This is a genomic window from Parabacteroides sp. KHUB-02, assembly GCF_056640955.1.
This window is the reverse complement of record NZ_JBWQEV010000001.1, coordinates 3805811-3863481: the sequence shown is the minus strand read 5'-3', so window position 1 is coordinate 3863481 and position 57671 is coordinate 3805811. Positions and strand designations below refer to the sequence as shown.

53 protein-coding genes and 1 pseudogene (2 of these 54 running past the window's edge) are annotated in these 57671 nt (G+C 44.3%); 40 read left to right on the top strand and 14 right to left on the bottom strand.

Translation table 11 applies throughout. The features are described 5' to 3' along the window. From ACYIA1_RS16635 to ACYIA1_RS16480, 32 genes and pseudogenes are all read left to right on the top strand, one after another. Nucleotides 1-51, top strand: the final stretch of a protein-coding gene (locus ACYIA1_RS16635) for a tyrosine-type recombinase/integrase (RefSeq protein WP_480336324.1). The gene continues 1164 nt to the left of window position 1, outside the view; only the last 51 of its 1215 coding nucleotides appear in the window; its start codon lies off the left edge, out of view; it ends in the stop codon at nucleotides 49-51. 759 nt (nucleotides 52-810) lie between these two features. Next, nucleotides 811-1365: a UpxY family transcription antiterminator gene (locus ACYIA1_RS16630; RefSeq protein ID WP_480335975.1), complete on the top strand. Its 555-nt coding sequence runs from the start codon at nucleotides 811-813 to the stop codon at nucleotides 1363-1365. Nucleotides 1366-1380: 15 nt separating this feature from the next. Further along, nucleotides 1381-2178 (top strand): polysaccharide biosynthesis/export family protein, encoded by a 798-nt coding sequence (locus tag ACYIA1_RS16625; RefSeq protein WP_480335974.1) that lies wholly within the window; start codon nucleotides 1381-1383, stop codon nucleotides 2176-2178. A 12-nt stretch (nucleotides 2179-2190) separates the two neighbouring features. Next, the gene (locus ACYIA1_RS16620) at nucleotides 2191-4581 is read left to right on the top strand and encodes a GumC family protein (protein WP_480335972.1); all 2391 of its coding nucleotides are present in this window, start codon (nucleotides 2191-2193) and stop codon (nucleotides 4579-4581) included. A gap of 12 nt (nucleotides 4582-4593) precedes the next feature. Beyond that, nucleotides 4594-5307, top strand: a complete 714-nt coding sequence (locus ACYIA1_RS16615; RefSeq protein WP_480335970.1) for a tyrosine-protein phosphatase — start codon at nucleotides 4594-4596, stop codon at nucleotides 5305-5307. Next, on the top strand, nucleotides 5304-6617 hold the full coding sequence (locus tag ACYIA1_RS16610) for a nucleotide sugar dehydrogenase (protein WP_480335968.1): 1314 nt from the start codon (nucleotides 5304-5306) through the stop codon (nucleotides 6615-6617). The genes ACYIA1_RS16615 and ACYIA1_RS16610 overlap by 4 nt, the downstream gene beginning before the upstream one ends. 4 nt (nucleotides 6618-6621) lie before the next feature. Further along, complete coding sequence (locus tag ACYIA1_RS16605) at nucleotides 6622-7191, top strand: acyltransferase (protein ID WP_480335966.1); 570 nt, start codon at nucleotides 6622-6624, stop codon at nucleotides 7189-7191. A gap of 6 nt (nucleotides 7192-7197) precedes the next feature. Beyond that, nucleotides 7198-8322: a DegT/DnrJ/EryC1/StrS family aminotransferase gene (locus tag ACYIA1_RS16600; RefSeq protein ID WP_480335964.1), complete on the top strand. Its 1125-nt coding sequence runs from the start codon at nucleotides 7198-7200 to the stop codon at nucleotides 8320-8322. A gap of 1 nt (nucleotide 8323) precedes the next feature. Next, nucleotides 8324-9505 (top strand): sugar transferase, encoded by a 1182-nt coding sequence (locus tag ACYIA1_RS16595; protein ID WP_480335962.1) that lies wholly within the window; start codon nucleotides 8324-8326, stop codon nucleotides 9503-9505. 40 nt (nucleotides 9506-9545) lie between these two features. After that, a complete protein-coding gene (locus tag ACYIA1_RS16590; protein WP_480335960.1) occupies nucleotides 9546-10961 on the top strand; it encodes a lipopolysaccharide biosynthesis protein in 1416 nt (471 codons plus the stop codon). 7 nt (nucleotides 10962-10968) lie between these two features. After that, nucleotides 10969-11886: a glycosyltransferase family 2 protein gene (locus tag ACYIA1_RS16585; protein ID WP_480335958.1), complete on the top strand. Its 918-nt coding sequence runs from the start codon at nucleotides 10969-10971 to the stop codon at nucleotides 11884-11886. A 1-nt stretch (nucleotide 11887) separates the two neighbouring features. Next, nucleotides 11888-12844, top strand: coding sequence for a glycosyltransferase family 2 protein (locus ACYIA1_RS16580; protein ID WP_480335956.1), 957 nt, complete (start codon nucleotides 11888-11890; stop codon nucleotides 12842-12844). Between the two features lie 5 nt (nucleotides 12845-12849). Continuing rightward, nucleotides 12850-14172, top strand: coding sequence for a hypothetical protein (locus ACYIA1_RS16575; protein WP_480335954.1), 1323 nt, complete (start codon nucleotides 12850-12852; stop codon nucleotides 14170-14172). Nucleotides 14173-14213: 41 nt separating this feature from the next. Continuing rightward, nucleotides 14214-14654, top strand: a complete 441-nt coding sequence (locus ACYIA1_RS16570) for a hypothetical protein (protein WP_480335952.1) — start codon at nucleotides 14214-14216, stop codon at nucleotides 14652-14654. A 294-nt stretch (nucleotides 14655-14948) separates the two neighbouring features. Next, nucleotides 14949-15947: a glycosyltransferase family 4 protein gene (locus ACYIA1_RS16565; protein WP_480335950.1), complete on the top strand. Its 999-nt coding sequence runs from the start codon at nucleotides 14949-14951 to the stop codon at nucleotides 15945-15947. A 5-nt stretch (nucleotides 15948-15952) separates the two neighbouring features. Then, nucleotides 15953-17305, top strand: a complete 1353-nt coding sequence (locus tag ACYIA1_RS16560; protein WP_480335948.1) for a phenylacetate--CoA ligase family protein — start codon at nucleotides 15953-15955, stop codon at nucleotides 17303-17305. 70 nt (nucleotides 17306-17375) lie between these two features. Then, nucleotides 17376-18308, top strand: a complete 933-nt coding sequence (locus ACYIA1_RS16555; protein ID WP_480335946.1) for a glycosyltransferase — start codon at nucleotides 17376-17378, stop codon at nucleotides 18306-18308. 2 nt (nucleotides 18309-18310) lie between these two features. Beyond that, a complete protein-coding gene (locus ACYIA1_RS16550; RefSeq protein ID WP_480335944.1) occupies nucleotides 18311-19066 on the top strand; it encodes a hypothetical protein in 756 nt (251 codons plus the stop codon). Between the two features lie 193 nt (nucleotides 19067-19259). Then, nucleotides 19260-20036 (top strand): hypothetical protein, encoded by a 777-nt coding sequence (locus ACYIA1_RS16545; RefSeq protein WP_480335942.1) that lies wholly within the window; start codon nucleotides 19260-19262, stop codon nucleotides 20034-20036. Then, on the top strand, nucleotides 20003-20314 hold the full coding sequence (locus ACYIA1_RS16540; protein ID WP_480335940.1) for a hypothetical protein: 312 nt from the start codon (nucleotides 20003-20005) through the stop codon (nucleotides 20312-20314). Before ACYIA1_RS16545 ends, ACYIA1_RS16540 begins: the two co-directional genes overlap by 34 nt. Before the next feature lie 39 nt (nucleotides 20315-20353). Beyond that, complete coding sequence (locus ACYIA1_RS16535) at nucleotides 20354-20647, top strand: hypothetical protein (protein WP_480335938.1); 294 nt, start codon at nucleotides 20354-20356, stop codon at nucleotides 20645-20647. An 11-nt stretch (nucleotides 20648-20658) separates the two neighbouring features. Continuing rightward, nucleotides 20659-20901 (top strand): hypothetical protein, encoded by a 243-nt coding sequence (locus ACYIA1_RS16530; RefSeq protein WP_480335936.1) that lies wholly within the window; start codon nucleotides 20659-20661, stop codon nucleotides 20899-20901. Nucleotides 20902-20972: 71 nt separating this feature from the next. Next, a complete protein-coding gene (locus tag ACYIA1_RS16525) occupies nucleotides 20973-21974 on the top strand; it encodes a lipid II:glycine glycyltransferase FemX (protein WP_480335934.1) in 1002 nt (333 codons plus the stop codon). Continuing rightward, nucleotides 21971-23062 carry a DUF354 domain-containing protein gene (locus tag ACYIA1_RS16520; protein ID WP_480335932.1) on the top strand — a complete coding sequence of 364 codons (1092 nt, stop codon included), beginning with the start codon at nucleotides 21971-21973 and terminating at the stop codon, nucleotides 23060-23062. Before ACYIA1_RS16525 ends, ACYIA1_RS16520 begins: the two co-directional genes overlap by 4 nt. After that, nucleotides 23059-23847: a hypothetical protein gene (locus ACYIA1_RS16515; RefSeq protein ID WP_480335930.1), complete on the top strand. Its 789-nt coding sequence runs from the start codon at nucleotides 23059-23061 to the stop codon at nucleotides 23845-23847. Before ACYIA1_RS16520 ends, ACYIA1_RS16515 begins: the two co-directional genes overlap by 4 nt. 174 nt (nucleotides 23848-24021) lie before the next feature. Then, nucleotides 24022-27078, top strand: coding sequence for an FAD-binding and (Fe-S)-binding domain-containing protein (locus ACYIA1_RS16510; RefSeq protein ID WP_480335928.1), 3057 nt, complete (start codon nucleotides 24022-24024; stop codon nucleotides 27076-27078). Then, entirely contained in the window at nucleotides 27078-28055 is a 978-nt protein-coding gene (locus ACYIA1_RS16505) for a Gfo/Idh/MocA family protein (RefSeq protein WP_480335926.1), read from the top strand. The genes ACYIA1_RS16510 and ACYIA1_RS16505 overlap by 1 nt, the downstream gene beginning before the upstream one ends. After that, nucleotides 28042-28965, top strand: a complete 924-nt coding sequence (locus tag ACYIA1_RS16500; RefSeq protein ID WP_480335924.1) for a hypothetical protein — start codon at nucleotides 28042-28044, stop codon at nucleotides 28963-28965. The genes ACYIA1_RS16505 and ACYIA1_RS16500 overlap by 14 nt, the downstream gene beginning before the upstream one ends. Continuing rightward, complete coding sequence (locus ACYIA1_RS16495) at nucleotides 28962-29717, top strand: YjbH domain-containing protein (RefSeq protein ID WP_480335922.1); 756 nt, start codon at nucleotides 28962-28964, stop codon at nucleotides 29715-29717. The genes ACYIA1_RS16500 and ACYIA1_RS16495 overlap by 4 nt, the downstream gene beginning before the upstream one ends. A 38-nt stretch (nucleotides 29718-29755) precedes the next feature. Beyond that, nucleotides 29756-30949 (top strand): carboxypeptidase-like regulatory domain-containing protein, encoded by a 1194-nt coding sequence (locus ACYIA1_RS16490; protein WP_480335920.1) that lies wholly within the window; start codon nucleotides 29756-29758, stop codon nucleotides 30947-30949. A gap of 274 nt (nucleotides 30950-31223) precedes the next feature. Further along, a pseudogene (locus tag ACYIA1_RS16485) lies at nucleotides 31224-31584 on the top strand (SIS domain-containing protein); the annotation flags it as partial. A gap of 229 nt (nucleotides 31585-31813) precedes the next feature. Beyond that, a complete protein-coding gene (locus ACYIA1_RS16480) occupies nucleotides 31814-32086 on the top strand; it encodes an HU family DNA-binding protein (protein ID WP_480335918.1) in 273 nt (90 codons plus the stop codon). A gap of 549 nt (nucleotides 32087-32635) precedes the next feature. Here ACYIA1_RS16480 and ACYIA1_RS16475 read toward each other — a convergent pair. From ACYIA1_RS16475 to ACYIA1_RS16455, 5 genes are all read right to left on the bottom strand, one after another. Then, nucleotides 32636-33862 carry a site-specific integrase gene (locus tag ACYIA1_RS16475; protein ID WP_480336323.1) on the bottom strand — a complete coding sequence of 409 codons (1227 nt, stop codon included), beginning with the start codon at nucleotides 33860-33862 and terminating at the stop codon, nucleotides 32636-32638. Nucleotides 33863-34215: 353 nt separating this feature from the next. Next, complete coding sequence (locus tag ACYIA1_RS16470) at nucleotides 34216-35211, bottom strand: hypothetical protein (protein ID WP_005863599.1); 996 nt, start codon at nucleotides 35209-35211, stop codon at nucleotides 34216-34218. Continuing rightward, nucleotides 35208-36344, bottom strand: coding sequence for a 6-bladed beta-propeller (locus ACYIA1_RS16465; RefSeq protein WP_480335915.1), 1137 nt, complete (start codon nucleotides 36342-36344; stop codon nucleotides 35208-35210). The genes ACYIA1_RS16470 and ACYIA1_RS16465 overlap by 4 nt, the downstream gene beginning before the upstream one ends. Before the next feature lie 469 nt (nucleotides 36345-36813). Next, entirely contained in the window at nucleotides 36814-38022 is a 1209-nt protein-coding gene (locus tag ACYIA1_RS16460; protein ID WP_005863604.1) for a C45 family peptidase, read from the bottom strand. Nucleotides 38023-38035: 13 nt separating this feature from the next. Beyond that, the gene (locus ACYIA1_RS16455) at nucleotides 38036-38515 is read right to left on the bottom strand and encodes a pyridoxamine 5'-phosphate oxidase family protein (RefSeq protein WP_005860241.1); all 480 of its coding nucleotides are present in this window, start codon (nucleotides 38513-38515) and stop codon (nucleotides 38036-38038) included. A 105-nt stretch (nucleotides 38516-38620) separates the two neighbouring features. Here ACYIA1_RS16455 and ACYIA1_RS16450 point away from each other — a divergent pair, with 105 nt between their 5' ends. The 5 genes from ACYIA1_RS16450 (at nucleotide 38621) to ACYIA1_RS16430 (ending at nucleotide 44303) form a co-directional block, all read left to right on the top strand. Beyond that, entirely contained in the window at nucleotides 38621-40825 is a 2205-nt protein-coding gene (locus tag ACYIA1_RS16450; RefSeq protein WP_005863606.1) for an alpha/beta hydrolase family protein, read from the top strand. A gap of 87 nt (nucleotides 40826-40912) precedes the next feature. Beyond that, on the top strand, nucleotides 40913-41722 hold the full coding sequence (locus tag ACYIA1_RS16445) for a head GIN domain-containing protein (protein ID WP_005863609.1): 810 nt from the start codon (nucleotides 40913-40915) through the stop codon (nucleotides 41720-41722). A 20-nt stretch (nucleotides 41723-41742) separates the two neighbouring features. Continuing rightward, nucleotides 41743-42567, top strand: coding sequence for a head GIN domain-containing protein (locus ACYIA1_RS16440; RefSeq protein ID WP_005863610.1), 825 nt, complete (start codon nucleotides 41743-41745; stop codon nucleotides 42565-42567). Nucleotides 42568-42717: 150 nt separating this feature from the next. Then, nucleotides 42718-43506 (top strand): head GIN domain-containing protein, encoded by a 789-nt coding sequence (locus ACYIA1_RS16435; RefSeq protein ID WP_005863612.1) that lies wholly within the window; start codon nucleotides 42718-42720, stop codon nucleotides 43504-43506. Further along, nucleotides 43503-44303, top strand: a complete 801-nt coding sequence (locus ACYIA1_RS16430) for a head GIN domain-containing protein (protein WP_005863614.1) — start codon at nucleotides 43503-43505, stop codon at nucleotides 44301-44303. Before ACYIA1_RS16435 ends, ACYIA1_RS16430 begins: the two co-directional genes overlap by 4 nt. A gap of 3 nt (nucleotides 44304-44306) precedes the next feature. On the opposite strand, the gene ACYIA1_RS16425 is transcribed toward ACYIA1_RS16430, so the two are convergent. From ACYIA1_RS16425 to ACYIA1_RS16385, 9 genes are all read right to left on the bottom strand, one after another. Continuing rightward, on the bottom strand, nucleotides 44307-45323 hold the full coding sequence (locus tag ACYIA1_RS16425) for an NAD-dependent epimerase/dehydratase family protein (RefSeq protein WP_005863616.1): 1017 nt from the start codon (nucleotides 45321-45323) through the stop codon (nucleotides 44307-44309). After that, nucleotides 45320-45526, bottom strand: coding sequence for a hypothetical protein (locus ACYIA1_RS16420; RefSeq protein ID WP_005860253.1), 207 nt, complete (start codon nucleotides 45524-45526; stop codon nucleotides 45320-45322). Before ACYIA1_RS16420 ends, ACYIA1_RS16425 begins: the two co-directional genes overlap by 4 nt. Nucleotides 45527-45553: 27 nt before the next feature. Next, nucleotides 45554-46315, bottom strand: a complete 762-nt coding sequence (locus tag ACYIA1_RS16415; RefSeq protein WP_008773137.1) for a metal ABC transporter ATP-binding protein — start codon at nucleotides 46313-46315, stop codon at nucleotides 45554-45556. After that, nucleotides 46299-47183 carry a metal ABC transporter solute-binding protein, Zn/Mn family gene (locus ACYIA1_RS16410; RefSeq protein WP_005863620.1) on the bottom strand — a complete coding sequence of 295 codons (885 nt, stop codon included), beginning with the start codon at nucleotides 47181-47183 and terminating at the stop codon, nucleotides 46299-46301. Before ACYIA1_RS16410 ends, ACYIA1_RS16415 begins: the two co-directional genes overlap by 17 nt. Nucleotides 47184-47253: 70 nt before the next feature. Continuing rightward, nucleotides 47254-48072: an FkbM family methyltransferase gene (locus tag ACYIA1_RS16405; protein ID WP_227793785.1), complete on the bottom strand. Its 819-nt coding sequence runs from the start codon at nucleotides 48070-48072 to the stop codon at nucleotides 47254-47256. Nucleotides 48073-48211: 139 nt separating this feature from the next. Beyond that, complete coding sequence (locus ACYIA1_RS16400) at nucleotides 48212-49501, bottom strand: S28 family serine protease (protein ID WP_480335910.1); 1290 nt, start codon at nucleotides 49499-49501, stop codon at nucleotides 48212-48214. Between the two features lie 6 nt (nucleotides 49502-49507). Beyond that, nucleotides 49508-50425, bottom strand: a complete 918-nt coding sequence (gene queG / locus ACYIA1_RS16395; RefSeq protein WP_005863626.1) for a tRNA epoxyqueuosine(34) reductase QueG — start codon at nucleotides 50423-50425, stop codon at nucleotides 49508-49510. Next, nucleotides 50425-51036 (bottom strand): polysaccharide deacetylase family protein, encoded by a 612-nt coding sequence (locus ACYIA1_RS16390; protein WP_005860262.1) that lies wholly within the window; start codon nucleotides 51034-51036, stop codon nucleotides 50425-50427. The genes queG and ACYIA1_RS16390 overlap by 1 nt, the downstream gene beginning before the upstream one ends. A 6-nt stretch (nucleotides 51037-51042) precedes the next feature. Next, nucleotides 51043-54300: a DUF2723 domain-containing protein gene (locus ACYIA1_RS16385; RefSeq protein WP_270645889.1), complete on the bottom strand. Its 3258-nt coding sequence runs from the start codon at nucleotides 54298-54300 to the stop codon at nucleotides 51043-51045. A 195-nt stretch (nucleotides 54301-54495) separates the two neighbouring features. Between ACYIA1_RS16385 and ACYIA1_RS16380 the strand changes: the two genes are divergently transcribed. From ACYIA1_RS16380 to ACYIA1_RS16370, 3 genes are all read left to right on the top strand, one after another. Continuing rightward, nucleotides 54496-54795 (top strand): GNAT family N-acetyltransferase, encoded by a 300-nt coding sequence (locus ACYIA1_RS16380; protein ID WP_005860267.1) that lies wholly within the window; start codon nucleotides 54496-54498, stop codon nucleotides 54793-54795. A gap of 18 nt (nucleotides 54796-54813) precedes the next feature. Next, nucleotides 54814-55038: a (4Fe-4S)-binding protein gene (locus ACYIA1_RS16375; protein WP_008773142.1), complete on the top strand. Its 225-nt coding sequence runs from the start codon at nucleotides 54814-54816 to the stop codon at nucleotides 55036-55038. Nucleotides 55039-55169: 131 nt separating this feature from the next. Continuing rightward, nucleotides 55170-57671 carry the 5' portion of a M16 family metallopeptidase gene (locus ACYIA1_RS16370; RefSeq protein ID WP_195320053.1) on the top strand. It continues 321 nt past the right edge of the window, so the window shows 2502 of its 2823 coding nt (coding positions 1-2502); it begins with the start codon at nucleotides 55170-55172; its stop codon lies off the right edge, out of view.

Genomic DNA, 57671 nt, shown 5'->3' with positions numbered 1-57671 from the left:
ACTATTGATAAGGCGAACAGGTTGATCCTGAAATCCTTGCAGGAAGGATAGGATACCAGGCAGAAAGGTATTCTCTTCCCAAGAGATGAACAACCGGATGCAAAATTACTAAAAATCCGGAGATAGCCTTTTATGAACGGCAAAAAAGATGCTCCTTTTCCGAAAAATGCCCGGCAGAGGAGAGTCTTTTGTTGAGCAAGAAAGGCTTTCCATCAGATATCACACGATGTAAATGGTTGATAGCCAGCATATATGAATCAGACACCTTTAAATATTCATCTCTTGGGAAGAGAGTATCGGAAAACGAGCCTCCTTTTGGTGAGGATTTGTCGGAAAAAATCCGGAGATATGTGTAGGAGTGTCACGAGGATGTAGCAGTGTTGAGTAAAAATCATCGTCTCTCCGTAAGAGATGAATAATCGGGTGCAAAGTTATGCAAAATATTGAGAATGACCACAAAAATGAGTAAAAAATGACAATAAGACACGGGCCGATTCTTGAAATCGCCAAACAGATTGTTGAGCGAACAGTTTTTTGGAAAAAGGCAAAGTGTTTATTATCAGATTGTTTTATTCATATATGTCGCATTATTCATCTCTTACGGAGAGAAGTGCATGAAGACAGGCACGAAAGCGCCTTGAAAAACCGTCCGACAGAAGGGCGGGCAGACGCTGGTTGACTATGAGAACCGGGCAAGGAAACGAAAACGGGGAGAAATCCCCAACTTTTATGAGGAACGTCGATAACTGCTTGATTGGTAGAGAGATTTACGATCGTGCAGGATTGATAAATATGTCCTGAAGCGAAAAGATGGCCTCCCAAGGGAATGATGAAAAGAAACAGTGGTACGTGATGCGCGACCTGAAAAGGACTAACGCCAGACGGCCCGCCTACCAGCTGCTAAAGGAAAAGAAGATGGAGGTCTTCGTCCCGATGAAGTGGCATCTGGTGACACGGGGGGGCGTGCGTGTCCGTGAGGAAGTGCCGTTCATACAGGACCTGCTCTTCGTTCATGAAGCACAGGCAAACCTTGATGCCGTCGTGGGAAAGACACCAACCCTCCAGTACCGTTGGCTGCGCAATACCTGGCGAGAGCCGATGACCGTGGCCGATGCGGAGATGGAGCGTTTCATCCATGCCGTCAACATTTCTGAGTCCCCCAAGTATTACCTACCGGAAGAAATAACCCCTGCCATGTATGGACGCAAGATCCGTATCATGGGTGGACCTCTCAACGGATATGAGGGCGGTCTGATAACCGTCCGTGGTTCCAAGGTAAAGCGTCTGTTGGTCGAACTGAAAGGGTTTCTTGCCGTGGGCGTGGAAGTCGAACCTGAGTACATACAATTTGTAGAGAAACTATAGTTTTTACCCGATACAATGAAATTTTGTAATATTATCATCGTGGCGGCATCTGTCTTGGCCTTAGCCTCATGCTCCACACCCAAACAGATTTCCTATTTCCAGGACATGCGTCCCGGGGAGAGCGAGCTGGCACTTGCCGTCCCGACGGAAATCAAAATCCAACCCAAAGACAAGTTATCAATACTGATTAACAGTCAGGATTTAAGACTGACAAATTTGTTCAATCTTCCGATTGTCAGTCAACAAGTGGGACAAGAAAATGCAACGAGCCAGAACAGGGGACTTTCCGGCTACACGGTCAATTCCAAGGGCGACATCGATTTCCCCGTATTGGGTGCGCTCCACGTGCAGGGCATGACTCGTGAGGAGATGGCCGCCTATATAAAAAAGGAGTTGCAGTCGCACGACCTCATCAAAGATCCGGTGGTGACAGTGGAGTTCATGAACCTGAGCGTTGATGTCATGGGTGAGGTGAACCGCCCCGGGCGTTACAACATTGACAAGGATCACCTCACCATCCTTGATGCATTGAGCCAGGCCGGAGATCTGACCATCCACGGCAAGCGCGAGAAAGTATTGGTGTTGCGCACGGAAGAGGGAAAACAGCGTGTTTACGGCATCAACCTCTGTTCCGCAGATCACCTATATTCATCGCCGGTCTATTACCTGCAGCAAAACGACGTGGTGTATGTAGAGCCGAACGACACCAAGGCACGGCAGTCCACGGTGAACGGTAACAACATCCGCAGCACCTCGTTCTGGATTTCCTTGGCCTCGTTGTTGACATCCATTGGCATATTGATATTTAATTAAAACGCATCAATTATGGCTGTTATACAGAAAAAGAAACCCATACAAAATCAGCAAGAGTCAATCAGTTTACAGGATTTGTTTTACCTCTGCCTCGGCAAATGGCACTGGTTCATAATATCATTGGCGGTGTGCCTTGGCACCGCCGTCTGGTACCTGCTCACCACACCTCCCGTGTACACCCGCTCCGCGTCCATCCTCATCAAGGACGATTCCAAAGGGAAGTCCGCATCCGGTGACATGGAAACGTTCGCCGACTTCGGGCTGTTCACCTCCAATACCAACGTGAACAACGAGATGGGCACCTTGCAGTCACCCGACCTGATGCGCGAGGTGGTGTCCCGTCTGCATCTGGACATGGATTACAAAGTACCCGGACATTTCCACCGCCAGACAGTCTATGGACGGCAGCTTCCCGTCAACGTCAGCATCAGCGACCTGCCCGAGAACGAATCCGCCACGTTCACCTTACAACTGTCGGAAGGTGGCAAGGTCACTTTATCCAACATTGAGCGGAACGGTGAGAGCATCGGCGAAACGGACTTGAGAGGAAATTTGAACGATACCCTCCCAAGCGACATCGGGAAGATTGTCATCACCCCGACCTCCTACTACACGGATGGCACGGATATCCAATTGTATGTGTCACGCCTGCCCTTTGGTAGTGCCACTTCCGCTTACAGTGCCGACCTGGTCGTGTCGCAGACCGACGAGAAATCCAACATCATCAGCCTCTCGTTCAAGGATGTTTCCACCCAACGGGCGGAAGATGTGCTGAACACCCTGATAGCAGTCTATAACGAGAACTGGGTGCGGGATAAGAACCAGATAGCCATCAGCACGTCGAAGTTCATCGACGGACGGTTGGGGGTCATCGAGGGCGAATTGGGCAATGTGGACGATGACATCTCCTCCTACAAGAGCGAGCACTTGCTGCCCGATGTACAGGCCGCCGCCGGCATGTACATGGCGGCGGCGAGTGAGGCCAATGCCGCCATCAAGGAACTGGACAACCAGGTCTACATGGCACGTTATATACGCAACTACCTGACAAACAAGAGTAACGACTCCCAGTTGCTACCCGCCAATTCCGGCATAGACAATCCGGGCATCGCCACGCAGATCAGCGAGTACAACAGCAAACTGCTGGAGCGCAACAGCCTCGTGTCGCACAGCAGCGAGAAGAACCCGTTGGTGGTGGAGATGGACGCTTCCCTCTCCGCCATGCGGAGCGCGTTGCTCACCTCCATCGACAACCAGTTGGTTACCCTGAACGCCCAGATAAGGAGCCAGCGGAGTTACAGCGGACAGGCCACCTCGCAGATTGCCTCCAACCCGCAGCAGGCCAAGTACCTGCTCTCGGTAGAACGACAGCAGAAGGTGAAGGAGTCGCTTTACCTTTACCTTCTGCAGAAACGTGAGGAGAACGAACTGTCGCAGGCGTTCACCGCTTATAACACCCGTATCATCACCATGCCGGGCGGAAGCATGATACCCACCGCACCGGTAAAGAAAAATATCCTTTTGGTGGCTTTCGCCTTGGGACTGCTCATTCCCGTGGCCATCATCTTCATCCGTGAGAACATGAACACCGTTGTCCGTGGTCGTAAGGATCTGGAGAATATGACCATTCCCTTCGTGGGCGAGATACCGCTTGCCTTCCGCAAGAAGGGCAGATGGTATGATCGTAAAACAAAGACAAAAGAGAATAAGTGTGCAATCGTGGTCAAGGAGAAGAGTCGCAATGTCATCAACGAGGCATTCCGTGTGGTGCGCACTAATCTGGAGTTTGTCGTGGGGAAGGAACGGGAGTCGAATGTCATCATGCTTACCTCGGCCAATCCGGGCAGTGGCAAGACATTCATCACGTTCAACCTCGCCACCAGCCTCGCCATCAAGGGAAAGAAGGTAATTACCATTGACCTCGACCTACGAAAAGGCTCGCTCAGCGAATATGTGGGCAGCCCCAAAGAAGGCGTCTCCAATTACCTTATCGGAGAGATGAGGACCTGGAAAGAAATCGTCCGCAAGCCGGAGAACGGCCAATTGGACATCATTCCCGTAGGCATGATACCACCCAACCCCACCGAACTGCTGTTCGCAGAACGGTTGGAGCAACTGGTAAACGACCTGCGCAAGGAGTATGACTATATCTTCATCGACTGCCCGCCGGTGGAAATCGTGGCCGATGCCGCCATCATCAACATGCTGGCGGATATCACCCTCTTCATCGTCCGTGCCGGTCTGCTCGACCGGGGCATGTTGCCGGAGATTGAGAAGTTCTACACCGACAAGAAATACAGGAACATGTCTATCGTTCTGAACGGTACGGATGGTGGTAGCGGACGCTACGGCTACAAGTACGGATATCACTACGGGTATGCCGGCTATACCAAAGAAGAATAACAAAATATAAGGATGTGGCTTTTCAGAAAACGTATCAGCCTTGCCGACAGCGGAATCTTCCGGGGATTTACCGACTGGCATTGCCATCTGCTCCCCGGAGTGGATGACGGCGTGCAGACAATGGAAGAGAGCCTGCAAATCCTATCCCTTTATGAACAGTTGGGTGTAAAAGAGGTCTGGCTGACTCCGCATATCATGGAGGATATGCCAAATACGACATCCGCTCTGAAAGCCCGTTTCGAGGAATTGAAAACCGCTTATCAAGGAAACATCGCACTGCATCTCGCTTCCGAGAATATGCTCGACAATCTTTTTGAGGAACGATTAAATAAGAACGATCTCTTGCCGTTGGGCAAGAACGGGAAACACCTATTGGTGGAAACATCCTACTTCACCCCCCCGATGGGACTGAGCAACATCCTGCTCCGCATCAAGTCGAAAGGATATACACCCGTCTTGGCGCATCCGGAACGGTACAGCTACATGGACGAAAGCAACTACCGGCAACTGAAAGAGATGAACGTGGAGTTCCAACTCAACTTGCCTTCGCTTATTGGGGGTTACGGGAAAAGTGTCCGAAAGAAATCCCATACGCTATTAGGACAAGGTTGGTATGACATCGGAGGTATGGATATTCATTCAAAGACCAATTTGGATACCTTCTTGAATGGCAGGTTGACACATGAAGAAACAAGCGTAATAAAAAATATTTTAATCAGAAAATGAAAGAAGAACTTTTGAAAAAAATTGCGGACAAGGAAATTGTCGCGGGAGTTGTCGGACTCGGTTATGTAGGTCTGCCGTTGGCCGTAGAGAAAGCGAAAGCAGGATTCAGAACCATCGGCTTTGACGTACAAGAAGAGAAAGTAAACCTTGTGAACCAAGGGCATAATTACATCGGGGATATCGTTGATTCAGACCTCGCACAACTTGTAAAGACCGGTAAACTTTCTGCCACGACAGATTTCAGCATTATAAGAAACGTGGATTTCGTCGCCATCTGTGTGCCGACCCCACTTGACGCCCACCAACAGCCGGACATCAGCTACGTGGAGTCATCCGCCAAGTCCATTGCCAAGTATCTGCACAAGGGCATGATGGTGGTATTGGAATCCACCACCTATCCCGGAACAACGGAAGAGCTGATTAAGCCCATCCTCGAATCGTCCGGCTTGAAATGCGGAGAGGACTTCTATCTCGGCTTTTCGCCGGAACGTGTCGATCCGGGCAATGCCATCTACAAGACAAAGAACACTCCGAAAGTGGTTGGAGGATTGGGCAAAGATGCCAGCGAGGTGATTTCAGCCATGTACGAGGCCGTGCTGCAGAACAAGGTTTTCCGCGCCTCCTCTCCTGCCGTGGCGGAAATGACAAAAATCCTTGAGAACACCTACCGCAATATCAACATAGGTCTGATAAATGAGCTTGCCATCCTTTGCAACCGCATGAACATCAACCTGTGGGAAGTCATCGAAGCCGCCAAGACTAAGCCGTTCGGCTTCACAGCGTTCTATCCCGGTCCCGGCCTCGGTGGTCATTGCATCCCGCTCGACCCCTATTACCTCAGTTGGAAAGCACGCGAATACGGATTCCATACTTCCATGATCGAAGCCTCGATGATGGTCAACGACCGTATGCCGGAATACTGCGTGTCCCGTGCAGGGGATATGCTGAACCGCCGTTTCAAAAAGTCGCTCAACGGCTCCAAGATATTGGTACTCGGTGTCGCCTACAAACAGGACATCGACGATTACCGCGAGTCGCCCGCCATCCGTGTCATCGAGAATCTGCAAAAAGAGGGTGCCGATACGGTATTCTACGACCCGTACATACCCAAATTCCGCGAACACGGAAAAGTCTATGAGGGAGAGAAAGAACTGACCACAGAATTGGTTGAGAGCACGGATCTTGTGATTATCACCGCCTCCCACTCCAATGTGGATTACGAGTTCGTGCAACGCCACGCAAAGGCCATCTTCGACACCAAGAACGTGACAAAGAACCTTCAAGACAAGAGCAACATCGAAGTTTTATAGGAAGATGACCGACAAGGACTATTTCGTACACCCCTCCAGCTATGTGGATGAGGGCGTGACCATCGGAGCCGGCACCAAGATCTGGCATTTTTGCCACATCCAAAGCGGTGCTTCCTTGGGTGGCAAATGTTCGTTGGGGCAGAATGTCAACATCGGAAACAATGTGAAAATAGGCAACGGTGTCCGCATCCAGAACAACGTATCCGTTTATGAGGGCGTGGAGATCGAGGACAACGTATTCTGCGGCCCTTCGTGCGTGTTTACCAATGTCACCACGCCCCGCGCTCATTTCCCCGTCCATGGAGTCTATGCCAAGACCCTAATCAAGGAGGGGGCTTCCTTAGGTGCCAACTGTACGGTGGTGTGCGGGCATACCGTAGGCCGCAACGCATTGATTGCCGCCGGTGCCGTGGTCACCAAAGATGTGAAAGACTATGCGCTGATGGCAGGTGTTCCTGCCCGACAAATCGGCTGGGTATGTGAATGCGGAAAACGACTGGAAGAAAAAACGCTTTCCTGCGGATGTGGCCGCCGCTACCGGATGACGGAAGAAAATGAACTTGAACAAATTTGACTCATCATGCAATTCAGAGATTTAAAGCAACAATACCAAGTCTTGAAAAAAGACATAGACCGGGCACTTCTTGACGTGGCAGCATCGAGTGCCTATATCATGGGGCCGCAAGTGAAGGAACTGGAACGGCAACTGGCCGCATACGTGGGAGTGAAGCACTGCATCACCTGCGCCAACGGCACGGATGCCCTTACGCTTGCCTTGAAAGTATGGGGAATCGGACCGGGCGATGCCGTATTCGTTCCCGATTTCACCTTCTTCTCGTCGGCAGAGGTCGTCTCGTTCGAGGGTGCCACACCGGTATTCGTGGATGTGGACAAGGACACTTTCAATATAGATGTCTTCGATTTGGAAAAGAACATCCGGCAGGTACTGGCTGACGGGAAACTGACTCCCAAGATCATCATTGCCGTGGATCTGTTCGGCCTGCCCGCAAACTATCCAGAAATACGCCGAATGGCGGAACAATATGGACTGCTGGTATTGGAGGATGGCGCACAAGGCTTCGGTGGTGCCATCAACGGGAAACGCAATTGCAGTTTCGGTGACATCAGCACCACCAGTTTCTTCCCGGCCAAGCCGCTCGGATGCTATGGGGATGGCGGAGCCGTATTTACTGATAACGATGAATGGGCTGCGCTCGCCGATTCGCTGCGTGTCCACGGCAAAGGCTCTTTCAAGTACGACAACGTGCGCATTGGCATGAACTCACGCCTCGATACGATGCAGGCCGCTATCCTGCAAGTCAAGCTGAAAACGTTTGCCGATTACGAGCTTGATGCCGTGAACGAGGCGGCAAGGAAATATGACGAACGGCTCGCCGGAAAGGTAAAGACACCGGTCGTTCCTGATGGCTTCCTTTCCAGTTGGGCACAATATACCATCCAGTTGGGTAGTCGGGAAGAAAGGGACAGGATGCAGGCCGCATTGAAAGGAGCAGGAATCCCTTCGATGGTCTATTATCCGACTCCTATGCATAGCCAAACGGCTTATCGCGAATTGGGCTATCCTGAAAACAGTTGCCCTGTTGCACGTCAACTGTGCGACACGGTATTGTCACTTCCCATGCATCCCTATTTGAACACGGAGGATATTGACACGGTTTGCAACGCCATCCAATCCAACCTGTGACATGACAGCAATAAGCCCCCACCGTCGTTCACGCATCCCATTTTATTATGAGCCGGAGATTCCCACCGACTATACGGAGCGCGGAGTTGAGAAAGGCGCGAAGATTGAGGATGCGGAAGTGGAGAACAAGGACATCCTCCGCATCTTCACGGCCACCAAGCGGATGGATCTGGACGAATCGCTTGCGTGGATAGACGCTCATAAATCTGAGTTTGCCCAAAGTACGGTTATCATAGACACCGATGATGGCAATTCCCTGTCGCAATACAGAGAACGCCATCCACAGGTGTTCATTTCCAAACGGCATCTGAACCGTATACGCCATCTGAACACCCTGCTCAACCGGGCCAATGAGGAACTGGCACAAGGAGGCTACTTGTGGTGCCACTGCCGCACGGCGGTTCTGAAAAAGGAACTCATATTGAAAACCTACCCTGCCGGTTTGAACTGGGCGATATACCTTCTTCACTACCTGTGGCACCGTTTCTGTGCGAAGATGCCGGGGCTGAAAAAAATCTATTTCGCCGTGACCAAAGGGAAGAACCGCACGTACAACCGGGTGGAAATCCTCGGACGGATGTATCGCGCAGGCTTCGAGGTGATAGATGAAGAGTTTCGCCACGGCGAGTTCTTCGTCCTTGCCCGTAAAATCAAGACACCTATTTGGAACGACCAGCCGACAGGCGCACCGCTCATCAAGTTGAGACGTGTGGGAAAAGACGGCAAGCTGATTGGGGTTTACAAGTTCCGCACCATGTATTCCTATTCCGAATATCTCCAGCCTTACATATACGAGCATAACGCCTTGCAGGAAGGAGGAAAATTTGCTGATGACTATCGAGTGAACATCTGGGGCAAGCTGTTCCGCAAGATGTGGCTTGACGAACTGCCGATGATTTTCAACGTGCTGAAGGGCGATATGAAGCTGGTTGGGGTACGACCGTTGTCGCAACACTATTTCTCGCTCTACACCCCGGAGATGCAGGCACTGCGCACAAAGGCAAAGCCCGGTCTGTTGCCACCGTTCTACTATGACAAGCAGACTCCCCGCACCATCGAAGAGGTGCAGGAGTCGGAACGCCGCTACACGGAAGCCTACTTGAAGCATCCATTCCGCACGGATTGGCGGTACTTTTGGGGGGCAGTCGCCAACATACTGTTCCGGGGGAAAAGGAGCCATTAATCTTATGTGCAGATTTTTTATAGTTCTATATTGAAATATCGTGAACCAATTTTTCAAGAACATATCCATATACGGTATTCTGCCGTTAATCGGCAAATTTATAGGATTTTTCCTTGTACCGATATATGCCAGAGTGTTCCAATCTTCCGAATTCGGACAGATAGAATTAGTAACTACTTTGGTTAATTTCATCGTCTATCTTATTAATTTGGAGTTCCATACATCCATAGGAAGATACTTCTATGAGAAAGAAAATTTGTACCAACAAAAAGCACTTATTTCTACAGGATTATGGATGACCGCCATTTCTACTATAATCGTTATTTCATTATGTTTAGTTTCCCAAGATTATATTCTTAGATTCTATCTCAATGATATGAATCTACGGAAAGTTCTACGTGTTGGTATTTTATGGCTTTCACTTGATGGCATCGCTTCTTACTTGAACGTCATTCCGCGTTATATAAAAAAAGCAAAAGCATACGTAGTGATTAATGCCATTGCAATATTACTCAGGGTAATATCGACAATCATTTATATTTTAGTGTGCAAAACGGGAATTGTGGGAATATTATATGGACATATAACAGGAACAGTTGTTGGAATGTGTCTGAATGCACATCTGTCAAAACAATTCTTATCGCTCTCATTTGATAGACATGACGCAAAAAAGATATTTAATTATGCCATACCGCTAATTCCTGGAATGATTATAACGGCAATATGGTTACCGACACTTAGAAAAGTTACCGAGATACTATTTACCGTTTCTGTTGTAGGTCTATATTCTTTTGCCACTCGAATAACTTCGCTAACAACAATGTTTAAGAGCGCATTAATGAATGCGTGGCGTCCTTTAATGTACGAGAACATACATAAACCTTCATTCTTTATTGAAATAAGGAAGAACAGCAGTACAATTTCTTTTGTGATTCTTAGCGTAGGATGTTTTGTATCATTATTCTCGTATGAAATATGCCTCGTATTGGGCACAGAAGCATATCTTCAAAGTTTTTACCTTATACCTTTCTTATGTTTTTCAGGCTATTTACAATCAGCTACCCAACTTCGTGGATTTTGGCCATTGATAAACAATAAGACCTATCTACATTCCTTGATAATGATTCTTTCTTTTTTTGTAGCAATCGGGTGGCTGTTTACTGTTCAAAACCATTTAGGACTGCTTGGATTAGGTTGTGCTATCGTATTGTATGATATGTTCCAGTATCTAATCCTTTATAACTATACAAAAAGGCACATACATACTTTTTGTACGTCACTCGTTGTCAACGCAGAATATATCATTATCATCTTATTTATATTAATGACAACGGCCTCATTTCTTATGCTTAGCTTAAAAGTCCGATTATTCATTGGCTTAATGGCTTTTGTTATTATTACATACATCGATTCAAAGCATTATCATTTGCAGTTTTTTAGAAAACGTAAAATATAGAAACAACATGGATTCCAACAATAAGCTCTATGTAGTCATTGTTACATATAACGGAGAAAAATGGATTAGACATTGTTTGCAAAGCGTATTTGCATCTTCAATACTCCCCTATGTAATCATTGTGGACAATCATTCTTCGGATAATACACAACAAATTGTAAAGCAAGAGTTTCCGCAAGTAGAATTAATCTGTTCCAATGAAAATATAGGCTTTGGGAAAGCGAATAATATAGGCATACGGAAAGCCTTGGGAATGAAAGACGCAAGACATATATACCTTCTTAATCAAGACGCTTGGGTATATCCCAATACATTTGAAATCCTCATTGAAATCATGAATAGAAATCTTCAATTTGGTATATGTTCTCCCATACAATTAAATGGTAAGGGAAATGCTCTTGATAAGAATTTCTTGTTAAATTCCTCTTCTCCTAAATTCAGTCCGAAATTTCTGAATGATTTAGCCATGAAATCATCTCTTGATGAAATATACGAGACCTCCTTTGTAATGGCAGCCCATTGGCTTATACGATGTTCGGCATTATTGGACGTTGGCTTATTTTCTCCCGCATTCCCCCATTATGGTGAAGATACCAATCTGATACAGAGATTTTTATATCACGGATACAAAATAGGAATATGTCCTACTTGCTATGCTTGTCATGATCGTGAAGACCGTATTCTCACACCTAATGGAAAGATATACAAACTATATATCAATCATTTGGTATTTTATCACAACGTATTAAGATTAGAACAAATGCGGGCTTATTACACGTTCAAATTTATGTTTCAGATCTGTACATATCGCAATGTTAGCATATTTCAACGTTTTAAGACTATCAAGCGTATGTTTAAAGATATAGCAGAAAGTCACTCTTTCAGAAAAATATATATGCAGAAAGGCTGCTTTATTGAAAAATAGAATGGTATCATTTATAGTAATTGGGAAAAACGAAGGATGGCGACTGGACAAATGCCTTTCTGCCATTCATTATTTTGCGAGACAAGAGGAATTGGCAAACTATGAAATAATATATGTTGATAGCAAGTCAACAGATGATAGTTTGTCAATAGCAAAAAAGAATGCCGCCAACAGGATACTTTTAATCACGGGTGAATGTAATGCAGCCATTGGACGTAATGTCGGTGCAAAAGAGGCTAAAGGTGACATATTGTTTTTTTTGGATGGGGATATGGAACTTTTCCCAGGATTTTACAAAGACATTGTGGATAAAGACGAGAAACTTATCTATCCCTTTGTTTCCGGTATAGAGATTGATATATTGCACGACAAGTCATGGAATTATGTCGAATCCAAAGTCCGTAGGAAATTCAAAGAAGGAATAGACCAATTCGAGCAGACCACAGGTGGCTTGTTCGTTATCAGTAAGGAACTTTGGGAAAAAACAGGAGGAATGGATAATTGCCAAAAGAAAAGCCAAGATCTTGATTTGGGACTCAGACTGACTTCATTGGGGGTTCCTCTTTGCAGAAAAGGGAAAATATGGGTTAACCATTATACACAGTATTATGCAATTCGTACGACAAGTCTGAAAACTGTACGATATTCCGCACGTCTTGCAAGAAAACATTTCTTCAATATCAAAGCTCAAATGTTATTGTTATCTTCTAATTATTCCTATTGGATATTGCATCTCTGTTTGATAAATTCCGTTGTATATCTGTCATTGATCCCAATGCTCATTTATTTGCCGGTTCCCATCTACAGAACATATAAAATAATTCACAGAACCCAAAGTGCATTAAATATTCCTGATGAATTCATCAAAAGGATAAAAAAAGATTTTTTATTTCTATATTATTTCTTTTGCTTTTGGCCTTGCCCTACAAAAGAGGAATATGTTGAAGTTGAAATATAACTCTAATGGGACAGATTTTCTATACGAACGTTGCTTCATGGCAATACTATGCTTATAATGGGTTATGCCTTGTTGCTTTGGTTGGGTTATTGTGGAAGTATCGCGGAAACATGATACCGATGTTAATTATCATGTTGTTTTTGGGTGGAGTCATAGATGATCTCATGGGAGCAACAGGACGTAATGCTTATCGGATTGGATTGTTGGGTGTTTGCGTATGGCAGTCAGCCAAAGGAGCTTTAAATCATTTCTTCCAAGTGTTCCCTAAAGTTTTCTGTTTCATTTGTCTATATATATTTTATTATGTAATAACTTCCATCTTTATTAATCATGACAACTTCCTGCTGGTTTTCTCGCTGTTATCCAAGCTATTAATACCTTTTCTTATTCTCATGCTGATGCTCAAGGCAAATTCGGAGGATGAACAAAACGCAAATGCTTGGTTTTGGCTTTTTGAAGATTTGATACTTATACAGATTGTTTTATCAATAGCCAAAATGGTAATTCTTGGAGGCTTCTTAGAAGGATGGGTAGGTTCAATGAGCGGTATTCGAGGTGGAGGTTCTGGCACATCGTTTCCTCTATTGGGATTGATGTGGCTTGCATTGAAGACAGACATGGATTTTTCACGAAAGGACTGGCTATTAGCTTTCGGATTACTCATATTGGGATTTGCGGCAGGCAAAAGAGCAGTTTGGATTATGTTTCCAGTATTGTTCTGTGTCCTGTCCATGTACGTCTATCGTAAAAGCCTTGTAAAAAAAATAATCGTAGTGCTTGCAGCCGCTCCCCTATTGTTTTATTTGGCAGTCCGAATCTCTCCCACTTTCAATCCGGACAATAAAGTTTGGGGTACATTTGATCCTGAATATGCAATCAATTATGGCTTAAAATATACAGCCGGAATTGATGAAAGCCATGCAGGTGTTCAAACCGGGGTTGGCAGACTTGGTGCGTTAACGTGGATGTTGGAACAATTTTCACAAGATGGAAAAAATGTTATGTTTGGCCGGGGAAATGAATACATGACATATGCGAGCAAGGATATTTATTCGAATGCCACCTATTACGGGGGAATACAAAGCCGAGGAAATATTACAGGCATAGTAAGTACATTTTTCACATTAGGAATTGTCGGTATTACCTTTTATATCCTGTCCTTTCTCTGTACATTCTTGTCAAACAGGAGCAGATTCAACTATGTCCTTTTTGGGGTAGTATTTGTTGATTATCTATTCTATAATGGACAAACATTGAATTTGATGCCACTTACTATGCTGGCATTGTTCCTTTCTTTTTTTTCTACGGAGTTACAAGAAGAATATTAATCAAAGCTTGGAGATTCGTCCAATTATATAATCGGATTATTATGGATATACGCGAATTACCACTTTCCCGGTTGGATAGCGTGCTAATCAACCTTGCTGTTGATAAGAGCATGAGCAAACTAAACGCCTTTACCGAGAAAGTTAGGAGGCTTGAGTTACAGAAGTATGTGCAAAACAATGAGCTTTCTTTTGAGGAAATACGTGGGTGCATGTATGATTACACTTTCAAGTTGTTCATCTATTATCTTGGCGAGGCAGAGTATAAGAACCACAAAAACGCTGTTTCAAAATTGCTGAAAGGAATTGGCGCAAAACTGATGGGAGGCTCTTTCCTCGATACGATTGGTGAAGAGTATTACAAACTATATCGGACAGCGACTGCCAAACTTAACATATACATTCAGAAGACTATACTCTTGCTTTTGGATGAAGGCTCTATCTCGCAAGAAGAAAGCCTGGCATTGTGCGATACTTTTCTTTAGGAAACGCACGTAGGGTATTCGATAATGCCCTTACCATTTGGTCCCAACGGTGAACTATGCACGTTTGCCCATGCACTAACGTCAGTGGACAAAAAACAGGTAAACCAGCGTTTTGATAAGAAATACACAGGTATGCCTCTTCTTCAACATCCGTGTAAAGGTGATTATTACCGCATACTCATGGACACCATAAAGGATGACAGCAATATCATGTTCATGAAAAACATCTATAGTACGCCCTAAGAATGGGTAAGGATAGTTCTTAGCGCATAACAACAAATATGTAACGAATTTATGAGAATTCTTATTGTTGCCAATTATAATGATAAGAACGGGGGAATCTCCGGACAGGTGACGCTCTTAGCCAAGCATTTGAGGGAAGATGGTTTTGATGTCGAAATTTTCTCTACTAAGGCCAGTCCTATAAAACGCATCAGCTTCTTTTCCTCGTTGGAAAAGACGGCTCGGGATTATGATGTAATTCATGTGCATTGCTGTTCCTACCTTGGTTTCTATCCGGCTATTTTAGCATGTCATGTCGCCAAGAAACTAAACAAGCGACTGGTCTTGACTTATCATGGCGGAGGCGGTGAAAAGTTCTTCAAGAAATGGGATTGGGCGGTGCGTCGATACATGAATGCGACAGATGAAAATATAGTTCTGTCAGGCTTCCTCGCTGAAATATTTAAGAAGTTTGGATATAAATATAGAATTATTCCAAATATCTTAGGACAAAAAGATGAAATCCGGTTTAGGCGTTCTGACGTTAACCCCAAGTTTATCAGCGTTCGTTCTCACGAGCCAATCTACAATATAGAGTGCATACTGAGAGCATTCAAAATTGTGAAGGATTCGTTGCCTGAAGCAACCCTTGATGTGCTGGCAGATGGCAGCTTAAGAAAAAAACTGGAACAGTATGTGATTGACGAGAATATTAAGGACGTAAAATTCGTTGGGAAAGTTCCTAACTCAGAAATCGGAGAATATCTTCAACGGAACGATATTTTTATCTCAATGCCTCGGATTGACAATCAGCCGATGTCAGTACTGGAAGCCTGGAGATATGGTCTCTTGGTCATTTCAAGTAATGTCGGCGGCGTACCATATCTTGTAGATGATAACAAAACCGGCATTCTTGTTCCAAGCGATGATAGCGAGTCTTTGGCAAAAGCGATGATTCAAGCAGTAGAGGAAAGTGATAAATCTCTATCTATCATGAGAAATGGAACGGAAAATTTGAAGGAATACTCGTGGTCTAATATTCGAAATAAGATTATGAGCGTATATAGCTAAAACATATGAGTAAGTTAAAAGAATCTATAATTTTGAATTTTGTAATGCCAGTCGCCGACATGAAATTCGGGACTGCCATAAGTCGTTACTACAGGCTGGTAAAGGAGATGTCTTGTTGGACACCTGAGCGTGTGCTCCAATGGCAAACATCTCTTATGCAAGCGAGGCTAAAACATGCTTATGAGCAAATACCATATTACACGAACTTGTTCCATGAGTTAAGACTGAAGCCAGGCGATTTCCAAAACCTAAAAGACCTAACTTTCCTCCCTATACTCACCAAGGATATAATCAGAACTCACTATGATGACCTTGTGCCACGCGATTTGAGTCGCCACCCTCATCATAAAGGGGCGACAGGTGGGAGTACCGGAACCCCTATGAGATATTTATGCGACAACAAATCATGGAGCATGACTAACGCATTCAATATCTTTGAAAGACAATCAGCCGATTACCATTATGGCGACCAGTTTATTGCTATGGGCGGCTCTTCAATCAGTGCTGCGGCTACCCATTCTTTTATGCACAAAGTCTATTATCGGGTAATAGGGAAGAATGCCATGGGATCGACTGGAATAAACGAAGAGGAGATGCACCGCTATTTTGAATTCATACGCTCGCATAATATCAAATACATCTACGGCTATGCCTCGGTCATCTACCTCTTTGCAAAGTATGTGAAAGAGAATAATCTGCAGGATGAGCTTGATATTAAGGCTATATTCCCCACAAGCGACGTATTGGCAAATGCCTATGCATCGCTTATTCAAGAAACGCTGAAGTGTAAGATCCTTGATTCTTATGGAGCTTTTGACGGGTGCGTAAGCGGCTACCGGAGTTTGTGGGACGACAATGGTTTTAAATGTGGCTATGGCACATATGTTGAAACCGACGAAATGATATCTCCAACAAGCGGCAAAATATTGGTTACTGATTTGGTGGGACGGGCTTTCCCGTTTATTCGGTACGAGCTTGGAGACGTTGTTGACCTTGACTTGGAAAAATCATATTCATCCATTCATAACGGCCAAGTAATTAGAAGTCTGCAGGGACGTGAATCAAATATGGTTAAACTCAAAAACGGGTTTTATATTTCCGAAGTCAGTCTGCACAACGCATTCAAAGACATTCACATCGACGGATATAAAGTTGAAGTGGAGGATTCTAAGCTCATTGTTACCGTAATTCCTACTGGTGATTATACACTTCAGGAGGAGAATGCAATGAAGCAGATTCTTATTGGACGCACCGGTGGAGAGTATGATATAGAAATACGCCATAAAGACAAACTCGAACGCCGAAAAAATGGAAAAAGTCTATATATTATGACTGATAATAAAATAATTACCCAATAATCACTTGGTATAAAGGGATTTACAAATTGTCAGACTGCTCTTTGGCAACTTAATAAAACAGTTGCCGAAGATGAAAGTACTGATAGTCGCCAATTTTAATATGGGGCATTTTTCTCCATTTGTAGTTGAGCAAGTGAACTCCATACGCAAACTCGGTGTAGAGTTTGAATATTTCGGTGTTGTTGGAAAAGGGCCGTTAGGTTATTTGAGAAACCTACCTGCACTAAAAAGAATGATAAAGGAGTTTCGTCCGGATATTGTTCATGCCCATTATGGCCTATCCGGTTTGTTTGCTACATTGCAGAAAAAAATACCTGCGATTGTGACTTATCATGGAAGTGATATTCATAAAGGAGGATTGATTCTATTCCTGTCAAGAATAGCTATGTACAAAGCCGTTTGGAACATCATCGTTAGCAACCCTCTGTGCAAGATAGCTAACATCAAACGCAATGTGTCTGTCATTCCTTGTGGTGCGTATGAGAAGATGTTTGTGCCAATGAACAAAGAGGTTGTAAGAGCAAAACTTGGTTGGGGAAAAAGTGAGAAGGTCGTGGCCTTTGCCGGTGCATTCGATCGTGAAGTGAAGAATCCTCAATTAGCTAAGGATGCTATACATGTAATATCTGATGCGAGAATTCTTGAATTAAAAGGTTATTCGCGGAAAGAGGTCAATTTCATTTTTAATGCTGTGGACTGTCTGCTGATGACTTCTCATAACGAAGGTTCACCTCAAGTAATAAAAGAGGCCATGTTGTGTGGTACACCCATTGTTTCCGTTGATGTTGGCGATGTGAAAGATGTTTGTGGATTGACCGAAGGAACATATATATGTAAGGCTACCCCGCAAGATATTGCAGCCAGTCTCAATAAAGCATTTACATTTGGCAAACGTACCGATGGGCGTAAACGTATCATCCAACTCGGACTTACAAATGAATTAGTAGCTAAAAAGATATTGGCTATTTACACAAATATTTTGGATAATCTTAGAATAAAATAGACATGCAAGTAAAATATGACTCAAACAATGGGAGTACGATTGTCGGCAACATTTTTCCCGATATGGAAAGAGTGTCATTCAGCAAGGAGTTTATCCGCTATCATGCCAGTGTCATATTCAATGTAATGGAAGAGATGCATCGAAAAGAAACCGATAAAGAGTTTTCTGTGGCAGAAAAATATATAGTAACAAAAAGAAGTATTGAGGAAAGTGCGAAACAACTCCAAAATATGATAACAGATAATCCTGTTTCTTCCTCTTTCATTGAATTGTTGACAAAGGATTTAAAGAAGAAAGAGCAAATACGACTACTCAAAGGTGCTAAACTTACGATTGAGCAGTTAAGCAATTTGTTCTACAACGCAGAAGAACAAGGATATAGTTTCAGCCATTTTCGGTTCGAGGGTACGCCTAAAAATTATTCATTGGAAGAGCTTCCAAAATTTGCTTATCTTAATGATGATGGCTCTGTTGAGAAGATTGGAGGGGAAAAACTCACAGATGGTGAAGTGAAAGCTATGATTGAACAAGCCAATGTGCTAATAGTACGTATTTTGGAAAAAGACGGACATTGGCACTGCTTTTTACAAACATTTAAAGGATTAAAAGGGAAAGAAGCCGGAAAGGAAGGTGGACGTTCTCACATCCATTACATTTCAGATAAGTTTTGCAACTTGACTTTTGATGATTTAAAAGGAATGGTTAAGAAGGGTAATTATCCATCAACACCAGTTCATATACCGATTGTAGACAAATAAGATGAATCATGTAATAAAAGAAATTCTAAAGGCTACATTTCTAAAGAAATATAGGAGTATAGCTTTATTGTGCGTAAATGTCTTGACTGCAATATGCACATTGACTGGACGCACTCTTACGACTATCGAACCTCTATGGTTATGGATTATAATCTTGGGTACTTTCATAATTAGTAGTCTGATACTTTGGCGGATGTTTCTTAATCAAGTAAGTAAAGAATTCGACAACAAGGAAAAATTTGTTAGCCAACAAGAAACGAAGATTAATGAACTAAAAAACACAATATCAGGATTCAGAGACTACCTATCATTTATTTATTGTTTGATAGAACCTTTTTCGGCTATAAACAAAATCAACAGAAAAGACAACATAAATGAGGAAACTCTACAAAAAGAAATGCTGTTGTTTTGTACAAGGCTAAAGGAGGCGTTTGAACATTTGGATAACACTTCTTCCGGGAGGGTCTATAGTGTGTCTATTAAAGTTGCTACAAAAGAAGCTGATATTTACAATCGACAGGTTCTCGATGACTTGGAACTCAGAAATTCATTTAGAGATACGAACAGTTTTTGGGATGCAAACAGAAATGAGGATTTATATCAAAGAACACGACATTTGGTTTCACAAAATACTGCATATAGGGCTATCATCAATTACATAATCGATAATGCAAATCGGATATATTATGTAAATAACGATGTTTTAAACGATAAAAACTATAAATCTTCAAGTCAAATGTGCTATGCACAATCTCATCTTCCGTATGCCAGTGAACTTGTAATCCCTATAATTCCATTGATTAGGACTCAAGAAACAATAAAATTGTTGGGATTTATGTGTATTACATCCAACTTATCCAATGGATTTGTTTTAAAAGAGAAAGAATTCAGAATCATGCTGTTTATAGCAGATAGCTTATACAATTTATTTTCAAAATGGCAAAAAAAAGCACAAAACCCGCAAGGTTAAGAACAAGTGACACTACCCCCCAAAGATATGCAGTAACAGACAAGGGAGGAACAATGATTAGTATAAAAAAAACAACCACGGGATTGCGAAATCTCATAAACTCTAAAAAAAGTGAGATTCTTGTTGGATGTTTCAGCAATAGCTACATGGATCGATTCAACTCTTCCCTTGCTGCTGTTGCCGCAAGCATGGTTGGGAGTGTGGCTGCCGAATTGAACATGACAGATTCTGATATTGATGTTGCACCAGAATCTCAAACAGATATGAATGTAAAGTAAAAAAAATCATAATGAATATTTCAATTTTTGGATTAGGTTATGTGGGTTGCGTTGGCATGGGATGTCTTGCCAAGCAAGGAAGCCATGCTTTGTGGGTTGCCTATTGTGTCTGTCAGCGTAGGCGACGTCGAAACCGTTTTAGGCAATCTCTCAGGGCATTATATCTGCTCATTCGCCCAAAAAGATGTTGCCGAGAAATTAGAACTTGCATTGAATTTAAACCAATGTACAGACGGGCGGAAGCGTATAGTAGAGTTACAATTGACAAATAATCTTGTTGCCAAACGGGTATTGGATGTTTATAATGCAGTATTTCGATGCAAAAAAATATAATATGGATAAATATGGTTCAAGAATTTGATTTTAGAGATGAAGATTTTACAGGATTCCTGCAAGAATTCATTGATATTGGCATACTCGATGAATCCGATGACAACGATAAAATAGCTATCGGCATTTCCAAAAGGCTGATTGCAGAAGGCTATGATTGTCTCTCGACAAGACAACAAAAGGTAATAGACATTATGGCAAACAAGCATTTCTGTAAATCGTGTGCTCATTGTGGCGCATACCTTGGTGTGAGATGATGTCTGTGATTGAAAATGATGGTATGTGTCCATATTGTGTATACATTTGGGATGATATAAAAGAAGAATAAATGAAAGTTCTGTCAGACATAAGACAATTTAATGAAAGCCAATGGCATAAGTTATTGGAAGAATCCAATTGCGCATCGTTCTTCCAGTCTTTGGAATGTTACAAATTTTACGCAACACAGGAATGCTTTGAACCATTCGTATTTGGAGTTGAGAAACAGGGCGTTCTAAAGGGAGTGATAGTCGGTTATATCCAGAAAGAAAAAGGTGCATTAAAAGGCTATTTATCAAGGAGAGCTATTATAAATGCCGGTCCCTTGTTAGCCAATGATATTGATGTGACATCTATTACCTTGCTTTTAAAGTCTTTGAAAAATAATCTTAGCAGTAAAGCTATTTACATCGAGATTCGCAATTTCTTTAACTATTCAAGATTTAATTCGATTTTTGAGCAATCAGGATTTCAAGTGATTCCACATCTTAATTTCCAAATTGATACAAAATCTGAGGACATCGTCAACTCAAATCTTGGGAAAAGCCGTAAACGAGATATCAAAGTAACATTGCGAGACGGAGCTTCATTGGTAACAGAGCCAAAAGAGTTTCAAATAATAGAATATTACCGTATTCTTGATAATCTATACAAAACAAAGGTCAAGACCCCATTATTTCCTCTATCTTTTTTCATGAGTCTAAACAAGATGAAGGAGGGGCATATAATACTTGTTGAGTACGATAATAAAATTGTCGGGGGAACTGTATGTGTCGGAATTCCTGGACAACCATTATATGAATGGTTTGCCTGTGGAGAAGACGGATTATATAAAAATATTCACGCTTCTACCCTTGCCACATATGGTGGAATTCAATTCGCAGCACAAAACGGATACCCAGTTTTTGATATGATGGGAGCAGGCAAACCCGATGAGGGTTATGGCGTTCGTGATTTTAAGAAAAAATTCGGAGGCATGCTGGTGGAGGACGGTCGCTATTTGGCTGTTCTTAATCCTGTACTTTATAATGTGGGAAAAATAGGCATAAAAATATTAAAATCAATCAAATGAACATATTGATTGACATAGGACATCCAGCGCATGTACATTTGTTTCGTAACTATGCTTCCGAGATGATAAGGCGCGGGCATAATGTATTATTCACCTGTAGGGACAAGGAATTTGAAATTGATTTGCTAAAAGCGAATAACTTTCAGTACAAATCTTTTGGGAAGAAATATAAAACGACAATTTCAAAATTGTGGGGGTTGTTGAAATTTGACTATTTAGAATGGATAACCGCTTTAAAGTTCAAACCGGATCTATTTCTCAGTCATGGTTCACCTTATGCTGCTCATGCTTCAAAACTTGTCGGAAAGTCGCACATTGCATTTGAAGATACTTATAATTTTGAACAGGTAAGACTTTACGAACCGTTTACCGATATAATTTTTACCGGTAAATATGAGCACCCTTCTGTTTCTAAGAAAGAAATACAACTACCTACCTATCATGAGTTGGGATACCTTGTACCATCCCGATTCACACCGAATGTGTCGGTTTTAGATGTTTTGGGCATTGACCGGGATGAAATTTACACAATCGTTAGATTTGTGTCATGGGATGCGAGCCATGACATCGGTCATAAAGGCATCCCATATGAGATGAAAATAAAAGCCGTCAAAAAGTTTGCCAAATATGGTAAAGTTTTCATTTCCTCAGAGGGAGATCTGCCGCAGGAATTAGAGCAATATCGACTACGGACAGATCCAGATGCAATATTCGATGTTCTTGCATTTGCCAAACTTATATGGGGAGAAAGTAGCACAATGTCTGAAGAGGCGGCTATGCTCGGTGTACCATCGGTATATTTTAATAACAATAGTACCTTTTATACAAGACATCTTGAAAGAGACTATTCTCTTATGTACAATTTATCTGAGTCAAAAACAGATTTGGAATTAGGTATTAATATTGGGGTTAGAATTCTTTCCGGGCAACAATCTCAACAAGAGTATATTCACAGAAGAGATAAAATGCTTAAGGAACGAATTGATTTGACCGACTTCCTTGTATGGTTCACGGAGAATTATCCTAAGAGTATGTCTGAAATGAAAGAGGATTCCTCGTTACTTAAACAATTCAGAATCAAAAAATGATTGATTTCACAATAACAGCTTACCGACAATTATTAGAGTCTTTGCTACAACGTAGTTATAGTTTTATTCGGTTTGACGATTTCATACGAAATGGATGTCACGGCAAAACCATAGTTCTTCGGCACGACGTGGATTTATTACCAGTGAATTCACTTCACACAGCTGAATTAGAGGCATCGTTGGATATTCATGGCGTGTATTATTTTAGGGCTGTACCTGAAGGTTGGGACGAGACTGTGATATTAAGGATTGCTGCTTTAGGACATGAAGTCGGCTATCATTATGAAAGCCTAACAACATGTAAAGGAAATATAGATTCTGCCTATATGGATTTTTGCAGGAATCTGAACAAGCTTAGAAATATTGTGGAAGTTAAAACAATATGTATGCATGGTAGTCCTCGTTCTCCATACGACAGCAAAGACATTTGGAAGAAGTATTCTTATAGAGACCTTGGAATTATCGGCGAGCCTTATTTTGATGTTGATTTTGGCAACACATTTTATCTGACTGATACCGGCCGCCGTTGGGATGGCTACAAGGTGAGTGTGCGTGACAGGATTGAAGGTTATCAGGAGCAATGGATAAAAGAAGGGCTGATATTTCATTCCACATCGGACATTATGCGAGCGGCAAATGAAAATCGATTACCGAACAAAATCATGATAACAGTACATCCTCAACGATGGAATCCTTTTGGATATCAATGGACTAAAGAACTGTTCTTGCAAAATGCCAAGAACATCGTAAAAGGTCTATTATTAATGAGCAAAACCCGATTTTAACTGTTTCTATTATTGCGTTAATGGCACAATTATTAAGTGGATTATGCTTCATGCGGTATCATTTTGTGCAAAATAAGAAGCAACCTGCATCTTCGGCAATTCGGGTGAAATAACTCGGTATCATGTTACCTTGCAAAGTCTAATCAGCAATAAAAAAGAAGAAAACAATCTGATATGCAAATCGAAATATATACAGATGCCCTGCATCGGATAGCATACAGTACCGATGCCAGTGCCTACCGTGAAGTGCCTTTAGGTGTGGCCTATCCCAAGGATGAAGCCGACATCAAGCATCTTGTAAAGGTTGCACGGGAAGAGAAAACACATCTTATCCCAAGGACCGGAGGCACGTCCATTGCCGGACAGGTGGTGGGAAATGGTATTGTAGTAGATGTAAGCCGACATCTCAACCGGATATTGGAGATAAACGGCAGCGGAAGGTGGGCAAGGGTGCAGCCGGGCGTGGTTCTTGATGAACTCAATATCGCCTGCAAACCATACGGGCTTTTCTTCAGTCCGGAAACATCCACCAGTAACCGATGCTGCATAGGCGGTATGTTCGGCAACAACTCCTGCGGCTCACATTCATTGATATATGGCAGTACACGCCATCATATATTAGAAGCAGACGGAATACTCGCTGACGGGACAAAGGAACATTTCAAAGAATATACCGTAGCCGAACTGGAGCAACGTTTCGGCAAAGCGTTCTGGACAGCGGATAAAGAGGATATTCCACTCATACAAAAGATATATACCCAATTAGTCAACTTCGTCTTGAACAGGCACGTTGTCGGGTTGATTGAGGACAATTATCCTGACAAGGCCTTGCGCCGCAGGAGTTGTGGGTACGCCATAGACGAGGTGATAGAAGATCTGACAGATGAATCCAAACCATTGGAAGCGCGCGGCATCAACCTGTGCAAGTTGCTTTGCGGCAGTGAAGGGACATTGGCATTCATCACAGAAATAAAAGTCAGTCTTGACGTGCTTCCCCAAACGGAAAAAATGGCGTTGTGCATCCACTGCGACACGCTCGAAAAGAGTTACCTTGCCAACCTTGTCTGCCTGCGGCATTCTCCGGATGCGGTGGAACTGATAGACGGGCACATACTTGACCTCAGCCGACAGAACGTGGCACAACAATCCAACAGGTTCTTTGTGGTAGGTGAGCCTGCCGGACTTCTCGTCGCAGAACTTTCTGCAAACACCACAAATGAATTGGAAGAGAAAGCCCTTTCTCTTGAAAAAGAGTTGATGGATGGATGCAACGCTCTGGCTTATTGCTGTACAAGAGTACAAGGAAAGGATATATCCAAAGTCTGGAGCTTGCGAAAAGCCGGCCTTGGACTGTTAAGCGGAATGAAAGGCGATGCAAAACCAATCGGAGTGATTGAGGACACTGCCGTAGCACCGGAACGCTTGCCCGCTTACCTGCACGAGTTCAATGAAATGTTGCACAGGCTCGGATTGGAATGTGTCTTTTACGGACACATATCCACGGGGGAACTGCACCTGCGCCCTATCCTCAACATCAAGACGGAAGAGGGACGGAAACTGTTCCGGAAAGTGGCATCTGAGACGGCTCTTTTGGTAAAGAAACACAGGGGAAGCCTGAGCGGGGAACATGGGGACGGACGACTGCGCGGCGAGTTCATTCCCTTGCTCTATGGAAATGAGACCTTCCGGCTGATGTGTGATGTGAAGTTATGTTGGGATCCATTCGACGTATTCAATATGGGGAAAATAGTGAACACGCCCCCGATGGATCAATCCTTACGCTTCGATGTGAACCAGCCATACGGGATAGAACGTGAACTGCCATTTGACAGGACATATTTCAACTGGAAAGCGGTCTTTGACGAATGCAAGGTGAAACATGCAAGCGGCGTACCAACCCAGATCCACGCCCTGATGTGCTCGATAGAACAATGCAACGGTGCCGGAGACTGCCGGAAGTCCAATCTGATGGGCGGCACACTCTGCCCGGCATATAAGGTATCGCATGACGAGACAAGAACAACAAGAGCGAGGGCCAACGTACTCCGTGAAATATTAACACGAGGTTGGCAAAGCGAGTTTTTTGTAGGAACAGCCAAACAGAGGAAAAGCGTCTTTGAGATTCCAGAATTGAAAAAAGTGTTGGATTCATGCTTGGCTTGTAAAGGTTGCAAGAACGAATGCCCGTCAAACGTGGACATGACACGCCTCCGTGCGGAACTGCTGCAACATCTGCATGATGCGAAAGGAATGCCGTTCCGTTCGTTCATGGTTGCAAGGATGGCTGTGGTTGAACGCTTAGGCTCAACTGTAGCACCCGTTTATAATTTCTTTGCAAGCCGGGAATTGTCCGCTTGTATAATCAAAAGGTTGCTAAAATTCTCAGCTCTACGGAATATCCCCACACTCAGTCGCCACACCATGAGACAACTTGTCAAATGCGAGAACGCTAAAGCCGGGAAAAGGCAAACCGGGCGCAAGGTATATCTTTTTGCGGACGAATTTACCAATTACCAGGAGGCGGAGCTTGGGCTGACATTTGCCCGTCTGCTGCTTTTATTGGGATATGAAGTGGAGATACCCCGGCATGTGGAAAGCGGCAGGGCTGCCATATCGAAAGGCGACCTGAAGTATGCTAAAAAATGTGCATGTAAGAATGTCTCACTCTTGAAAAGCGTAATTACCGAAGAGAGTCCGCTCGTGGGAATAGAGCCGTCATGTATCTTGTCTTTCCGTGATGAATATCCTGATTTGGTGTCGCCGAATGAACGGGATGAAGCCCAAACTCTCGCGAAGAACTGTCTGCTTTATGATGAATTTATCCTGTCAGAAATGCATAAGGGGCATATCTCACCGGACAAATTCCAGTCTGCCGGATTGGAAATCTGGCTACACGGGCATTGCCATCAAAAAGCTCTTGTAGGAATCGAAAAAACGGCAGAAGTATTGCATCTTATCCCTAATGCAAAAGTCCATGTGATTCCAAGCGGATGCTGTGGCATGGCCGGTTCGTTCGGTTATGAAAAGGAGCATTACAAGACATCGTTGGCGATAGGAGAAATGATTTTGTTCCCGGCTGTGAGGAAAGCCGTCTCACAGACATCGACAGGGATACCGGTCATCGTTTCCGCTCCCGGCACATCGTGCAGGCAACAGATAAAGGACGGGACGGAAGTAACGGCCGTACATCCGATAGAAATCTTATACAAACATATAAAATCAGAATCATAATGGAAAATTTCGCTCTTATTGGCGCGGCCGGCTATATAGCGCCGCGCCACATCAAGGCTATTGCCGACACGGGCAACAACCTGTTGGTCGCATACGACCGTTTTGACAGTGTGGGAAGATTGGACAGCTCATTCCCGGAATGTTCCTTCTTTACGGAAAACGAACAGTTCGACCGTTTCTGTTCCAAACAGATGAAAACGGACAATCCCCTGAGTTGGACTGCCATCTGCACACCCAATTACACACATGACGCTTTCATCCGTTATGGCTTGCGTCTTGGTACGGATGTCATCTGTGAGAAGCCGTTGGTGCTTAATCCGTACAACATAGACAATTTATTGGATGTGGAGAAAGAAACAGGCCACAAGGCTTATACAATCCTCCAGCTCCGTTTGCACGACTCCATCATCGCCTTGAAGAAGAAAGTGGATGAAGGCCCCAAGGACAAAATCTACGACGTGGATCTGACCTACATTACCTCACGTGGCAAATGGTATTACGCCTCATGGAAAGGCGACGTGCACAAGAGCGGGGGCATTGCCACCAACATAGGCGTACATTTCTATGATATGTTACAGTGGATTTTCGGTCCGGTAAAGCAAAACATCGTCCATGTAATGAGTTTTGACCGGGTGGCCGGATATTTGGAATTGGAGAAAGCCCGTGTGCGCTACTTCCTCAGCATCAATGCCGAATGCCTGCCGGAGAATGCGGTGCAAGGAGAGAAGAAAACCTACAGGACAATCAATATAGACGGTAGCGAATTCGAGTTCAGTGTCGGTTTCACGGAACTCCATACGAAAAGTTACCAAAAGATATTGGCGGGAGAGGGATTCCGTATCAGCGAGGCCCGGAACTGCATACAGATTGTAAGTGAAATACGCCATTCCAATCCGATCGGATTGAAGGGTGATTATCATCCGTTGGCGAAATTACCTTTAAGCAAACATCCGTTCGGTTGGGATGAAAAGAGATAAAGGATGGAGGCGAGTGGTGGCTCGCTGTATATTAGCCATAGGGCTTTTAGCGATGTCACCTCTTGCCGTCAACGCACAGCCGCCCTCGTCTGCCGGACAGGTGGATATCTTCATGGGAGTGGATTTCAACTACCGTGATATCTGGTGGAGAAGGTTGTATGACCTTCTGATAAACCTGACTCCTGGCGTGAAATGGAATATGGGCAAGGGGTGGCAGGCATCCGCCCAGGCTCTTGTACCTGTATATAACGACTACGGCGACCGCTACAAGAACGTGCGTCTCAACCTCGCCGTCTTGTCCAAAGAGTTTGACTTGAGCAAGGACTTGTGCCTGAAAGTGAGCGGAGGCTGGTTCTCCGATGAACGTTATGGCATAGACTTCAAAGGGATGTGGGCTGTCAACCGTTGGCTGGCACTTGAGATGCAGACCGGACTTACCGGGTTCTGCTCGATGGCTGACGGATGGGAAGCGAGTACTCCCAAAAGGTGGACGGGACTGTTGGGTGCGGACGTGTACCTGCATCCCTACGATACGGAATTCCGTATTCGTGGAGGACGGTACATCTACACGGATTATGGCGGTGTCGTGGAAGGAATGCGGCATTTCAAACATTGCACTGTAGGCGTATATGGACAATACAGCAGTGAGGGTAGCACGAATGTTGGTTTCAAGGTGATTGTCATGTTGCCGCCTTACAAAAGGACAAGGCATAAGGTCAATTTCCGTCCCGCATCCAATTTCCGCCTGACTTACAACAAGGAAGCGGACGGATACTCCAACCGTATGTACAACACAGACCCGGAAGAGAACGAACGAGAGGGTTGGTTCAACCCGGACAGCTTCCAATGGGGACGCAACGTCACTCAGCGCGACTTCTCCGATAAGCCGAGAAAGGAGGGTGCGAAATGAGAAAGCTCTGTCTGATTTTCTGTTTTATACACCTGTCGGTGTGCGCATTCTCCCAACAATATACGGGTATGAACGGACTTATTCATGTGCCATCGGCCGACATGGATGAAGCAGGCGATTTCCGCATCGGCACGCACTATCTGAACAAACATTTCCTGCCGGATGAAGCGTTCGATTATAATGGGAAATACCACTCATGGGACTTCTATGCCAGCATAACCCCATTCTCTTGGATTGAAATCGGCTATACGTTCACATTGAGAAAAGGAAACAGGGGTGACTGGGCACCGGATGACATCGGCTACCATCGCAAGGACCAGTACTTCTCCCTGAAGTTGCGCCCATTAAAAGAGAAAAAAGGCAAATGGTGGCCAAGTATTGCCATCGGCACGAATGACCCGTACACAGGCGGTGACAAGGGACAGAAACAGGAGAAAAACCGCAACCAGATATTCGGAAACTACTATGCAGCCATGACCAAACATATATGGTTCGAACAGCATGTCTTTGGGGCGCACTTGACGTACAGGAGATACCGAAGGAGTTATAACGACAAATGGAACGGCATAGTGGGCGGCATTACCTATCAGCCCGGCTTCGCTCCAAACCTGCGTGGCATCGTGGAATATACCGGTGATGACATAAACATTGGAGCAGATTGCCTGCTTTGGAAGCATCTGCGTATGCAGGTTTCCCTGCAAAGGGGTAAATACTTCACAGGTGGTATCTGCTACCAAGCCAACCTTTTTTAGAGTGTAACTAATTTTTATTCATTAAATTATAATTTATTATGAAGTTATCTTTTCGTGCAGGGGCATACATGCTCCTCGGCGTGGCTTTGACCACAGGATTTGTTTCTTGCAGTGACGATGACCCTGATTACAGTAATGTAACCCCGCCTACTGTAGAAATCGCACCCAACACCATCTCAGGTGTCATCTCGTCCATCAACGGAAACCCTATTTCCGGAGCAACCGTTTCCCTTGACAATACGACTGTTACCACCGATGCGAACGGCGTCTATCTCTTCTCGGAGGTTGCCGCAGGAAGTCATTCCATAAGTGCTGCCGCCAATGGGAAAATATCCCGGAACGGAACAGTGGTAGTGGAGTCATCCTCTCAAACCCAAAACGTGATATGGAACACCAGTTTGCCGGAAGACCGCTCCACGGAGATAAATGTCACGGTCAATGAGGGTGGAGAAGGTACAGTCAGTGCCGAGTCACTTGAAAACAATGAGAAGGCACAAGTTCAGATAACAGCCTCCGTTCCGGAAGATGTAGTCTCTTCCGATACGAAAATAGAGATTACTCCTATTTATGCGGAGAATGAGGCCAACGTTGTACGAACCAAAGCTATTTCCCGTGCCGATGGTGGGACGTTGCTTGTCGGAGCCTCCATATCATGTGGTGCCAATGTGACTCTATCAAAGGCCATTAATCTGGGTTTTGAAATAGATGAGAGCATGACGGCCAACGTGGAGACAAAGAAATATGAAAACGGTGCATGGCAATCGGTTGATAGCCGTGTTGAAGGTGGGAAAGTGATTATTTCAGCGACCGAGTTCACCTCTTATGGTTTGTTCCTTAATGTCGGCGTATCCGTGTCTAAGGGTTCGGAGTCCATTAGTTTTGCACAAAATAAATGGGATAATCTTTATGGCTCCAATGATATGCAAGTGGGTAATGTATCCTATACGTATAAAGTGGGTACGGAAATCACATCACGTGGCACAACTGTATTGGAAGCATTGCTGATTGAACATCTCGCCCGTCTCTACGGAGCGACGGTAAAGAACGTTGAAGGCTCATATCCTGTAAACGTAACTTTGCCTATTGGTACTATCCTGCAAATGGTAGGAACCCAGGAGAGAAACAATGTCACAGTCAGAGTTTCCGGTACATCCGTAAGCGGCACCAATTATGGTTCAGTAACGGTATCTGCCGTAACTGCCAACCGTAACCATACAGGAAGCAGCAATTGATAGGATAAAAAGAAAGATAGATAGTATATCCGGCATCGCTTTTTTACCGCTGTCGGATATACTTTTTATGGGAACATTAACATGTGCGGAATAGTAGGATATATTGGGAAAGAACGGGCGTATGATATTCTCATTCACGGGCTTCACCGTTTGGAGTATAGGGGATATGACAGCGCCGGGGTTGCCATCGGCAAAAAGGACGGTACACTGAACGTGTACAAATCGAGAGGAAAGGCCGCCGACTCAGAGGCGGGTGTGGAGGGCAAGGACATCGAAGGAAACATCCTATATCCATGCGGAAGGCTATCCTGTGGCAGAGATGAAGCACAGGCTGATAGCCCTCATGACAACGAGATGCCGACGGCCATCATCGCCCCGAGTGATTCGCTGTACGACAAAATCATCAGCAACGTGCAACGGGTGAAGTTAAGGGGTGGCTTGGTCATCGTCAGCAAGGGCAACCGTCGATGGAATATATCGTCGACTACTGCCTGGAGATACCCGAAGTGCTTGAATGCCTGACCCCCATCGTGTCGGCCGTACCGCTGCAGCTTTTGGCCTATTATATTGCCGTCAACAAGGGAAAGAACGTTGACCGGCCGAGAAAACTCGCCAAGTCCGTCACCGTGGAATAACCGGAAAGTCTATTCATCACACCATACGGAAGCCCCTGCCAAAATCCGTTTTTCGGAGGACGGCAGGGGCCTTTTCTGTGTCTATACGGAAACCTCCTCGCTGCCGTCCCTCTCCAACGTTTACAGCCGTGTTTCATCAATAATTCTCAGCTATTTTAGTCTTATCCGGATATTTTCTGGTATTGGATGAATTTATGTATGTTTGCAACAGTAAAAAATAGATAAGATTATGACTAAATTAGAAATTGTGAATGAGATTTCCCTAAAAACGGGAGTAGGCCGAAAAGAAGTACTTCAGATAGTGGAAGGATTCATGGATGGTGTTAAAAAATCACTTATGAACGGTGAGAATGTATATTTGAGAGGATTCGGTTCTTTTACACTGAAACACCGTGCAGAGAAAGTGGCCCGGAATATCAGCAGAAATATTACCATGATTGTTCCGGCTCATAATATTCCCCACTTCAAACCGTCCGGAGATTTCACATTAGATGAAAAATAAGCGAATGTTCCTTGATTTGGAAGAAGAGGCTGTCTCAAAATAGAATTGCAAAAGTAAAAATCTTATAGATTGAAACTTTGAAATAAAAAATCTCCTGCTTTAGCCCTTAATTACTTCAATTATAGGACTAAAAACAGGAGATTTTTATGTTGTAACTTATAGATTATAAGTAAGACTATCTCTGTTTTTCATTTTGAGACAGCCTCTTCTCTTGTCCTATCGCAAATGAATGGCTATCTGAATGAATGTATAGTATCCGTTATAATCAGGAATGGCTATATTATTGAAACGTTATCCAACAAGCTGGGAATGAGCCATGACAAATTGGTGAGAATACTTGAATCCCCTTCTTTCCGTATGCAGGAGAAGATAGCAGATGCTCCGGGAGTTGAACTATGGGAGTTATAGGGAATATATATCACTTTGATGGTGGCATGGAGCCTCGGGACAATGATCCCGAACAACTCCACAAGTTCTCTCCTTGACATCCGCACTTTACCACTTGAAATATTCACACACTTTCGCTGATGGTCATAACCGCCCTTTCCATCACATCGCTATTGAAACTTCATGGAACGACTGATTAAGACGGTCACCGAACATTGTCAGATCCTTGTCGATTTTCTCTGTGGTTACCTTACAATACTTCTGCGTAGTGACGATGTTCGTGTGCCCCAATACCCGACTTACACTTTCGATGGGGACACCCTTGCTCAAAGCCAACGTTGCGAATCCATGGCGGGATGAATGAAATGAGATTTCTTTCGTGATACCGCACTCTTTTATCATCTGTTTCAAGGGTTTGCAGATAGACCAGTAGTTCAGGTTGGGGAATACGAAATGGTCCTCCTGAAACCTCTCGTAACGCCTGATTATCTGCAAGGGAATATCGAGCAGTTTTACTTGGAAGGGCACTTTCGTCTTGTGCCGTTTGGACAATATCCATTTCTCCCCGTTCACCTCTACAATGTCATCGGTAGTCAGTCCCTTTATATCCACGAAGGACAGGGCGGTGAAGCTGGCGAAGACAAACAGATCACGGATATAAGCCAGCTTCCTGTTTATAAACTCGTGCGTCATCACCGTCTTAATCTCGTCTTCGGTCAGGTATTCCCGTTCCTTGACGTTCTGGTTGACAGGGTATTGTGCAAACGGGTTCCTCGGTGTCTGCCCGTTGTAATGGGCCTTCGCCACGATTGTTTTCAGCCACATGCAGTTTGACCACACACTGGCGTTATGAAGTCCGGCATCAGTGGAAAGGTAGATTTCGTACTCCTTGATGAAGTCGGGAGTAAGTTCGAGCATGGAAATGTCACTCCGCCTGTAGCATTTCTTTATGAACGCCGCCAGATGGTTTCTTGATCTTACACGCACTTGATACGAGCCTTCTGCCCGGTCTATGCCGATACGCTTCCTGAAACTCTCGTTGTCCTTGTCGAACGCACCGAGCAGCGTCTCGTATTCCGTACCGAGTCCCTGAAAGGCGTTGCGTACCATTTCAGCGGTAACAAACGCTTCCCTGTCCGAAAGGCGTTGATAGTGCTTGATGATTTGGGCCTTGATGTTGTCCAGGGCGAGATTGATGTCCCGCGCCTCCTTGCTTTTCCCTTTCGCCCGGTTGCCCTTGGCGTCCCAAAGCCCTTTGGAAATGGTCTGCTTGCAACTGAACTGGGCTACGGAACCGTTGATTGTCACTCGTCCCATAACCGGGACAACACCGTTTTTCTCCTTGCTGCCGTTCACGTAAAACAGCACTTTGAATGTACTTCTCATAATCCAATTTTATTTTTGCTACAAAATTAGTTATCAGCGAGTTATACATCGCTACGCAAAATGAGGCAGGTAGTGGAAACAATCTCCGACTCTCCATAAATTAATCCGGTTACCGGGTAATGATTTGAAAACCGTTCGCCTTCGTTACCTTTCATTTCCCTGCACTTTGGCATCGGCGAGGCTTTCATCGGGTTTCCTCATAAGTCTTTGAACACCAGTTGCGTCATCATCATTTATTCGTTTCTGATTGATTTTTCCAGAGATAATCTCTATTCTTGTCTTCCACAAGTTATTTACATCTCCAATCAGAAACTCGCTTTCGAGAAAACGGAGTTTCAGCCTGTCAAGAATATCATTTACAACAGGTATTTTACCACATCCAATGCTCCACTTTCATCAAGAGCCAAGGCGACCAGAAAACCATCGGAAGGGTCTACGGCAATCCTCTTTATTGAACGATCAAAATTCAATCGTTTCTTTAATTGGCCATCCCAAGAAAGAACCAGCAATGTGGATAAATTAGAAAAATCCACAGAACCATCGTACAAGCAATATACATACTGATCCGTACCGCATATATCGATAAAGCATTTCGTCGTTCCAAGAACATCCACTTGGGTGTCATTTTTCTTCAATAAAGGCACGATAGGCTCCTTCCCATACGTAAAGCTCCTTTGATAAGTTCCCTTCAAATCGTAAAAATCAATTCGATTAAAGAAGCGCAAGGCAGCAACCACACTGTTTTGCCGCTCATTCACACAAAGATTAGGCAAATAAGCGACGTGCTTACAAGAACGATACGTTCTTGCTACTTTTGGTGGCTCCACCCAATAAATTCCCTCTTCCCGATTCGCATAACAGAAAGGACCATAAACATTTTTCTCTACGATCGGAACCGCATAAACTTCTTTCGTGGTGACATTATAATGCGTAGAGGGAACAAGTTCGGGTATTAGTATATATTTCCGATCAAAACGCAAAGAATCCGCCAGCACCTGCATCTTATTAAATGTAAGTTGGTTATCCACGATCCAGAACTCATCCTTTCCGGCGGGTTCTTTTGTATTTGACTTCATAAACTCCGGATTAGAGAAATAAGTGGCACCATATCCTTTCAACGCAAACGCATGCAGGTGCGACAAATCATCTTTGTCGAATACTTGAATGATCGTATCACACCCACGAGCCAACAACACCAAATAAGACTCGGTAAGACCAATCCCATCATAGCATACACCAGAATCCCCTTTCATTAACAAATTTCCCTCCAGCCGTTTTTCTTCTCTTTCTGCATCGGAACAAGCGAGAAGAAACAAAGCGAAGAATACAATAATCCCATACAATACTCTCATGACCTTTCTATTTTAAATAAACATAAGATCGGATTATCGTCCTGTGTACGATTCTCCGCTATCCGTCTCAAATCCTCATAATGTATCTGATTACGCAACAGCACCGTCGAACTGATCTTCCCGATAAAATAATCTTTATACACTCCGCAAATACCGTAAAAGCCTGTCAACCCCGTAGCCCTTATGAAGTTGGGGAACGCATACGAGAATGCCTCTTTCCTATCCTTGTCATAAAATCCGAAGTAAGTTACCTTATCGCACATATAGGTCGCATGCAGGATCCGTTCGGTCTCCAGCAGCCCAAAAGAATTTACATAGCCGGAGCGAAACAGATCGCCAGAGAAATCTCTCCCGCCTCTCCCTTTCTCCTTGACATACTCGATAGGAGGCATACTTTTATCTCCGAAGCGAACTTTATAAGCAGGCTCCAACATCCCGTCCTTCACTTTCCATACTTCGGGGGTAAAGGGGAAATGCGCATACCAATTCCCAGCAAAGGCATGCAACGTCTTGCTCCCATTGATCGTATGGCCGGACGTGAAATAAGCCGGTCCCAACAATGCGTCTTGCTCTCCTTTCCTGTCCGTGGCTTTCAGATAGAAGTTTTCCCTTTGCGGTGTCGCAAATTCCAAAGGATAATACCAAATCCAATTCTCCTTATCTAAAGGGGCGCAGTCCACAAAATAATCAGCTACATCTTGCGTGGATATATATTGATAGGTATCCAGATCATAACGCAATAAGGCCGTCCCACCAAAATCCACCAATGTCAAGATTCGCTCTTTCTCATCCACGAAAAAGTGAGTTAGATAAAGATACTCTTTCGGCCCTTGTCCCCGCAAGCCTACACGAGTAATAAAATTTCCTTGATCACTGAATACAAAAAGCGCATTTATCTCATCACTTCTATCGAATACAAAAATACGATCGTCCACCCAGCAAACCCGGTAGAGATCTTTTAACAGCACGCTATCCTTCGTCTCCAAAGGAATGAATCTGCATTCCAAATGTTCCTGCAAGCCAACCGTACAATCGTTTCCGAAATCCACCACGTCCCACTCTTCCGATCGATTCTCGCATGCGGTCAAAATGGAAGCCAGACTTATCATCACTAAATAATATAGTTTTCTCATGTTTTTCATATTAGATTCAGACCGCTAATATACGTAACTTTTTGAAATACGCCAACTGCACAAGTTTTCCTAAGCGCACAATCGGAATTCACGAGAAGTACTACTTCCTTGGCCTATGAAGTATATCTCCTAGAGCAGTTGAAGTATATATTCTACAAAGGAAGGAGTAGTACTGAGAAAAAGGCCTGTTGGGATATAACCCTAAAAACTTTCGATAATTAGAAGGGGATACAGTGTTTATTTCCCACATAGTTATTGTACATTTTTCCAAATGCATTTAAAACCTCATTATCTGTTTCCCAAAACACGTACGTGTTTTCACAAATTCTCGTACGTGTTTCCGGAAAAACACGTACATATTTTTCCGGAAACATCATCAACTTTTTATAAGTCTGATTATAAAGACATTATCAATACGTATATTTTAAATACTTACTGTATTTTTCACTATCAACAAAATACCTTATGGTTATGATTTTTGAAGCCCCAAGAAGGCTTTATTTACGAGCTTATCGACTTCCTTATACAGCCGTTGTATTTCCTTTGTATCCAATCCATTTTGCTCCCACTCCGTCTTATGAGCGTCGAATAAATCGAAAATCCGGTTCTCTACCGCACGAAGCTGTTGGATATAACCAGATTGGTCATCATTCCATAACAGTTGCCAATGCAAATACTTTTGGCCGTTACCACGATGTATGGAGTAGACATTCTTCTGTAATTGAACAGAATACCAATCTAATAGGGCTGTTTTATAGGATGCGTCGTAAGTAACTAAAGCGCTTTGCTCCTTTCCCATTTTCACCCAAAGAGGAATAGCGACAGAGGTAGGAGGATATCCCAAGGCAGTCCACATCGTTGTCAATTCCGGATTCATGCCGGATCTCACGCCTTGGATTACGATAGAGGCCGTACTTTCCAGACGAGGGATGAAATCCTGCTCCACAAACCAACCCGTACGATTGTTCGGACTTTGTCCCTTGTCCATCAAATCGATATCCAGCAAGCTATTATAAAAAGAGCGGGAAGCCTGTTGAAAGATACGCTGAGGAGTAAATCCTCCGTCCCGCATTTCCTTAAAGATCTTTTTCGCATTCTCATAACGTACATATCCTTTGCCTTCATCCGTACGCCCCTCGAAAGAGAAATTCGTATAAATCAAGTAACCTTCCGGCGCCAGATTCGGATCATTCGCGTCTTTCTTATAATATCGCTCATTATTCGTCTCATAATAAGCCGCGCCACCATAAGCATCGATCACTCCGAAATTAGCCTCCACACGCATCGGGCGAGGCAAGGTATCCAAGAAATGCTCGAAATCCTGCACCGTCTTACAGACTCTCAAGGCTTTTCGCATCAAGTTTCCCTCTTGATCCATCTCCTTTATATCATCGTCTTTCAAGTTATAAGAAGCCGTATTCATGATAGAGAAGCCCGTCTCATTGCTTCCGGTCCACACGGCTCCCTCCGGATCATCGCTATTTACCAGCCCCAGAAAACGATAGCCACCTTCGTCAAAATAACCGATATGGTTATACGGAGCGCCGGTATCCCGGTGTTTCCACATCAACGGACACCCGTCGGGAGTAGCCTTTCCAGTGATTATAATGGAGGTACAAGCCTTGTCAACCACCGGAAAACAAAGACATAGAACGAATAAAAGAAGTAGTTTTTTCATATCATTTATTGATTTAATAAGATTTCTTATGAGGAGCGCCAAATTCCTTACAGCTGACCTCGTCTATATCTACCGTCCAAATCTTCACGTTACGGACCGCCGGATCGCTATAACGGAAAGTCTTATCGGAATATTGCTTCATGATAATATCCAAGGCTTCCACCTTCTTGTCGAAATCCTCTTCGTAAGCGACCTTTCCCCAAGCGATCACGCTCTTCGAACGCATACGGTAGCTACAAGCTACCTCCGGGTGCTGGAAAACCAAGGCATGGTCAATACTAAACGTAATACAGACTTTCGGATTACGTTCCAATATAGAGATGCTTCGTCCATCCTGCGCCGAGTGTAAATAAATCACGCCATCCTTATAACCGAAATTCATCGGTAATACATAAGGCGTTCCATCTGTATCCGCCATGCCCACAAAGCAAACATCGCTCTGGCGGATAATCGATTCGATCTGTTCCTTGTCCGTGTGTATAAGTGTCTTCATATTCCTTTGTTTGATTCTTATCAAACACAAAATTATAAAAAAAATCCTCTTATATTTGTAACAGCTTCTCTACTTTCACCGTCTAAACTAAAAAATCAAATTAGAATGACAAAAAACACAATCTTCTCCTTTTTACAGGCTTGCGAAGCCACCGTGATCAAGACCGCCCAAAAATCATGGAAAGGAGCAACTATAGGAGCATTGGCTACTTTTACCTTATACCTCGTAATTATCAGCCTATCTTATCTGAAAATCGGAATATCGCCTATAGCGGATCTTAGTATCGCATTGATAACCGTGGGCATTCTATCAAGCCTGCTCGCCTTACTAAGCACATGGGGCTTTAAGATCATAAGATTATTCAATCCTTGGTTTGTCGGAATCTGTTTATCTACTTATATATTAGTCGGATTTCTTCCTTATCCGGATACTAGCCGGATGTTTATCGGATTCGAACTGCTTTGTGGTGCTTTAATAGGATACTCTGTTTACATCGGTATCAAGAAGAAAGTATCAATCACATTGATATTGATCGTATTAGGGCTAAACACATGCGTTGTTTACTTCTTGGCTAATGAAGGATTTGATCATACGACCCCGGTCTCGGAAAATTATTGGAACCAAAAAGCCCCTACATTTAACGCTCCTGATCCTACCATCGAAGGAACCTATACAGTAAAAACATTGCTATATGGAAATGGGGATGATAAAAACAGGGATGAATACGCAAACTCATGCGATATAAAAACCTCCTCTGTAGATGCCACTCCCTTTTTCGACCAGACTTCCGGATTCGATAATTGGATAAGAGAAATCTTTTGGGGATTCGACGCCTCCAATTACCCGATCAACGGACGAGTATGGTATCCTGAGGGCCAAGGCCCTTTCCCGCTGGTTATATTCGTACACGGTAACCATCTTATGCAAGAATATTCAGACCCCGGCTACGAATATATCGCTACCTTATTAGCAAGCAAAGGGTACATCGCCGCCTCGATAGACGAGAATTTCCTAAACAGCAATTGGAGTGGGGATTATAGCCATAATGAGATATTCACGAGAGCTTGGCTAATCCTAAAGCATCTGGAATGCTGGAGAGAATGGAACCAACAAGAAGACACCCCCTTTTACCAAACGGTTGATATGGATAATATAGCGCTTGTCGGACATTCCAGAGGAGGGCAAGCCGCTCCTCTAGCGACCGTGATCAACAAGCAAAAAAGATATTACAAGGATGCCAATCAGGATTTCAACTTCAATTTCTCCATCAAAGGAATCGTAGAGATCGCTCCAACCGCATTTTATAGCATGCACAAAGATAAGCCTTTGGAGCTGGAGAATATCGATTATCTACTTTTACAGGGAGGGTATGATCAAGATGTGTTTTCCATGGCAGGAAGCCGAAAATATAACAACCTTCACTTCACGGATACGAATTTCCATTTCAAGTCCGTATTATATATCTATGCGGCCAATCATGGACAATTCAACACCGTATGGGGGCGGAAAGATATGCCCTTCCCTTATTCGGCACTCCTCAATCTGACCCCTTTAATGGACGGTGAGGGTCAACGCAAGATCGCCCAAACCTATATATCCGCATTTCTCGACGCCTCATTAAAAGGCAAGAAAGAAAATCTATCGATCTTAAAAGATTACCGCCTAGCGAAAGCTATCATTCCCAAAGGATATTATTTCAACCAATACGAAGACTCCGGTTTTAAATATATAGCCGATTACGAAGAAGATCTGGATGTAACTACAGCTACATTGAAAGACTGTAGCATTCATGGGCAAAACTTAAAAACGTGGAAAGAAGAAGCCTTAATACTGAAAGACGATGAGAGCACATCCCAATTAACCTCCGCTGTTTATCTGGGATGGGAGAAAAAGGATACGAATTCCCTCCAACAGGCCGAATATACGCTTCAAATAGATTCAGCGGCCTTAGCCTCTTTGGATATCAACACGGTAAAGAATCTGTTCTTCTTTATCGGGAATAACTCGGATACAATCGATGCGGTAGATTTCACGTTTGAATTAACGTTTGGCGAAACAAGCGTAAAAAAAGATTTCTCTTCATTCTATGTGCTTCCTCCGTTATTAAAACCAGAGCTAACGAAATGTAGTACTTTACTCTCGCTGGGAAAAGAGAAGGTTTCTGAGAAAGTACTACAGTATGTAGAGATTCCGTTATCCTCCTTCAATCAAGGAGATAGCCTATCCATCGACCAACTGAAGGAAATCCGTTTTATCTTCAATAAAAAGGATAAAGGGGAAATCATTTTAGATAGAATCGGAATAAATTGATCCTTATTCGAAAAAAGTCCCTTATTTCTGCAACCCTTACAGATACTCGCTCGTCTATTAAGAAAAGAACCTAAAAAATTAAAGACGATGAAGACGAGAGTATCACTTTTTATATTCTGCATACAGATGATCGCGGTTTGCGGATTCGCCGCCGACCGACGTATCGATGGAAATGGAAATCCGGAAACCCGGGAGATAAAGATTAGCGATTACGACGAGATTACGTTCGTCGGCTCCGCTGATTTCGAGTATGAACAGTCGGATAAAGCGCCTTATCTATCCGTAACGATCGATGAGAACTTATTTGATTACCTCGTGACCGAAGTAGAAGGCGGTACGTTAAAGATCTATCCGAAATCTATCAAGAAAGGTTTTAATAATAACTCCTACGACTTGAGGCCGACCGTCTACAAGATAAAATCCAACTCCAAGGAACTAAAAGAGTTGAATACGGTAGGTTCCGGCAGTTTCATTATCAGCAAACCGACGAAAGTAAACCGGATGGAGATCAATATGGCCGGTAGTGGAAACGTTGAGTTGAGAGGCCCCGTAAAAGGTTACAAGCTTGAATGTAACATGGCCGGTAGCGGAAATATCATCGCCAAGGATATACAGCTGGACAACCTATCTTGCAGCCTCGCCAGCAGCGGGGAAATCGAGGTAATAGGAACCGTAGATCGTGCCTCATTCAATGTAGCGGGAAGTGGTGAGATTAAAGCCTTTGACTGCCAAGCACGTAAAGCAGAGTGTAATATCGCCAGCAGCGGCGAGATCAGCGTATATGCCACGCAAATCTTGGATGCTAATATCGTAGGTAGTGGCGAGATCCATTATAAAGGAGATCCGGAGATCAGTAAGTCTATCATGGGTTCTGGCTCGATCAGCAAAGTCAAATAAACATTTAATACATACGAACGATGAAAACAAAATTAGTAGCTGTAATAGCCCTCATCTTTTGTGCCTTCATGGCAGAGGCTAGTAAAGTAGAAGGAAATGGGAATATAATTACGAAAGAGATATCGGTAGATAACTATAGCGAGATCGAACTGGGTGGAAATATCGAATATTCCGGCAATAATTTTTGGGGAAATAGAAGCAACAAGAAATTCCCGGTATTCAAATATACGCATGGACGAAGCGCTTCATTGAAAATTACGATCGACGAGAATCTATTCCCACTCCTCTCGATCAAATCCAATAACGGACGGTTAGCTATCCGCATACAAGACGGGACCCGTATCAAACCGACCCAGTATGTAATCGAAGGAAGCTCGAAGACTCTGAAATACTTAAAGACTTCCGGCCCGATGGATTTTGAGGCGCAGAACGCTTTTTCCGAGGATCAACTGGAAATCAAGATTTCCGGCTCCAGCGACGTAAAGTTCCCACATAACGTGAAATTAAGATTAGGTGAGTTCTCGGTATCCGGCTCCGGCGATCTGGTTTTTGAAGATTTGGACTGCAAGAATCTTACCAGCAAGGTTTCAGGCTCCGGAGACATCACCTTGAAAGGTAAGGCGGACGAGGCCCGCTATTCCGTATCGGGCAGTGGAGATATAAAAGCATACGACTTATCTGTCAATGATTTGAGTTGCTCGGTAAGCGGTAGCGGAGATGCCCGTGTTTATGCCAAAGATAACATGAACCTATCGGTTTCGGGCAGTGGAGACATCCGCTATAAAGGCCCGGCGAACGTGAATAAATCAAAGTCCGGCTCTGGATCCATTCAAGGCGCAAATTGATCGAACACACACATTTTTTTCAATACACACATTATCAAATTTAAAAAAGCTACTAGATGTGATATCCGGTAGCTTTTTCTTGCTATTTTTGTAACCAACTCTTTATTTATAGAGTCTAAATTAAAAAGTAGAATCACAAAAACGATACTTATGAAAACAAAGGCTATCTTATTAATGGTATTTTTCCTAGGATGGGTCACTACCGGTTGGGCCGCAGATCATGTAAAAGGCGATGGTAAATTGACCTCGAAAAAGATTTCTGTCGCCGATTATAACGAGATTAAGGTGGATGGCGTAATTGATTTCAATTACGAGCAATCCGATGATCCTTCCACCGTGGAGGTTACCGTAGACCAGAATCTTCATCCCTATGTCAATATCGAGGTGAAGGATCGTGTCTTAACCATCGCTTTCAAAGGAGCGAAGGTAGATCATTTCACGAAGTTTATCGTAAAGACGAATTCTAAATGGCTTGCCGCCGCAAAAGTTTCCGGGAATGCCAACTTCATGGTAAACAGTCCGCTTACCGGAGACGAGACCGTTATTAAGGCGAACGCCAATAGCTTGGTGCAACTGAAAGAGACAGTTACGGTCGGTAAACTGGATTTGAATGTATCCGGTAGCGCAAATATGGTTGTCAATCATCTGGAAGCCGACAAGATCGAATGTGATATCGATGGCTCCGGCTCTATAACGATCAAGAAAGGTAACGCGAAAGAAGGAGACTACAGTATCGTCAGCAGTGGTGATATACACGCTTTTGGGTTAGCGGTTCCTCAGCTAAGTTGCAAAGTAACAGGCAATGGCTTAGCGGAAGTACATGCTACCGATAATTTAAAGGCCAACGTAATCGGTAAAGGAAATATCCGTTATAAAGGCCCGACAGCAGTTCAACAGAGAATAATCGGTAAAGGTACCGTAGAAGAAGTAAAAGAATGAAAACAAGAATTATATACCTATGTCTGCTGGTGATCCTCTCTACGACAGGCTGTATCCCTACGCAAACCATAAAAGGAGACGGCAATATCACCACGGAAAACATCCCGGTTTCCGAGTATGATTGTCTTGAGTTAGAGGGAGGAGGCATGGTCGTGAATTACACGCAATCCGACGCTCCTGAAGGTTTGGAAATAAAGACAGACCGGAATATCTTCGAGAAATATGAGTTTAATGTAGAGAACCATAAGCTTAAGATCCGTCCGAAAAAAGAATTCAGGAAACATACGAATTTCCGTCCGACCGAATTCATGGTTACGGCCAACTCCCGCAATCTAAAGAAACTAGCGGCGGCAGGCAGTACCCATGTAAATATAAATTCCCCTCTACAAGCCGAGGAGTTCGAGGCAGGATTAGCCGGTAGCGGAATTATCCAATTCCACGATACGGCCTCTTTTACAAACCTGAAGATAGAGATTGCCGGTAGCGGAGATTTCGTTGGCCATAAAGTGTATTGTGAGGAATTAAACGGGGATATGGCCGGGTCTAACACGATCGTTCTAGGGGGAACCGTAGGCATAGCTGAATTCTCGATCGCCGGTAGCGGTACAGTACGTGCTTTCGATTGTACCATGGATGAGCTTGAGTGCAAGATTGCCGGTAGTGGAGACATAGAAGCCTCTGTCGTAAACAAAATCAAGGCAGAGATAGCCGGTAGCGGTTCCGTAAAATACAAAGGAGATCCCCAAGATATCCAAAAAAAGGTAATGGGCTCCGGTAAGATCGAGAAGGTGGAGTGATTCTTACAACCACCCCTCCTTTTTATACCATTCGATACTTTCTTCCAAGCCTTTACGTAAAGGATAGGCCGGGATAAAACCTAAATCATCTTGAAGAGGCGTGACATCGCAAATCCAGTTACGCTGCTTCAAGATGATGTATTTATCACTATTTAGCGTCATACTTTTCTTCAACAACTTACCGATCCATTCTGAACAGTGGCAAGCGATACGCACCAATCCCAGCGGTATACGGGCATGCAATACCCGCTTCTTTCCTAAGATATCTTGTATCATACGGGCAAAAGACTCATCCGTGTAGACATCTCCGTCGGCTACAAAATAATGCCGGTTCTTTATCTCCTCTTTCTCAAGGGAAAGGAAGGCCACGGTCGCTAAATCTTTTACATAGATAAACGTGATTCGCTGGGGAATAGCGCCTACGGCGAAATCGAGTCCCGACTTTACGCTTTGTATTTCCATGAAATAATCCTTCTCACCCGGCCCGTATACTCCTGTAGGCCGCAAGATCACGTAAGGAAAATAGGTTTGTTTACGGATGTAGTTCTCCGCCTCTAGCTTACTTTGGCCATAAGCCGTGTCCGGCCGCTGCGGATCGTCCAAGCGTATCGGGCGGAAAGTCTTCTCGTCGCCTCGCCCATAGCTGCTTAGGCTGCTCATCAAGAGGAATTTCTTCGGTTTGCAGCCGGCGGCGGCTAAAGCCTCGATAAATCGATGCGTATTCTCGGCGTTCACACGGAAAAAGTTTCGCTTATCCAATGTCTTCGTCAACCCGGCGTTATGGATCACATAATCCCATGCCCCATGCTCACGGGCAAAGTCTGAGAGTTGAGCCGTAAGCGCTTCCTGATCGCCATATTTCAAGTCGATGAAATGAATCCGCTTATCTTGCAGATGCGCTTTACTGCTACCCGCACGGATACCCGCCCACGTCTCATAGCCACGGCGAAGCGCTTCCTCTACCAAGAAACCGCCGATAAAACCACTCGCTCCGGTTATCAATATCTTTCTGTCCTTCATTTTTCTTTCATATAAAATGTATAATAATACCACAACAACCCGATCCAATTCAAGAACAGGATCGTCAGCATCCAAAGAATCTTTTGTTTCTTACTGATGAAAGGGTTTTGCGATACGGCCTTACATCCAAACAGGATTACGGCAATACCTACGATATAACCGATCTCCGGCAAGCTTATCCAGCAAATGATTTGTGGTATCATAAAAATAGAGTTATTCGTGAAAAAGAATTATTCGTGTTGGTGTTTCTTCAAGACTCGGTGCGGCAAGTCACCATGCCCCACCAACTCGATCGGACAAGCGTATTTCTCGCCCAACCATTCCTCGGAGACATTCGCTCCCGGGTGATAATGCAAAGTCTCGTTTACGCAAGCGATATTTTTCACCATCGTCAAAACCGTACCGATATCATGGGAAACCAAGATGATAGCGCTCTCTTTATTGATCTCTTCCAAGAGCTGATAAAAACGAGACTCGAATCGTTTATCCACATACGAATTAGGCTCATCCAAGATCAACACCTGCGGACGGGAGACAATAGAACGCCCCAATAAGACCCGCTGCAACTGGCCACCGGAAAGCTCACCGATGGCCCTGCCCGCCAACTCCTCCAATCCCATCTGTACGATCACCTCGTCTACACGCTCTCTCTGGGATCTATTGAATGGACGGAACAAAGGTTTCTCCGCGGATAAACCGGAAGAGATCACTTCCCGTACGGAGATCGGAAACTTCTTATCGATCTGGCTCATTTGGGGTAGATAACCGATCTTCAAGGAAGGAACCTCTACATTTTCATCGTAAAAACGAATCGTTCCGGAAATAGGAGGCAATAAACCTAGTATCACCTTTAAAAGCGTCGTTTTCCCGCCGCCATTCGGTCCGATAATTCCCAAGAAATCATTTTTCCACACATCCAGCGTTACGTTACGTAAGGCGATCTTATTACCGTATCCGGCGGTAACCTCTCTCAACTCAATCAGCTTGTCCATCGGCTAACGATTTTGCGATATGAATCATTTCCTTACTCCAATCGTAATCCAGCGGATTGATCGGGATCAGACGGCAACCTGTTTCTTTAGCGATCAACTCGGCGTTCTTCTGGTCAAACTCCCGTTGGATAAACACGACTTTCGCATTATGTTCCCGTGCGGTCTCGACCAGTTCCTTTAATTGTGCGGGAGACGGTTCTTTTCCGTCCATCTCGATGCAAAGCTGGGTCAAGCCATATTCGTTGGCCAAATAGGTCAGGGCCGGATGGTAAATAATAAATGTCTTATTGTCAAGAGAATGTAACAAACTGGAAACGGTCTTTTCCGTTTCTCCGATTTCTTTCGTCAGTTGTTCATAATTCGCTTGGTAATATTCCTTATTCTCCGGGTCCAAAGACACAAAGGCATCCAAAGTGTTCTTGGCGATCACCTTCGCTCCAGAGATAGAGCTCCACGTATGCGGATCGACGCCTCCGGGATGATGATGGTGGTGGTGATCATGTTCCTCTTCTTCCTCGGGGCTTTTAAGTAAATCAATTCCTTCGGACAGGTCAAAAACCTTGAGTCCCGGATTATTATTCCGGATATTATCCATCCAAGCCTGTTCGAACCCGATCGATCCGATCCTTAAATAACCTTGGCTTTTACCCACCTGCACCATTTGCTGGGGCGTAGGATCATACGTCTCCGGACTTTGCCCCGCCGGAACCACACAATTAATCTTAAATTTATCTCCGGCTATCTTCTCCGCAAAATACCGTTGCGGCTCAATCGTCACGCTGACGATCCTCTCATCTGTCCGCTTATCGCCGCAGGCCATAAGTATCAAGACGAAAAGAGCCGATATCAATACCTTAAATTCTTTCATACCACATATATATTTTCGCAAAGGTAACGAATATCGGGTAATAAGGCAGCAAGGAGACGATTCAAAGTTATCAGGAACTAGCTTGACAACTTCCCCGGACAAGGCATTTGCGTAAACTATGTTTTACGAACATATAGCCATCGGTAAATGAATAGGAACAGTTAAACCGGTCCAGAAAAGCCGGGATTTGGACGACATCAGTTTCTTTATGATACGTACAGATCGCGAAATCCAAGTGATCCGCTTTCGCGAATAATTCCATACAGCCCTGTAAAGCCATACATTCCGCACCTTCTATATCCATTTTTAAGAAGATATCTTTTCGAGACTTGTCTTTCAAGAAATTATCCAAAGCAGCATTAACGTCATCGTCATGATCGCTGATATATTTCTTTACGATCATCGTTTTCTCTTTCCACGGCTCAAAAGTAGCCTGAAGCGCCTCGATCCATTTATCCTCATATTCAAAAAGATAAACAAAACGAGTAACCTCGATGGTATCCAGAGCGGTAAATCCCTCAGCGGAACCAATATCCAAGAGTGTCTTTCCCCTAAACTCCTCCACGGAATCCGCATAATGATGGGGATGCCTCACGTCTTGCTCGATCAACAAAGCCCGATAGCATTTCTCGATCTTAGATGTGCTATACTCTCTCGGAAAATATAATCGTTTACTTCCCCGGTGCATCACATAAGGCAATTCTTTCTCCTTATCCCACAGAACGGCAATCGACATCTCCAGATATTCCGCAGCGAAATCATAAGGATAACGTGTATATCCTCTTTTTCGAAAATAATCATAATACGCTAATTTAGGAGAAGAGGGCTCAAACACCTTGGTATAGTAAAAAGGTAACGTCCCATATAATATGCTTTTCAACTTCATCATCGAACCGGTAAACATTTCATCTAGTTTTTAATAGGGCGTAATATACGAGAAATATCTTAATATACATAACAAATCCCCGTATTACAACCGATAAGTAATAATACGGGGATTTATAGGGAAAAAATAGGCTACTCTATTTTTACTCGGCCAGCCATTTATTCATCTGTGTAAGGATCCGCTCCTTCATATCCTCCGGCATATTGCCGATACGGGCACGATGGCTACCTCGGGGCTGGATATAGATTTGCTCGTTCTTCTTGCCTTTGAAAGCGGGAACCATGGCTGCGCTCCACGGGTCGATCTCGCCATAGATGAAGATCATTTTCGGATCGTTGTCTTTCAAGAAGTTATAGATCTTATGGTACAGAGCCGGACGGAAGTCTACTTTATCGACCAGCTCCCCGGGAAGCATGATACGGTTCAAGTATCCGTGGGCACTATCGATCGTAAGGTATTTCTTGAAAGGTTTTACGTCATAGCCATAATAACCGAGCTCACGGGCGGCTTGTACGAAGAAAGAGATATTCGGCTGGTTCTCGGCGAAGTAATCAGGACCGCTGATTTCCATCAAATGATCGAAGAGCGCCTGATCGTCGGCAGACTTGGAAGGGATCGTACTTACCGAAGTTCCCCACTGCCAAAGAGCGAATGAATATTCCAGTACGCAATAATCCAATACCTCGGGCATCGGGATACGGAATGTCAAGTTCTTATTCTTACAATAGCTCTCCAATAAAGGGAGCATATCGGACTTACGTTTCAAGACTTCCAATTGAAAATCCTGTATCCTCTTGCGTTCCGCTTTCGTACCTACCTTACGTAAGAAAGGTTCGTGGCGGCCATCCTCTACGCCTTTACATAACGGACCGACATAAGGAACGGAGAAATCCACGTCGTCCGGGAAAAAGGCACGGTAAAGCATTGTAGTCTGCCCCCCCTTACTGATACCGGTACTGATCCATTTTTCCGGATAGATCTGCTTGAATGTATTGCGGACGTTATGTAAATCGTACGCAAAGTTCTCGGCGGTCAGATAATCCCAGTTTTTAGGTTCCGGCGTCGACTCCAAGAAATAACGGTACTCCACGAATACTAAGTTCGCGTTCAATAGTTTAGATAGTTCTTCTTGATATTTCGGATTGAGCGCATAAGCCGCTCCATATCCTTCGGTCACGATAATGGTAGGACGATCATAACCTACATGGCCTACGATAACCCGTTGCGTAAATGTTCCGGCGGCGGGGTCTTTCGGATCGACCTGCTGTGTAATACGTACTACATATTTCTCCGGATAATGATCGGATTGAAGTTTTTCAATACCACTAATTCCTTTTAGGGCGGCAAGCTTCTCTTGTAAATCTCCGGGAGCGGCCATTACCGTCATCACCGACAGGAAGAAAAGAAGCAAGAAGTTAAATGTTCTTCTCATGGTAATTTAGTCTTTTAGATATTGTATTGTTCGTAATAATCCCTCATATTTGGCGCGTTTCACCGCCGAATGCGCAAAGATACGATTATAATCCTCACGGCTCAATGCCTTGAAGTCGTCTTTTTTAAGAGAGAGCAAAGAAGGGGTGGGATGAAAGGCTGCTACTGCCGTAGGCATAGCGAAGCGGTTCCAAGGACAAACGGCTTGGCAGGTGTCGCATCCATAGACGCGGTTACCTAAAAGGACGGCTTGCTCAACAGGGATTTCTCCACGATGCTCGATCGTAAGATAAGAGATACATTTACGGGCATTCAAACGTTTCGGCCCTTCCAAGGCTCCGGTAGGACAAGCGTTCAAACAGCGGATGCAGGAACCGCAGTGATTCTTTTTGGGGGAATCATAGGTATCGACTACCAAAGTTGTCACGATCTCCCCAAGGAAAAAGAAAGAGCCTTTGCCCGGGATGATTAGATTCGTATTCTTTCCGATCCATCCTAAACCGGCTTTCCAAGCCCAATAACGTTCTAACAGAGGGGCGGAGTCCGTGAATACACGGGCCTCATTGTTGGAGGGATGATGCTCGGTTATCGCTTTCCATAATTGGCGAAGTTTATCCTTTACGACCCCGTGATAATCTTCTCCATACGCATAATACGAGATATAAGGTTCCGCCGGATTCCGGAGAACTTTCGGATAATAATTCAAGGCTACTGAGATAACTGATTTGGCACCTTCCACCAAGCCATCCGGATTGAGACGAATTTCCCGATGATTCTCCATGTATTTCATTCCAGCATGGTAGCCTTCCGCGATCCATTGGTCAAAATAAGCCTCCTCGCTCCCGGCCTTCGCTACTTCAGCGATACCGCAAGCGGAAAAGCCTAATTCCATAGCTTTATCTTTTATAAACTGGGAGATACCCATTATTCAAAAACTTTAAACTCGTAGCCTTCCTTTAAGAGCCATTCGACAGCCCGGGGCATTGCCTCACGCATATTGCGCTCGGCTTTCAAGGAATCGTGGAAGACGATAACGGAACCATTACGGGTATAGTTCTTTACCACGTTAAAGACACCATTCGGAGTCATATGCGGGCTATAATCGCGGGTGACCACATCCCACATCACGATATGATAATGGCGGCGAAGCCATACTACCTGCGGAAAACGCATATGCCCATGAGGAGGCCGAAATAAATTGCTGGGAATATATTCGGCTGCCTTCTCCACATTCGCCAAATAATTCTTCGTCCAGAACTTGATACCTTGGATATGGTTGAACGTATGGTTACCGACACGGTGCCCACGATCTATCACCATCTGGAAGACCTCGGGATGCTTACGTACATTATCCCCTACCATAAAAAAGGTAGCCTTGATCCCATACGTATCCAATATATCTAAAACCCAAGGGGTAACCTCGGGAATCGGGCCGTCGTCGAAGGTGAGATACACACACTTCTTCTCTGCCGGTATTCGCCAAGTTACCCCCGGGAACAGTGCCCTGTAAAACCAAGGCGGTTGTTCTATAAACATACTTTGTTAGTCTTTTGCCACTGATCCGTACGCCATACGGTAATTATCAAATTCCTCTTGATAAGGCTTAGCGAACTCCGGATTGTATTGTTTGCTTACACGCAATACCTCTTGGAGAACCGCCAAGTTATGACCTAAATCACTCTCGACAGATGATAATTGCCCCGGACGCAAACGGAAATACCAGTTTATACTGCGCAACGCATTGTCCGCTATACCTTTATAAACCATCTCCGCCTTCTCCTTCTGGCCCAACTCGTAATACAGCTCACCTAAAGAAAGAGCGCTATAATCCAACGGAACATTCTCGGGAGGCAATACTTCCATCGCCTTATCCAATACGTCCAGTGCTTTCTCATTCTTGCCCTCAGCGACCAAAGCGGCAGCCAACTTACTGAACAACGCGATACGATAGCTCTTGCACATCCGCATCACAGTCTCATCCAAGTACACACCCGGCGTATTGACACCACCCCATTTGAACTTATTCATCACGTTGTCATACATCTTCTCCGTATTGATCGAACGAACAGTTCCCTGTGTCTCCATCGGAACAATCTGATAAGCCATACCGGTCTGCTGGAAGTACGGATCCAATTTCACGAATTGATCCGGGCTTACGGTAATCGCGTAATAGATCGGACGGTTCCAATCATTCGTCTGCAACATATCCAAGATAATCAACTCTTGCTTACCCAAGACATCCTTGCCTTTCAAGTCAATCTTCATCTCTTTCTGCAAATACGGCAAGTTAGCGGTATCGATCACGCCGGCAGCCATAACTGCGGCGGAATCTACCCCCATCGTCAATGTCTGAGCAGGGATATAATCTAATTCTTGATTGATACCCGGGATCTTCTTAAACTTCGGATCGTTACTACGAACAAAATCAAGAGCGGTCTTCAGATCAATCGATTTATCCGTCATCGGGAATACATAAGCGGCATCACGAGTACCTTGCACATAATCCTCCGGTTGCCAAGAGATTGGAAGCGGATCGGATTCGTATGCTTGCTTCTTCATTTGGTTGATATACCAGTCGGTTTGCAAATAGCTCGTATTACATACACGTACATCCGTACGGATACCTTCCACCTCCTGCGCGTACCACAACGGGAACGTGTCATTATCACCATTCGTAAATATGACAGCGTTCGGCTCGCAAGATTCCAAATAGTTCGCACCAAAATCACGGCAAACATAACGGTTCGAGCGATCATGGTCGTCCCAGTTCTGCGCACCCATCTGGATAGGAACCAACAAGCAGAGTACCGTAGCGACAGAACCCGCTATCACCGGAGATAACTTGCCATACTTCTGCAATCCTTTCGCCAAGGCCGCCACACCGAAACCGATCCATATACAGAACGCATAGAATGATCCGGCATACGCATAGTCTCGCTCACGAGGTTGATACGGCGTCTGGTTCAAGTAAAGCACGATCGCGATACCCGTCATAAAGAACAAGAAGAACGTGATCCAGAATCCCTGAATGCCCTTCTTTCCGGCATAAGCTTGGAATAGAAGCCCCAAGATACCCAATAGAAGCGGTAACATATAATATACGTTATGCCCCTTATTGTTGATAATATCGAACGGCATATCCTCTTGCGGGCCCACTAAAGCCTCATCAATAAACGGAATACCGGTTATCCAGTTACCATTCGAGACCTCACCGTTACCTTGTATATCGTTCTGCCGTCCGGAGAAGTTCCACATGAAATAACGCCAGTACATGAAATTCAGCTGATAAGCGAAGAAATAACGCAAATTCTCGGCAAATGTAGGTTTCATCACCGTCACCATCTCACCGCAACGGTTGAACTTCACCGGTGTACCTTTCACTTGTGCCCACTCCTTATAAGCAGCCACATGACGTCCGTCGCTACTATACATACGGGGGAAAAGCATACTCAACTCATCCACGTATTCGTATTCCGTATCGTAACGAGAGATATAATAATGATCCTTCTCGTTTTTATCTTTCTTAATGACACGGCTCCAAGTCGGCTCACCCTCTTTCGATACAGGTACGCAAGTACCGCCTTGGTTCTCACGCTTCACCTCAGAGACATAGGTCTGGCCGTAGATCAACGGAGTCTTACCGTATTGCTCGCGAGCCAAATAAGTACGCAAGGTAAAGATATCTTGCGGAGCGTTTTGGTTCATAGGCGTATCGGCTGTCGCACGGATCAATGTCAAGGCATAGGATGAATAACCCACTACGATTACCATCAAGCAGACCAAGATCGTATTCAGCATCTTGATATTTACCTTCTTGCTCATGAACAAATAAGCCGTCAAGGCCGCCGTAAGGATCACGGCGATCACATAACCGCTACCGATAAACGGAATACCCAACAATACGATCGAGAGGATAAAGGATATCTTCATCCGCACCGGATGGATCTCGTCTTGCATCGTCTCCCAGATCGCCCAGATCAAGGAAGCCGCCAAGATAATCACGAACGCATATACACCCGAGTTATACGGCATACCGAACGTATTGACAAACAACAGCTCGAAATAACCGCAAACCTCAACCAAGCCTTGTACGACACCATACATCATCAAGCCCACGATAGCGAACGACACCAATAAAGCGATCAGCGTACCCTTCATCGTAGGATTCGGGAATTTCTTATAATAATATACCAGCACGATAGCCGGGATACACAATAAATTCAGCAAATGGACACCGATACTCAGACCCATCAAATAAGCGATCAGCACGATCCAACGATCGGCATGCGGACGATCGGCGGCTTCTTCCCATTTCAGGATCAACCAGAATACCAAGGCGGTAAACAAGGAAGAATAAGCATATACCTCGCCCTCCACGGCGCTAAACCAGAATGTATCGCTAAACGTATAAGCCAAAGAACCTACCAAACCGCAACCCATGATCGTAATCATCTGTCCCAGACACATCATCTTATCGTCTTCCACGATAATCTTACGAGCTAAATGGGTAATACTCCAGAAAAGGAATAAGATCGTCAGGCCGCTAAAAAGGGCGGACATCGTATTGACCATTACCGCCACCTTGGAAGGGTCCGAGGCGAACTGCGTAAATAAATTGGCTGTTAACATGAAGAAAGGAGCTCCGGGCGGATGGCCTACTTCCAATTTGTATGCCGAAGAGATAAACTCACCACAATCCCAGAAACTGGCGGTGGGTTCCATTGTCATCAGATAAACGGTAGAAGCGATCAAAAAAACGACCCACCCCAACACGTTGTTGATTAGTTTGTACTTTCCCATACTTTGTATAAGTGTGATAATTAATTGTTTCTACTTGCATACCCACACGGGCAGTCGGCCGCAAAGGTAATCATTTACGTTTAATACCTAACGTTCCATTCCCCTATAAATTATATAGAATAGATTAGAATTATATTAAACAAACCTTATCACTCAAGTGTTAATAGAATAGTTGAGTATTAAAATTATAGGGAGATGAAAGAAAATTATGAACTAATTGATAATGAAGAACGCCACCAATATGAATTTCATATAGAGCGATACGTTCCCAGAATAGAGTATATAAAAAATAAGGATGGGGTAATTTATCTCACCCACACTGAGGTTCCCATGGAGCTTGGAGGTAAAGGAATTGGTAGCCAATTGGTGGAGAAAGTGCTCTTGGATATCGAGAAGAAAGACTTACGTCTCGTTCCGTTATGTCCGTTCGTAGCTGGATATATCCAGAAGCATCCGGATTGGAAACGCATCGTAATGAGTGGTATACATGTTTAATATTTATAACAAAATTATATGGGCAAGAAGATCGAATATACGAATGGTGAACTCACCATTATCTGGCAACCGGAGTTATGTCAACATGCCGGTATCTGTGTAAAGACTCTTCCCTGTGTCTATAAGCCGAAGGAGAGGCCCTGGATACAGATAGAGAATGCGACAACCGCAGAATTAATTGCCCAAATCAATCAATGTCCGTCTGGCGCGTTGACATACCGAATGAATAAAGAGGTGAAATGAGGCCCCCCCGCCTGTCTCATCTTGATAGAAAGGAGTATTCCGTATCGGATACTCCTTTTTTCGCCATAAGGACCTCTTTCTATGATTTTTTGCTAGTTTTGTGATCTAGATTCACTATCAATGAAACAAATATGATAAAAAGACATTCTATCTTAACGGCAATCCTGCTTTGTTTCGTCGCTTTCACACAAGTGATGGCACAAGAGATGCAGGAACCCGAACCGCTTCCGATCGACCCAAAGGTTCGATACGGGAAATTGAGTAACGGATTGACCTACTACATCCGTCACAACGATCAGCCCAAAGACCGGGCAGACTTTTACATCGCCCAAAACGTAGGATCCATCTTAGAGGAAGACAATCAACGAGGTTTGGCTCACTTCTTGGAACATATGGCTTTCGACGGCAGTAGGAACTTCCCGAATAACGGGATGGACGAATATATCGAGAGTGTAGGTATGCGCAGCGGGGAAAACTTCAACGCCTATACCTCCTTTGATGAGACCGTCTACATGATTACCAACGCCCCTGTCAACAAAAGCGGCGTGGTTGATTCTTGCTTATTGATCCTTCACGATTGGTCCGGGTTCCTAGCCTTGACCGACTCGGCTATCCAGAAAGAACGTGGGGTCATCCGTGAAGAATGGCGTACCCGACAGGATGCCCAGACTCGTCTATGGGAGCAGCAACTACCCAAGATGTACCCGGGAAGCCGTTACGCGAACCGGATGCCGATCGGTTCGATCGACGTGATCGAGAACTTCAAGCCGGACGAGTTGCGGGCTTACTACAAAAAATGGTATCGTCCGGACTTGCAAGCGATTATCATCGTGGGAGACGTAAATGTAGATCAAGTGGAGGCAACGATCAAAAAGATGTTCGCCGATGTCCCTGCCCCGGTCAACCCGGCAAAACGGGAACAAGTATCGGTTCCCGACAATGATCTACCTCTGATCTCGATCGCCAAAGACAAGGAGGCATCCAATACGATCCTTTATATCTTCTATAAACACGATAAATTGCCCAACGACTTGAATCGTACGATTGCCGGATTGGTAAAGGACTATATCCAGCAAATATGCGCATCGATCATGGACGAGCGTTTCGATGATATCTTACATCAAGCGAATCCTCCGTTTATCTATGCCCAAGCCTACGACGATGATAATTTCATGATCGCGAAAAGCAAGGGAGCATGGACCGTAGCCGCTCTTGCCAAGGAAGGCGAGATCGATTCCACACTGACCACGCTTGTCAAAGAGACCCAACGGGTAAAACAATATGGCTTTACGCCATCCGAGTATGAGCGGGCACGCATCAACGTGTTGAAACAATACGAGTCCGCTTACAACGAGCGGAATAACCAAAAAAACGACGCTTATGTTCGTGAATATGTGAATCATTTCACCAACGGCGGTTATATCCCGGGCATTGAGATGGAATACACGCTATTGAACCAGATCGCCCAGAATATCCCGGTAGAGCAAGTCAACCAATATATCCAAGATATGATCGGAGAGGATAATATCGTGATCGGGTTAACCGGACCGGATAAAGAAGGTATAAAATATCCGACCGAGGAGAACCTGCTCCGTACATTCCTCAAAGCACGACAGATGCCGGTAGAGCCTTATAAGGAAACTGTCTCCAACGAGCCTTTAGTCCCGACCTTGCCGACCCCGGGCCAGATCACGGAGACAAAGACCGGCCAGCCCTTCGGAGCGACAGTATTTACCTTAAGCAATGGTATCAAGGTGGTATTAAAGCCTACCGAATTCAAGAAGGACGAGATCATCATGACCGCTACCAGCCCGGGAGGAAGTACCTTATTTGGCACGAAGGATATTGATAACTTAAAAGTTTTCAATGACGTGATCGAGATAGGTGGATTGGGCAATTTCTCCGCCACGGATCTAAGTAAGCGTCTGGCCGGAAAGAAGGTATCTTGCGCCCTATCGCTCAGTCAAGATAGTGAGAACGTGAACGGAATGGCCGCTCCTTCCGATTTGCGAACCTTATTCGAGTTAATTTACCTTAGCTTCACGGCTCCCCGCATGGACGAGGAGGCCTACGCATCTTTCGAGACACGGACAAAAGCGCAATTGCAGAATATGGAGTTAAATCCGATGGTCGCTTTCAGCGACTCTTTGTCTAAAGCGGTTTACGGAGATAATCCTCGTGCGTCACGTCTTCGTCCACAAGATTTCGAACATATCAGTTATCCTCGTATCATGGAGATGCGCAAGGAACGCTTCTCGGATGCTTCCGGTTTCGTATTCACGTTTGTAGGTAATATCCAGATTGATAGTATCCGTCCGTATATAGAGCAGTATTTAGCGACATTGCCATCTCAAGGAAAAATTGAGAAGGGAAATCCGGCGGAGGTTCCATCGACGCGTAAGGGAGACTATATGAATCGATTCAACCGCTCCATGGAAATCCCGAAAGTAACGGTAGCCAACCTCTATACCGGGCAGATGGAGTACAATCTGGAGAATATCATCACCGCTACCGCATTGAAACAAGTTATGGACTTGGTATATTACGAGAAGGTACGCGAGAAAGAAGGAGGAACGTATGGTGTCGGTGTATCCGCTAGAATCTCACCTTTCCCGGAAGGAAGAACGACATTA

What these genes read in the sequence shown, in the direction of transcription:
- ACYIA1_RS16630 (WP_480335975.1), top strand. Translation starts at nt 811, where the DNA reads ATGGCCTCCCAAGGGAATGATGAAAAGAAACAGTGGTACGTGATGCGC.
- ACYIA1_RS16625 (WP_480335974.1), top strand. Translation starts at nt 1,381, where the DNA reads ATGAAATTTTGTAATATTATCATCGTGGCGGCATCTGTCTTGGCCTTA.
- ACYIA1_RS16620 (WP_480335972.1), top strand. Translation starts at nt 2,191, where the DNA reads ATGGCTGTTATACAGAAAAAGAAACCCATACAAAATCAGCAAGAGTCA.
- ACYIA1_RS16615 (WP_480335970.1), top strand. Translation starts at nt 4,594, where the DNA reads ATGTGGCTTTTCAGAAAACGTATCAGCCTTGCCGACAGCGGAATCTTC.
- ACYIA1_RS16610 (WP_480335968.1), top strand. Translation starts at nt 5,304, where the DNA reads ATGAAAGAAGAACTTTTGAAAAAAATTGCGGACAAGGAAATTGTCGCG.
- ACYIA1_RS16605 (WP_480335966.1), top strand. Translation starts at nt 6,622, where the DNA reads ATGACCGACAAGGACTATTTCGTACACCCCTCCAGCTATGTGGATGAG.
- ACYIA1_RS16600 (WP_480335964.1), top strand. Translation starts at nt 7,198, where the DNA reads ATGCAATTCAGAGATTTAAAGCAACAATACCAAGTCTTGAAAAAAGAC.
- ACYIA1_RS16595 (WP_480335962.1), top strand. Translation starts at nt 8,324, where the DNA reads ATGACAGCAATAAGCCCCCACCGTCGTTCACGCATCCCATTTTATTAT.
- ACYIA1_RS16585 (WP_480335958.1), top strand. Translation starts at nt 10,969, where the DNA reads ATGGATTCCAACAATAAGCTCTATGTAGTCATTGTTACATATAACGGA.
- ACYIA1_RS16580 (WP_480335956.1), top strand. Translation starts at nt 11,888, where the DNA reads ATGGTATCATTTATAGTAATTGGGAAAAACGAAGGATGGCGACTGGAC.
- ACYIA1_RS16575 (WP_480335954.1), top strand. Translation starts at nt 12,850, where the DNA reads ATGGGACAGATTTTCTATACGAACGTTGCTTCATGGCAATACTATGCT.
- ACYIA1_RS16570 (WP_480335952.1), top strand. Translation starts at nt 14,214, where the DNA reads ATGGATATACGCGAATTACCACTTTCCCGGTTGGATAGCGTGCTAATC.
- ACYIA1_RS16565 (WP_480335950.1), top strand. Translation starts at nt 14,949, where the DNA reads ATGAGAATTCTTATTGTTGCCAATTATAATGATAAGAACGGGGGAATC.
- ACYIA1_RS16560 (WP_480335948.1), top strand. Translation starts at nt 15,953, where the DNA reads ATGAGTAAGTTAAAAGAATCTATAATTTTGAATTTTGTAATGCCAGTC.
- ACYIA1_RS16555 (WP_480335946.1), top strand. Translation starts at nt 17,376, where the DNA reads ATGAAAGTACTGATAGTCGCCAATTTTAATATGGGGCATTTTTCTCCA.
- ACYIA1_RS16550 (WP_480335944.1), top strand. Translation starts at nt 18,311, where the DNA reads ATGCAAGTAAAATATGACTCAAACAATGGGAGTACGATTGTCGGCAAC.
- ACYIA1_RS16545 (WP_480335942.1), top strand. Translation starts at nt 19,260, where the DNA reads ATGTTTCTTAATCAAGTAAGTAAAGAATTCGACAACAAGGAAAAATTT.
- ACYIA1_RS16540 (WP_480335940.1), top strand. Translation starts at nt 20,003, where the DNA reads ATGGCAAAAAAAAGCACAAAACCCGCAAGGTTAAGAACAAGTGACACT.
- ACYIA1_RS16535 (WP_480335938.1), top strand. Translation starts at nt 20,354, where the DNA reads ATGTGGGTTGCGTTGGCATGGGATGTCTTGCCAAGCAAGGAAGCCATG.
- ACYIA1_RS16530 (WP_480335936.1), top strand. Translation starts at nt 20,659, where the DNA reads ATGGTTCAAGAATTTGATTTTAGAGATGAAGATTTTACAGGATTCCTG.
- ACYIA1_RS16525 (WP_480335934.1), top strand. Translation starts at nt 20,973, where the DNA reads ATGAAAGTTCTGTCAGACATAAGACAATTTAATGAAAGCCAATGGCAT.
- ACYIA1_RS16520 (WP_480335932.1), top strand. Translation starts at nt 21,971, where the DNA reads ATGAACATATTGATTGACATAGGACATCCAGCGCATGTACATTTGTTT.
- ACYIA1_RS16515 (WP_480335930.1), top strand. Translation starts at nt 23,059, where the DNA reads ATGATTGATTTCACAATAACAGCTTACCGACAATTATTAGAGTCTTTG.
- ACYIA1_RS16510 (WP_480335928.1), top strand. Translation starts at nt 24,022, where the DNA reads ATGCAAATCGAAATATATACAGATGCCCTGCATCGGATAGCATACAGT.
- ACYIA1_RS16505 (WP_480335926.1), top strand. Translation starts at nt 27,078, where the DNA reads ATGGAAAATTTCGCTCTTATTGGCGCGGCCGGCTATATAGCGCCGCGC.
- ACYIA1_RS16500 (WP_480335924.1), top strand. Translation starts at nt 28,042, where the DNA reads ATGAAAAGAGATAAAGGATGGAGGCGAGTGGTGGCTCGCTGTATATTA.
- ACYIA1_RS16495 (WP_480335922.1), top strand. Translation starts at nt 28,962, where the DNA reads ATGAGAAAGCTCTGTCTGATTTTCTGTTTTATACACCTGTCGGTGTGC.
- ACYIA1_RS16490 (WP_480335920.1), top strand. Translation starts at nt 29,756, where the DNA reads ATGAAGTTATCTTTTCGTGCAGGGGCATACATGCTCCTCGGCGTGGCT.
- ACYIA1_RS16480 (WP_480335918.1), top strand. Translation starts at nt 31,814, where the DNA reads ATGACTAAATTAGAAATTGTGAATGAGATTTCCCTAAAAACGGGAGTA.
- ACYIA1_RS16470 (WP_005863599.1), bottom strand. Translation starts at nt 35,211, where the DNA reads ATGAGAGTATTGTATGGGATTATTGTATTCTTCGCTTTGTTTCTTCTC.
- ACYIA1_RS16465 (WP_480335915.1), bottom strand. Translation starts at nt 36,344, where the DNA reads ATGAGAAAACTATATTATTTAGTGATGATAAGTCTGGCTTCCATTTTG.
- ACYIA1_RS16460 (WP_005863604.1), bottom strand. Translation starts at nt 38,022, where the DNA reads ATGAAAAAACTACTTCTTTTATTCGTTCTATGTCTTTGTTTTCCGGTG.
- ACYIA1_RS16455 (WP_005860241.1), bottom strand. Translation starts at nt 38,515, where the DNA reads ATGAAGACACTTATACACACGGACAAGGAACAGATCGAATCGATTATC.
- ACYIA1_RS16450 (WP_005863606.1), top strand. Translation starts at nt 38,621, where the DNA reads ATGACAAAAAACACAATCTTCTCCTTTTTACAGGCTTGCGAAGCCACC.
- ACYIA1_RS16445 (WP_005863609.1), top strand. Translation starts at nt 40,913, where the DNA reads ATGAAGACGAGAGTATCACTTTTTATATTCTGCATACAGATGATCGCG.
- ACYIA1_RS16440 (WP_005863610.1), top strand. Translation starts at nt 41,743, where the DNA reads ATGAAAACAAAATTAGTAGCTGTAATAGCCCTCATCTTTTGTGCCTTC.
- ACYIA1_RS16435 (WP_005863612.1), top strand. Translation starts at nt 42,718, where the DNA reads ATGAAAACAAAGGCTATCTTATTAATGGTATTTTTCCTAGGATGGGTC.
- ACYIA1_RS16430 (WP_005863614.1), top strand. Translation starts at nt 43,503, where the DNA reads ATGAAAACAAGAATTATATACCTATGTCTGCTGGTGATCCTCTCTACG.
- ACYIA1_RS16425 (WP_005863616.1), bottom strand. Translation starts at nt 45,323, where the DNA reads ATGAAGGACAGAAAGATATTGATAACCGGAGCGAGTGGTTTTATCGGC.
- ACYIA1_RS16420 (WP_005860253.1), bottom strand. Translation starts at nt 45,526, where the DNA reads ATGATACCACAAATCATTTGCTGGATAAGCTTGCCGGAGATCGGTTAT.
- ACYIA1_RS16415 (WP_008773137.1), bottom strand. Translation starts at nt 46,315, where the DNA reads ATGGACAAGCTGATTGAGTTGAGAGAGGTTACCGCCGGATACGGTAAT.
- ACYIA1_RS16410 (WP_005863620.1), bottom strand. Translation starts at nt 47,183, where the DNA reads ATGAAAGAATTTAAGGTATTGATATCGGCTCTTTTCGTCTTGATACTT.
- ACYIA1_RS16405 (WP_227793785.1), bottom strand. Translation starts at nt 48,072, where the DNA reads ATGATGAAGTTGAAAAGCATATTATATGGGACGTTACCTTTTTACTAT.
- ACYIA1_RS16400 (WP_480335910.1), bottom strand. Translation starts at nt 49,501, where the DNA reads ATGAGAAGAACATTTAACTTCTTGCTTCTTTTCTTCCTGTCGGTGATG.
- queG (WP_005863626.1), bottom strand. Translation starts at nt 50,425, where the DNA reads ATGGGTATCTCCCAGTTTATAAAAGATAAAGCTATGGAATTAGGCTTT.
- ACYIA1_RS16390 (WP_005860262.1), bottom strand. Translation starts at nt 51,036, where the DNA reads ATGTTTATAGAACAACCGCCTTGGTTTTACAGGGCACTGTTCCCGGGG.
- ACYIA1_RS16385 (WP_270645889.1), bottom strand. Translation starts at nt 54,300, where the DNA reads ATGGGAAAGTACAAACTAATCAACAACGTGTTGGGGTGGGTCGTTTTT.
- ACYIA1_RS16380 (WP_005860267.1), top strand. Translation starts at nt 54,496, where the DNA reads ATGAAAGAAAATTATGAACTAATTGATAATGAAGAACGCCACCAATAT.
- ACYIA1_RS16375 (WP_008773142.1), top strand. Translation starts at nt 54,814, where the DNA reads ATGGGCAAGAAGATCGAATATACGAATGGTGAACTCACCATTATCTGG.